This is a genomic window from Neisseria dentiae, from assembly GCF_014055005.1.
In the GTDB taxonomy this organism is placed as follows: Bacteria; Pseudomonadota; Gammaproteobacteria; order Burkholderiales; family Neisseriaceae; genus Neisseria; species Neisseria dentiae.
Genome location: NZ_CP059570.1, coordinates 1,727,547 through 1,785,217, shown reverse-complemented (window position 1 = coordinate 1,785,217; position 57,671 = coordinate 1,727,547). Strand labels below are relative to the sequence as shown.

Here is a 57,671-nt window from a genome sequence, read left to right as displayed (position 1 = left end):
CAGCTCGATTAACGCCGCCAGCTGCGCTTCGGTCATGCCGCTGTCGGCGAATTTCACAAAGCCGTTGGAATCGGAAACGGTCAGCACTTTCGCGCCGAGCTGCATCGCTTTTTCGGCGGCGTATTGCGCCACATTGCCGGAGCCGGAAACCAAAACTTTCTTGGCTGCCATGCTGTTGCCTTTGGTTTTCAGCATGCTGTCGGCAAAATAAACCGTGCCGTAGCCGGTGGCTTCGGGGCGGATCAGGCTGCCGCCGTAAACCAGGCCTTTGCCGGTGAGCACCGAAGTGAATTCGTTGCGCAGCTTTTTATATTGGCCGAACAAAAAGCCGATTTCGCGGCCGCCCACGCCGATGTCGCCGGCGGGCACGTCGGTGTCGGCGCCGATATGGCGGTAGAGTTCGCTCATAAAGGCTTGGCAGAAACGCATCACTTCGCCGTCGCTCTTGCCTTTGGGGTCGAAGTCGGAGCCACCTTTGCCGCCGCCCATCGGCAGCGTGGTGAGCGCGTTTTTAAACACCTGCTCGAACGCCAGAAATTTCAGCACGCCCAAATCCACCGAAGGGTGGAAGCGCAGGCCGCCTTTGTAGGGGCCGATGGCCGAGTTCATCTGCACGCGGTAGCCGCGGTTCACTTGCACTTGGCCTTTATCGTCCACCCACGATACGCGGAACATAATCACGCGCTCGGGTTCGACGATGCGCTCCAACAGGCCGTGGCGGGTGTATTGCGGGTTTTTCGCCAAGAAAGGGGCGAGGCTGCCGAACACTTCTTCAACGGCTTGGTGGAAAACGGGTTGGTTGGGGTCGCGCTGTTTGATTTGCTCAAACAAGCTGTTCAGGTTTGCAGACATGGATCTCTCCGATTCAGATAGGGTTGGAAATGCAGTGGGAAAAGAAAATCGAGCGCGGGCGGCGCGCAAAAAATAAACCGTGCCGCCGGTTTGGTTATATAAATTTTAGAGTTGGAATATAAACGGCTTTTAGGCAGCTTGCCAAGCAGAAATTAAAGAGAATTGTTAACGGTTTTCAAACGGCCGAAACGGCCTTTTGGTGTTTCAATGCTGTTTGGCCGAGCTTTTTGAAACATAAAGTTTTCAAAAAAGATTTTTCTGGAATGAATTGCCGAATAGCTGCTTGCGCAAAAAACAGAAACGACCGGTATTTTTGTTTCGCCGGTTTGATTTACCGCATATTTTAGGGCGCGCCCAAAGCGGGGCAAAGTGTTATACAATCCGTTTTCCGCGGCCGTATGGCCGTCTGAAAAAACAGCAAGGAAACCCATGAAAGCCTATTTAGACCTGATGCGCCATGTGCTCGAACACGGCACCGACAAATCCGACCGCACCGGCACCGGCACCCGCTCCGTGTTCGGCTACCAAATGCGCTTCGATTTAAGCGAAGGCTTTCCGCTGCTCACCACCAAAAAGTTGCACCTGCGCTCCATCATTCACGAGCTGCTGTGGTTTTTAAAAGGCGACACCAACATCAAATACCTGAAAGACAACAATGTTTCGATTTGGGACGAATGGGCCGACGAAAACGGCGACTTAGGCCCCGTTTACGGCTACCAATGGCGCAGCTGGCCCGCCCCCGACGGTCGCCATATCGACCAAATCGCCAATCTGATTGACCAAATCAAAAAAAATCCCGACAGCCGCCGCCTGATTGTTTCGGCGTGGAACCCCGCACTGGTTGACGAAATGGCCCTGCCGCCGTGCCATGCGCTGTTCCAGTTTTATGTGGCAAACGGCAAGCTCTCGTGCCAGCTCTACCAGCGCAGCGCCGATATTTTTCTCGGCGTGCCGTTCAATATCGCCAGCTACGCGCTGCTTACCCTGATGCTGGCGCAAGTGTGCGGCTTGCAGGCGGGCGAGTTTGTACACACCTTCGGCGATGCCCACCTATACAGCAACCACTTCGAGCAGGCCGAGTTGCAGCTTACCCGCGAACCGCGTGCGTTGCCGCAGATGAAGCTCAACCCCGAAGTGAAAAACCTGTTTGACTTCAAGTTTGAAGATTTCGAATTAACCGGCTACGACCCGCACCCGCACATTAAAGCTGCGGTGGCGGTGTAAGCTGTTGGTTTGTTAGGATTTAGTCAAAGCATCGGCGCCGCAGCTTGACCCGATACGCAAAGGGAATCCATAAATGGCAATGGCGCGGTTGCGAACAGAAGTTTTCAGACGGCCTGCCGTATCGGTTGCACAGGCCGTCTGAAATATTATGAAAGCAGCAAAAAAATGAGTGTATTAACCCTGATTTCCCGCAACAAAATGTTCAACGGCAGCCATGAGCGCTACCGCCATTTTTCCGATGCCAACCAATGCGAAATGACTTTCGCCGTTTATCTGCCGCCGCAGGCGCTGCAAGGTTACCGTGTGCCGGTTTTATACTGGCTGTCGGGCTTAACCTGCACTGATGAGAATTTTTCCACCAAGTCGGGCGCGCAGCGTTTCGCCGCACAGTGGGGCATTGCCCTGGTTATGCCCGACACTTCGCCGCGCGGAGCAGGCGTGGCCGATGATGACGCTTATAATTTGGGGCAGGGCGCAGGTTTTTATTTAGATGCCACCCGCGCTCCGTGGGCGGCGAATTATCAGATGTACAGCTATATCGTGCACGAGCTGCCTGCCTTAATCGAAGCGCATTTTCCCGTAAACGGTCAGCGCAGCATCGCCGGCCACAGCATGGGCGGCCACGGCGCTTTGCAGATTGCCCTGAAAAACCCCGGGCGTTATGCGGCGGTTTCGGCTTTCGCACCGATTGCCAACCCGAGCCAAACGCCGTGGGGTCAGAAAGCCTTTGCCGCCTATTTGGGCGACAATCCCGAACTATGGGCGCAATACGACAGCACCGAGCTTGCCAAAACCGCCGTTAAAAAACTGCCGGTATTGATAGACCAGGGTAGTGCCGACGAGTTTTATCCGCACGATCTGCAAGCGCAGGCATTTGTGAATGCCGCGCGCGGCAACGGTTTTAATGTGCAGTTCAATCTGCGCGAGGGCTACGGCCACGGTTATTATTTCATTGCCACCTTTATCGACAGCCATATCGAGTTCCACGCCGACGCGCTGGGGTTATGAGGCGCTTGCCGGAAAGAAATGTTTCAGGCCGTCTGAAAAAGAATTCTTTTCAGACGGCCTGATCGGATTTTGCAGGGCAAAACTAATTGCTTAATAACCGCTTTGCCAAACCCGGGCATAACGCCGAGATTTTAAAACGCCGGCGGATTTTGCAAAACCATCGGCCTCTTTGCCGCCAAGCCGGTGCGAAATGCAAAATATTGCTGCGGGCATCTTTGCAGCGCCCCGTAAAAGCGGTACATTTACAGCCATTCATTTCACAAGATTAAGTTGCAATATCATGGACCGTTTTCCCAAATCCTCCAAACTTGACCAAGTATGCTACGACATCCGCGGCCCCGTACACAAAGAAGCCCTGCGCCTTGAAGAAGAAGGCCATAAAATCTTAAAACTCAATATCGGCAATCCCGCGCCTTTCGGCTTTGAAGCGCCCGATGAAATTTTGGTCGACGTTATCCGCAACCTGCCCACTTCGCAGGGCTATTGCGATTCCAAAGGGCTGTATTCCGCCCGCAAAGCCATCGTGCATTATTACCAAACCAAAGATTTGCGCAGCATCACCGTAAACGACGTGTATATCGGCAACGGCGTATCCGAGCTGATTACCATGTCGATGCAGGCGCTGCTTAACGACGGCGACGAAATCCTGATTCCCGCCCCCGACTACCCCTTGTGGACGGCGGCGGCCACGCTGGCCGGCGGCACCGTGCGCCATTACCTGTGCGACGAAGAAAACGAATGGTTTCCTGATCTCGCCGACATGGAAGCAAAAATCACGCCCAACACCAAGGCCATCGTGGTGATTAACCCCAACAACCCCACGGGCGCGGTATACAGCAAAGAAATCCTGTTGCAGATTGCCGACTTGGCGCGCCGCCACGGGCTGATTATTTTCGCCGACGAGATTTACGACAAAATCCTTTACGACGGCGCGCAACACCACCACATCGCCGCACTCGCTCCCGATTTGCTCACCATCACCTTCAACGGCCTTTCCAAAGCCTACCGCGTGGCCGGTTTCCGTATGGGCTGGATGGTGCTCAACGGCCCCAAACACCACGCCAAAGGCTATATCGAAGGTTTGGATATGCTCGCTTCGATGCGTTTGTGCGCCAACACGCCCATGCAGCACGCCATCCAAACCGCATTGGGCGGTTATCAGAGCATCAACGAATTCATCCTGCCCGGCGGACGCCTGCTGGAGCAGCGCAACAAAGCCTACGAAATGCTCGTTCAAATCCCTGGCATCAGCTGCGTGAAGCCGAAAGGCGCGATGTATCTGTTCCCGAAAATCGACACGGAAATGTACAGCATTAAAGACGATGCCAAATTCATCTACGATTTGCTGTTGCAGGAGAAGGTGCTGCTGGTTCAGGGCACGGGGTTCAACTGGATACGCCCCGACCACTTCCGCGTGGTAACGCTGCCCCACGCCCACCAAATCGAAGAGGCCATGGGCAAGCTGGCGCGTTTTTTGAAACACTACCGCCAGTAGCGGCAGTTTGCCGGCAGGCAAAACAAAAGGGTTGGATTGCCAACCCTTTTGTTTGTTTCAAGCAGCGGATTTTTTAAACTTCCGTTTAAGAAGAAATGTCTGTTTGCCGCCCTACTTGGGCTTGACCCGGGTATCGGTTATTTTCCCGATACAAAGCCACTTCTTCACAAAAAGCATTGCAGCAAATCGTTGAGAAACCGCCGTCCGGTTTCAGACGGCCTGAAATAAAGCGGGTCGTTGTCCAGCAAGCCTTTGGTTTGGGCGGCCCGGATTTGGGCGGTGATTTTGGTGGCGGGCACGCCGGTGCGCTCTTGCAGCCAGGCGGCGGGCACGCCGTCGGTTAAGCGCAGGGCGTTCATCATAAACTCAAACGGCAAATCTTCCGCTGCAACGGTTTGGCGTTCGATGCCGTCTGAAACTTTGCCGTGCATGGCGGCCAGATAATCGTTGGGATGGCGGCGGCGCACGGTGCGTTCGATGCGTGCGGAGTAGGAAATCTTGCCGTGCGCGCCGGCGCCGATGCCGATATAGTCGCCGAACTGCCAATAATTGAGATTGTGGCGGCAGGCATGGCCGGGGCGGGCAAAGGCCGAGGTTTCGTAGTGCGCGAAGCCTGCCTCTGCCAGCGCGCCGTGCACGGCTTCTTCGATGTCGAGCGCGGCTTCGTCTTGCGGCAGGCCGGGCGGCGGGGTGTGGCCGAACGGTGTGTTCGGCTCCATCGTGAGGTGGTAGGCGCTGATGTGGCCGGCGCCCGAAGCGATGGCGGTTTGAATGTCGTGTAAGGCCGTCTGAACGGTTTGGTTCGGCAGGGCGTACATCAGGTCGATATTTACCCGTTCGAATAGGTTCAGTGCGGTTTCAACGGCCGTTAAGGCTTCGCAGTGGTTGTGGATGCGGCCCAAACTTTGCAGCGCGGCATCGTTGAAACTCTGCACGCCGATGGAAAGGCGCGTGATGCCCGCGTCTTTAAACCCTTGAAACTTCTCTTTTTCAAATGTGCCGGGGTTGGCCTCGAGCGTGATTTCGGCCTGCGGTTGCAGCTTTACCAGCGAACGCACGCCGTTAAGCAGGCGGTTTATCGAGGACGCCTGAAACAGGCTGGGCGTGCCGCCGCCGATAAACACGGTTTCCACCGCCCGCCCCCAAACGTTGGGCAGTTCGCTTTGCAAATCGGTGAGCAGCGCGTCGATGTAAGCGTCTTCGGGCAGGCCGCTTTTGGCTTGGTGGGAGTTGAAGTCGCAATAAGGGCATTTGCGCACGCACCACGGGATATGGATATAGAGCGACAAGGGCGGCAGGGCGGTGAGATGGCCGGGGCGGGGAAAGGTGATGGCGGTCATGGGGTTATACGGTTTTCGGGCTGTGCTGGCGGGCGCGGTTTCAAACCGCCGGCGTTTTCAGACGGCCTCAAGGAATTTTGCAAAGGCCTCGGCCTGTTTAAGGCTGCGGATACAGCCAATCGATTTTCTTTTTCAACTCTTCTAAGGCCAGGCCGCGGTGGCTGATGCGGTTTTTGGTTTCGGGATCCAGCTCGGCGGCGGTGCAGCCCAGTTCGGGCAGGAAAAAATGCGGGTCGTAGCCGAAACCGTTGCTGCCGGCGGGCGTGTCTTGCCACACGCCGTGCCAGATGCCTTCGGCAATCAGCGGCTGCGGGTCGTTTTCGTGGCGCACCAGCGCCAGCACGCAAACGTAGTAACAGCTTTTGTCGGCCTTGCCGGCCAGTTCGGCGGAAAGTTTGGCGTTGTTGGCGGCGTCGGACTTCGGGTTTTCACCTGCGAAGCGCGCCGAATAAATGCCGGGCGCGCCGCCTAAGGCTTGGGCGCAGATGCCGCTGTCGTCGGCCAGTGCGGGTTTGCCGCTGTGTTTGCTGGCGTGGCGGGCTTTGGCGATGGCGTTTTCGATAAAGGTAAGGTGCGGTTCGGGGCACTCGGGCACGTTGAAGCGGGACTGCGGCAGCACTTCGATGCGGCGTTGGGCGAACCAGCGCGAAAATTCTTTCAGCTTGCCTGCGTTGCCGCTGGCTAAAACGATTTGGTCAAACATGGCGGTTTTCCTGCGGTTTGGCTGCCGAAGCGGCTTTTTCGCGCGCGGTTTGGCGGGCGTAGAGCGCCAGGCAGGCAATCTGCCCGAACACGGCTGAGAAGGCGAACAGGAAGGCGGCAACGGCAAACTGTTTGCTTCCGACCGAAAGCAGCCAGCTTCCCAGCAGCACCAAAGTCATAAATAAAACGGTAAAGAAGGCGATACCGAGTAGGTAGGTTTTGCGGGCGTTCATCAGAATCGGCAGATTGGTTTCTAAAGATGCGCATCATAACACAGGCCGTCTGAAAAAATGTTTCAGGAGACCTTTGCAAAACCCCCAGATGTAGATGCAGTTCAAGGCGTAGCAGCGCAGCAAGCACAGACATAACATGGAGTTAGGCAAGCGAGCGAGCAGTACCCTAAAGGGCATAAACGCACAACGCAGAAATGCGCCGCAGATGAGGGTTTTGCAAAGGTCTCTTCAGACGGCCTGTGTTATGATGCGCTCTATTTTCAACCGGAAAAAGCCATGGACAAAACCGTTTACCTCTACACCGACGGCGCCTGCAAAGGCAACCCCGGCGCGGGCGGCTGGGGCGTGCTGCTGCGTTACGGCGCGCACGAAAAAGAGCTTTTCGGCGGCGAGGCCGAAACCACCAACAACCGCATGGAGCTGACGGCCGTTATCGAAGGATTGAAGGCTTTGAAACGCCGCAGCAGCGTGGAAATCTGCACCGATTCACAATATGTGAAAAACGGTATGGAAAGCTGGATACACGGTTGGAAGAAAAACGGCTGGAAAACCGCCGCCAAGCAGCCGGTGAAAAACGAAGATTTGTGGCGCGAACTCGACCGTTTGGTTCATCTGCACGACGTTACATGGGCATGGGTGAAAGGCCATGCGGGCCATGCGGAAAACGAGCGCGCCGACGGGCTGGCCAACCGCGGTGCGGCGCAGTTTGCAAAGGATACCGGCAACGGCGCTTGATATGGCAGGGGCAAAAAAAAGCGGGGCTTTCAGACGGCCTATAGTGAATTCACTATATTTATACAGGCCGAGACCTTTGCAAAAAAGTCGTTTTAATCCTGAATGTATGATATTTCGTCATACTCGGGCTTGACCCGAGTATCTCTTTGTCTTCTAAAACAAACAGATACTCGGGTCAAGCCAGAGCATGACGCAAGTGTTTTAGGTGCCTAAAAGAATTTTGCAAAGGTCTCAGGCCGTCTGAAAGCCCCGGTTTGCAGGCAGCTTAGAAACTGTATTGCAGCTTCACGCCGGCTTCGTGGGTGTAGTTTTTAGGTTCGCGCGCATTCCACAGCCGGCCGTCGTCGTCAACCGAATAAATACGCTCGGAATCCGGCACTTTCCAGCCGCGGTAGAACGGGCCGAAGCTGAGTTTGGAGTCGTTGGCGAAACGTTTGGACACCGGCACTTCCACTTCTATGCCCCGGCCGCCGCTTTGTTTGAATTTATTGGCGTAGCCGTTGTGATAACTATGCTGGCGGCCGTGCAACATATGGTTATAGGCCACTTTGGGGTTGATTTCGAAAGAGCGGGGCAGCTTGATGTCCAAACCTGCGCCGACGCGGGCGTAAAGGGTGTGGTTTTTGCGGTCGTAGTCATATTGGTTTACGCGGCTGCCCAAGTCTTTCAGGGTGCGGTGGCCCAAGCCGGTTTCGAGAACCAAATCCAGTTTTTCGTTTAAGGGCTGCGTGTATTCGTAAGAAACCCTGATATCGTAAGCGCGGCGGGGAACGTTTTGAATCACCGCCTCGCCGTAATACGAATCTTCCATATATTGGCCGGTATAGTCGGATTCGCCGTGCGAATAGCGGCCTTCGATTTTGGCGGCATGGCGGTCGTTAAACGAATATTTGATGCCGCCGTTGAGCGACCAAAGGTTGCCGCGCTCCTGCATCAGGCGCTCGGTGCCGTTTGTGTATTCGCGGTAGGTTTCGCGGTAATACTCGCTGCCGACGGTAAATTCGACAGGGCGTTTGGCTTGCGCGGCAGAAACCAAACCTGCCGATAAAACGGCGGCTAAAGCAACGGCAACTTTTTTCTTCATTTATGATGCTCCCGGAAAAGTTGTTTGATACGGAATCAGAATGGAATACTTCATTATACTAAGTGCATAACAAATATTTGGAGTTGATATCCGTTAAAAAGTTTCCGTGTTGCTCGGGCGCAAAAAAATCGCCCCACGAGGGGGCGCAAAAGGAACACAAACCACTACCAAAACTGTTACAGGGCAAATGCTTCTATTGTTTGTTTTGCCGGATATAAAGCCTTCATCAGGTCGGAAGGCGAAAGCGTAAAATCTCTATTATCATCAACCGTTAAGCGGCCTTGCTGCGGGGTTAGCTCCAACAGGCAGGGGCATTCGGTTTGGCCGCATGCCGCTTGGCCGGGTTGGCCGCGTCGTTGCAGGGCGGCTGCGGCGCGGCAGTATAAACTGTCTTTTTTCTTAAGCCTGCGGGCGCTGGCAATCCAGCTTAGGCGGGTGGCGGCGTCTTCGGCTTCAATCAGCAGAATGCCGGTTTCCGGTTCGCTTTGCGGGTTTTCGGGCAGCCAAACATAATATCTGCCGTTGAGGGTAACGAACACCGCATTGTGGATTTCGGGGCAACCGCTGCATTCGGTGGCTAAAAGCGTGTGTACGGCTTTTTGGTGCAGCCTCAGAATATCCAGAGAAACTTGCTTGAAAATGCTTTCGGGCATTTCGTTCTCCTTTCGTTGCTGTTGTTTGCCGAACCGTTGGATTGCATTATACGCAAAACAGGCTATTTTGCAAATGATAATTGTTATTATTAAATATTAATTTAATAAGCTGTTGTTTTAAATTGGAATTAATTTTTAAAATATGCTGAAAAAATCGAGTAAAAACGCTAAACGGGTAAAATAACTGCTGCCTGCTATAAATCGAAGGCCGTCTGAATGTTTTTCAGACGGCCTCATTGCAACACAGGCGGTTTAAAACAACTGCCATACGAAGAAGATAAAGGTATGCAGTATGAACAGCGGGGCGAGGATGCCGAACGACCAGGCCATATAGCCGAAAAAGCTGGGCATGGGCACTTTGCGCTGCTCGGCGATTGCCTTCACCATAAAGTTGGGTGCGTTGCCGATGTAGCTGAGTGCGCCCATAAACACCGAACCCATCGATACCGCCAACAGGGTGTGGAACAGGTGGCCGGTCATCAAAGCCTGGGCATCGCCGCCGGCCATGTTGAAAAACACCAAATAGGTGGGGGCGTTGTCTAAAAAGGCAGACAAGAGGCCGGTCATCCAGAAATACATCGTGTTAACGGGTTGGCCGCTGCTGTCGTGCACCAGTGAAATCAAGCCTGCAAACGCGCCTTTTTCGCCTGCCTGCAAAATGGCGATAACCGGTGCGATGGTGATGAAGATGCCTAAAAAGAGCTTGCCCACTTCGAGTATCGGTTCCCAGTTGAATTCGTTACCCGCACGCACTTGCTTGGGGGTAACGGCAAGGGAAACGCCGGCCAAAACCAAAAGTGCGGCATCGCGAAGCAGGTTGGGCAGCAGATAGGGCGTGCCCAGAATATCGATGCCGGGATGTTGGGGTTTCCACAAACCCGACATCAGCACGGCGGATACCACGCCGGCAAGCAGCAGGAAGTTCCATTTGCCGAACAGTTGCAGCGGGCTGTCGGGCGACGGGTCTTGCGGCAGCAGCTCGCCTTCTTGGGCGAAATAATGGCGGTCGAGAAAATAAAACAGGGTGAGCAGTATGGTGGAACTCAGCACCACGGGCACCAGCATATGCTGCACTGTCCAGCCGAAATCCACACCTTTCAAAAAGCCCAAAAACAGCGGCGGGTCGCCCAGCGGGGTGAGGCCGCCGCCGATATTGGCCACCAGAAAGATAAAGAACACCACCACATGCACACGGTGTTTGCGGTTGTCGTTGGCTTTCAACAGCGGGCGGATCAGCAGCATGGCTGCGCCGGTGGTACCCATTATCGAGGCCAGCACCGTGCCGATGGCCAGAATCGTGGTGTTCAGGCGCGGGCTGCCGTGCAGGTTACCCCACACCAAAATGCCGCCCGAAATGGTGTAGAGTGCAAACAGCAGAATGATAAACGGGATATATTCGGCCACCAGCGCATGCGCGACCGTGTGGGCGGTTGCGCCGAAGCCGAATGCGATGGTGAAGGGCACCAAAAACAAAAACGTCAGCAAGGCGGTGATTTTGCCGAAGTGGTGATGCCAGGTGATGGCAAACAACAACGGGCCGGTGGCGATGGAGAGTAAGATCAAAACAAACGGTATGCCCCATAGCAGGCTCAAACTTGCGCCGTCGAGCGAGGCGGCAGCGGCGGGAAGCGGCGCAAGCAGCAGGGGCAGCAGTGCGATTGGCGAACGCATCTTGTTTCCTTATGGTAGTGGGGCGGAATGCGCGGCCGGTTAGAGCATAGCCGCACGCGGCCGAAACCAAAGGCTTCGTAATGGTTGCCAAATTGTAAATGAAACTTAGCAGAAGTGTCAGCCTTTCGTGCGGTGAAACTCGGGCAAAATGAAGCAGAGAGGCCGTCTGAAAGGTTTCAGACGGCCTCTTTGGTGTTTGTTTTTATTGAAGAAAAATTAAAAGGTTTAATTGAAATTCAAATGGCATTGAAGTTTTGTAAAGATTGGGGTAAGGCGGAAAACGGGCGGCAGAGGCCGTCTGAAAACAGATTTTGTCAACAATTTTGTTGATGCTCCGACGGCAGGCCGCTCCGTTATTTTTCCGAACGTTTGAAATGGTGCGGGCGGAATCCCAGCAGACCCAGCGACACGAAATACAGCACGCCGCCCAAAACCACCAAACCCAAAAGCTGCACGGCTTTCTGCCAGCCGGCCACATGAACCCATTGCAGCGGCAGGTAAGTTTGCGCCTGTGCCAGCCACAAACCGCCGCCCATCACCACCAGCGCAACCGCGAGTTTGGCGAGAAACGCCGCCCAGCCTGCGCCGGGTTGGTAAATATGATGCTTGCGCAGCAGGTAATACAGCAGCCCTGCGTTCAAACACGCGCCCAAACCGATGGCGAGCGCCAAGCCGGTGTGTTTCAGCGGGCCGATGAAAACCAGGTTCATCAATTGGGTGCAAACCAGCGTGAACACGGCGATTTTTACCGGTGTTTTAATGTTTTGGCGTGCATAGAAGCCGGGCGCCAGCACCTTAATCATAATCAGGCCGATTAAGCCGAACGAATAGGCAATCAGTGCGTTTTGCGTCATCAGCGCATCGTTGAGCGTGAATTCTTTATACAGAAACAGCGTGGCGATGAGCGGGAACGACAGCACGGCCAGCCCCACCGCCGCCGGCATGGCCAGCAGCATACACAGGCGCAGACCCCAGTCGAGCAGGCCGGAAAACGCCTGCGGGTTGTCGCTGGCGGCGTGTTTCGACAGGGTGGGCAGCAGAATCGTACCCAGCGCTGCACCGAGCACGCCGGTGGGCAGCTCCATCAGGCGGTCGGCGTAATACATCCACGACACGCTGCCCGATTGCAGAAACGAGGCGAAAATGGTGTTGATAACCAGCGAAATCTGCGCCACGCTCACGCCCAAAACCGCAGGCGCCATTTGTTTCATCACACGGTTGACCGCCGCATCTTTCATATTGAGCTTCGGCAGTTTTAAGAAACCCAGTTTCGCCAGCCACGGCAGTTGGAAGCCCAATTGCAGCAGGCCGCCCACAAACACCGCCCACGCCAGTGCCATAACCGGCGGGTCGAAATAGGGCACGAAAAACAGCGAGAACACGATAAACGACACGTTCAGCAGCGTGGGCGTTATGGCGGGAATGCTGAACTTATGATAGGTGTTAAGTATCGAGCTGACAAAAGAAGAAAGCGAAATCAGTAGGATATAGGGAAAGGTGATGCGCAGCAGCTCAACGGAAAGTTGGAATTTGTCGGCTTCTTTAACAAAGCCCGGCGCAGAAGCGTAAATCACCCATGGTGCGGCGAGAATACCGGCGGCGGTAACGATAACCAGAATAAACGACAGCATACCCGCCACATGGCGGATAAATTCGCGTGTGGCTTCTTCGGAACGGGTTTGCCGGTATTCGGCCAAAATCGGCACGAACGCCTGCGCGAACGCACCTTCGGCGAATATCCGCCGCAACAGGTTGGGCAGTTTGAACGCCACGAAAAACGCGTCCGTGGCCATGCCTGCGCCGAAGGTGCGGGCGATAATCGTATCGCGCACAAAGCCGAGTATGCGCGAAACCATGGTTAAACTGCCGACTTTCGCCAGCGCGCCGAGTAGGTTCATGATGGTTTCTTAGGTGGGGTAAAAAGGGTTGAGGCCGTCTGAAAAGTCCGGGCAGTATAGTTAAACCACTTACTTGATAACGGTTCCGTCATGCCCGGGCATCTCATGTTGCTGGAATTTAAGATACTCGGGCCGGGCCCGAGTATGACGAATGTGCTTTTTATTAAGTTGGTTGGCTATAAACGCAAGTTCTCGGTTTCAGACGGCCTGCTTGGATAGCGGCCGTCTGAAAAAGCCTTCCTTTACGGTGTGGTGATGCCGGCGCGGTCGGTCAACACTTGATCGATCAGGCCGTATTCTTTCGCCTCTTCTGCCGACATATAGTTATCGCGGTCGGTGTCGCGCTCTACCTTGGCCAAGTCCTGGCCGCTGTGTTGCGCCAGCAGGCGGTTGAGTTTGTCTTTCAGTTTCAAAAGCTCGCGGGCGTGGATTTCGATATCGGAAGCCTGACCGCCCAAGCCGCCGCTGATCAGCGGCTGGTGTATCATCACGCGGCTGTTGGGCAGGGCGAAGCGTTTGCCTTTAGTGCCTGCCGACAGCAGAAACGCCCCCATGCTGGCGGCCTGGCCCAAGCACAGGGTGGAAACGTCGGGCTTGATGAAATTCATGGTATCGTAAATCGACATGCCCGCAGTTACCGAACCGCCGGGCGAGTTGATATACAGAAAAATATCTTTATCGGGGTTTTCGCTTTCCAAAAACAGCAGTTGCGCCACCACCAGATTGGCGCTGTCGTCGTTGACCGGCCCCACCAGAAACACGATACGCTCTTTGAGCAGGCGCGAATAAATATCGAAAGCGCGCTCGCCGCGACCGCTTTGTTCGATAACGGTGGGCACCAGGTAGCCGTTGCGGATATCGGGAATCATCTTGTTCTCCTTATGGGAATATTCAGTATAGCGGATTAAATTTAAAACAGGGCAAGGCGGCGGGCCGTAGGCAGTACAGGTCGTACGGCAAGGCGAGGTAACGCCGTACTATTTTAAATTTAACCCGCTATAAAAAGCACCAAAGCGCGGAAGGCTGCTTCGGTGCTGATTGCGGGTTTCAGACGGCCTCAAGCGCAGTTAGGCCTGTGCGCCCATCACTTCGTCGAAAGACAAAACTTTTTCGTTTACTTTGGCTTTGCTCAGCACGAATTCCACCACGTTGGCTTCAACGGCCAGGGAAGTGGGGCCTTGCAGGCGCTGTTTGTCGGCGAAATACCAGTCGATAACTTCCTGCGGGTCTTCGTAGCTTTCGGCGAAATCGCTTACCACGGCTTTGATTTGCTCTTCGGTCGGCTCCAGTTTGTTATCGTCGACCAGTTTGGCCAAAATCAGACCCAAAGCCACGCGGCGTTCGGCCTGCTCTTTGAACATATCGGCAGGCAGGTTCAGGTTGGCGGCATCGGCCATGCCTTGGTTGACGAAATTCTGTTTCATTTCGTCGGCCAGGCGGGCGGCTTCGTCGTCAACCAACACTTTGGGCAGTTGCACTTCGGTGGCTTTCAGCAGGGCTTCCATCACCGAATCTTTGGTTTGGCTCTCGGTGCGGCGCGCCACTTCGCGGGCCACGTTTTTGCGCACTTCTTCGCGCATTTTGGCTACGTCGCCGTCGGCGATGCCCAAGGCTTTGGCGAATTGCTCATCCACTTCGGGCAGGGTGGGGGCGGATACGTTTTTCAGGCCGATGGTGAACACGGCGGTTTTACCGGCCACGTCTTTGCCGTGGTAGTCTTCGGGGAAGGTTACTTCAACGTCTTTGCTTTCGCCTTCTTTCAGGCCCAATACGCCGGCTTCGAATTCGGGCAGCATTTGGCCGTTACCCAAAACGAAGGGATAGTTTTGCGCGCTGCCGCCGTCGAACGGGGTGCCGTCGATTTTGCCTTCGAAGTCGATAATCACGCGGTCGCCGTTTTGGGCTTCGCGCTCGACGTGGTCGAATCGGGTGCGCTGTTTGCGCAGGATTTCAACGGTTTTGTCCACTTCGGCGTCGCCCACTTCAGCGGTTACTTTCTCTACTTCCTGGGCAGACAAATCGCCTACGGTGATTTCGGGGAACACTTCGAACACGGCGGCGATTTTGAAGCTGTTTTCGTCGTCTTGCTCTTCGATGCCTTCAAAGCGGGGGAAGCCGGCCACTTTCAGGTTTTGGGCAACGGCAACATCGTAGAATGCTTTTTGCACAAGCTCGTTGAGCACATCATTTTGCACGCTTGCGCCATACATGGAAGCCACCATTTTCAGCGGCGCTTTGCCCGGGCGGAAACCGTCGATTTTCACGCGGCGTTGGGTTTGCTGCAAGCGTTTGTCGGTTTCTGCGTTGATTTCGCTCCACGGCAGAGACAACACTACTTTGCGTTCCAGGTTTTCTAAAGTTTCTACAGTTACGCTCATCGTAAGCCCTTATTGAATATATGTTTGTTTGTTAATCAACGAAACGGGCAGGGTGCGCCCGTTTAGATGTTCGGAAATCGGAAGTGAAATTCAGCTGGTAAGTATATCACACAAGGGGTGGGGTTAAAATAGCGGGGCGGTGAATTTGCGGCTGCGGACGTTTGAGGCCGTCTGAAAAGAACAGGGCGTTTTTTCAGACGGCCTTTGCGGTGTTTGCCCGTTGGTGCGGATGCGGCAAACGGGTTAAATCAGCTCCAGATCCGGCCCGGCGTTTTGTGCGCGGCGGCTGCGCAGTTGGATGTCGAGGCGCAGGTCGTGGGCGGAATCGGCGTTTTTGATGGCGTCTTGAAAGCTGATATGGCCGTTTTCATACAGCTCGTATAAGGCTTGGTCGAAGGTTTGCATGCCCATGCTCTGCGATTTTTTCATGATTTCTTTAATCGAGTGCACGTCGCCGTTGTGGATCAGTTCGGCAATCAGCGGCGAGTTGAGCAGCACTTCCACAGCGGCCACGCGGCCTTTGCCGCCCTCGCGCGGAACCAGACGCTGCGAGATGAAGGCTTGCAGGTTGAGCGACAGGTCGGTAAGCAGCTGCACGCGGCGTTCTTCGGGGAAGAAGTTGATGATGCGGTCGAGTGCCTGGTTGGTGCTGTTGGCGTGCAGGGTGGCCATGCACAGGTGGCCGGTTTCGGCAAAGGCGATGGCGTAGTCCATCGTTTCGCGGTCGCGGATTTCGCCGATCAGTATCACGTCGGGAGCTTGGCGGAGGGTGTTTTTCAGGGCGGCGAACCAGTTTTCGGTGTCCACGCCCACTTCGCGCTGGGTGATGATGCAGTTTTTGTGCTGGTGCACGAATTCGATGGGGTCTTCGATGGTGATGATGTGGTCGTGGCTGTTTTCGTTGCGGTAGTCGATCATCGAGGCCAGCGAGGTGGATTTGCCCGAACCGGTGCCGCCCACGAAAATGACCAGGCCGCGTTTCTGCATGGCGATTTTCTGCAAAACGGGCGGCAGGTTGAGCGTTTCAAATTTGGGGATATTGCTGGTGATGGTGCGGAACACGAGAGCGGTGGCACCGCGCTGAACCATGGCGTTGACGCGGAAACGGCTGGTGTCGGGCAGGCTGATGGCGAAGTTGCACTCGTTGGTGTTCATGAATTCGTCCATCTGTTTGGGCGACATAATCGAAAAGGCGATTTCCATACAGCGCTCGGGCGTGAGCGGTGTTTCGGTGATGCGCGTGATTTTGCCGTCGAGCTTCATGGCCGGCGGAAAGTTGGCGGTGATGAAAAGGTCGGAGCCTTTGTATTTGTTGAGTGTTTTCAGTAATGAATAGATTTCTTCTTTGGCCGGCAGCGGATTCTCGTTCATTTTTATCCCTTTAATTCTGTGTGAGCTTTAGGGCGTGCCGTCGACGGCATTGCGGCGGTATTTTTGGTTAGAATCCGCACCTGCGGCGTTAAAAATGCTCGCAAGATGTCCAATCTTGCTGTGCTTTTTGCCTTGCATCTGCGGATTTTCCCTCAAAAAACCGCTTCACAAACCTGTCGACGACATGCCCTGTTAAATTTCGTAATTATAGCAAATTTCAGACGGCATGAAGCGGGTAATCGGCGCAGTAGTGCCATGCGGCGTTCGTCGGTATAATGCGCTGCCTTATCCCTTTGAAAGAGAAGAAAATGCCCGAAAAACAAGTATGCAACACCGTGGCGGTTATCGGTGCGATGGAGCAGGAAATCGAGCTGTTGAAAAACAGCATGGAGCATGCCGTTACCGAAACGTTCGGCAGGTTTACGGTTCACCGCGGCACGTTGGGCGGCAAAAAGATGGTGCTGGCGTTGAGCGGCATCGGCAAGGCCAATGCGGCGGCGGTTACGGCGCTGGTGGCCGGTCATTTTTCGCCCGACTGCGTGATCAACACCGGCAGCGCGGGCGGCATCGGTGCGGGTTTGAAAGTGGGCGACGTGGTTATCGGCACGCAGGTGGCGCACCATGATGTGGACGTTACCGCCTTCGGCTATGCTTTGGGGCAGGTGCCGCAGTTGCCTGCCGTTTTCGAGAGTGATGCGGCTTTGGCGGAGGCGGCCGGTGCGGCGGCTGCGGCGTTTGAGGGTGCGGCGGTGTACCGCGGCTTAATCGTGAGCGGCGACCAGTTTGTGCACAGCAGCGAAAAAACGGCGTTTATCCGCCGGAATTTTTCGGGCGTGCAGGCGGTGGAAATGGAAGCGGCGGCCATTGCGCAAACCTGTTTCCAGCTGAACGTGCCGTTTGTGGTGGTGCGCGCGGTGTCGGATGCGGCTGACGAAAAAGCCGACATCAGTTTCGACGAATTTTTGCAAACGGCATCGGTTAATTCTGCCCGTATGGTGATGGGCATCGTTAGCGGTTTGTAAATATATTCATATACATAAAAGGCCGTCTGAAAGTTTCAGACGGCCTTTGGTGTTATAAAATATTCAAAAAGAATATTTTTCAAATATAATTTGCGTCTAATCAAGCAGAATAAAGTGAATAGTGCTAAGATTCCCACGCTTAATCTTTTTTTACCTGCATTAATGAGGAACAAACAATGAGCGATAAACTCGGCTTCAAACCGCTGCCTGCTGCGATTGCGGTGGGCTTGGCGCTGTTGATTTGGTTTGTGGTGCCTGTGCCCGAAGGTGTTACGCCACAGGCTTGGCATCTGCTGGCGATGTTTGTGGGCGTGATTGCGGCGATTATCGGCAAAGCCATGCCGATTGGCGCGCTTTCTATGGTGGCAATTATGCTGGTGGCGCTGACCGGCGTAACCGCCGAGAAACCCGCCGATGCGGTTAAAGACGCATTGAGCAGCTTCGCCAACCCGTTGATCTGGTTGATCGGTGTGGCGATTATGATTTCGCGCGGTATTCTCAAAACCGGCTTGGGCGCACGCATCGGCTATTATTTTATTTCGCTGTTCGGCAAGAAAACCATGGGTATCGGCTACAGTTTGGCGCTTTCCGAGTTGCTGCTGGCACCGGTTACGCCGAGCAACACCGCGCGCGGCGGCGGCATCATCCACCCGGTGATGAAAGCGATTGCCGCCAGTTACGATTCCGACCCGGAAAAAGGCACGCAGGGGCGTATCGGCAAATATCTGGCGCTGGTGAACTACCACAGCAACCCGATTACTTCGGCGATGTTTATCACCGCCACCGCGCCTAACCCGCTGGTGGTGGACATTATTGCCAAAGCCACCAATTCCGATATCCATTTGAGCTGGGGCACCTGGGCGCTGGCGATGCTGCTGCCGGGTTTGGCCGCACTGGTGCTGATGCCGCTGGTGCTCTATTTCATCTACCCGCCCGAAATCAAAGAAACGCCCAATGCGGCGCAGTTTGCCAAAGAAAAATTGGCCGAGCAGGGGCCAATGAACCGCGGCGAAAAAATCATGTTGGCGATTTTCGCCGTGCTGCTGATTTTATGGGCCGGCATTCCGGCGATGATTTTCGGCAAAGCCTTCGCCGTTGACGCCACCACCACCGCCTTTATCGGCTTGAGCCTACTGCTGCTCTCGGGTGTGCTCACTTGGGACGACGTGTTGAAGGAAAAAAGTGCGTGGGACACGGTTACCTGGTTTGCCGCGCTGGTGATGATGGCCACTTTCTTAAACAAACTCGGCCTGATTGCCTGGTTTTCCGGCGTGCTCGAAGGCGGCATCGCCCACTTGGGCTTGGGCTGGGCGGGCGCATCGGCGCTGCTGGTGTTGGCCTATATGTATGCCCACTATATGTTTGCCAGCACCACCGCCCACATCACCGCCATGCTCGGCGCCTTTTATGCCGCCGGCCTGTCGCTGGGCGCGCCGCCGATGTTGTTTGCGCTGATTATGGCCGCCGCTTCCAGCATCATGATGACGCTTACCCACTACGCCACGGGTACATCGCCGGTGATTTTCGGCTCGGGTTACACCACGCTGGCCGAATGGTGGAAAGCCGGTTTTGTGATGAGCGTGGTTAATCTGCTGATTTTTGTGGTAATCGGCGGGATTTGGTGGAAAGTGTTGGGTTATTGGTAAACCAAACCGAAACCGACCGGTTAAGGCAAAACCGTGCAGGCCGTCTGAAAGCGTTTTCAGACGGCCTGTGGTTTTTTGTATATAAAGGCCTGATATCTTTGCAAAAATACCCTTAATTCCGCCTGGAATGCTTAGATTCAGTCATTAGTTTCAACTTACGAAAAAACGATTGGATTCCCGCCTGCGCGGGAATGACGAAATACGAACATTTCAGACGGCATTAAGGGTATTTTTGCAAAGGTCTCAGGCCGTCTGAAAATATTCAGACGGCCTGTGTTGTTTTAAAGCATGGAACCTGCGGCTTAGTTAATCGTATAACCGCGCAGGTACTGGCTGCGTTCGCGGGTCATGCGCGTGTCGCATTGCAGGCGCAGGTATTCGGCTTGCAGGTTGCTTTCGGCTTGGGCGGCGGCTTGGCGGCAGTTGGTGTTTTTGCTTTGGATCCAGCTGCGTTGTTCGTTAATCAGCTCTTTTTGAATGTTTTGGTCGATGCTGTTCCACACCATGTTGATTTCGCGGTCGGCCGATTGGTTGTTGTTTTTCGCCTGCTCCAATTCGCCTGCCGAAAACGTGATTTCGCTGCGGGGCGGTTCGGGGGTCAGGGTTTCGGGCGCGCTGGCGTTTTCTTCGCCGAAAGTGCTGCTGGCGGCGTTGTTGTCGAGTATATCCTGCGGGTCGGCCTGCGGCGGTTCGGGGAAGGCTTGCACTCCGGCGTTCAGCGCGTCTTCAAGCCTCACGGGCTGGCCGTTGATCATCAGAATGCTTTTTACGCCGTAGGGCAGCAGCGCGCTGGTAACGTTTTGGGCGGTTACGGTGATGGCGTTGTCTTCATAATTAACGGTGGTTTGGCCGTCGGCTTCGGCGGTGGTGTATTGAAGCGGGCGGGTGAACAGCCCCTTGTCATAGGTGAGGGTGCTGCCGGTGATGCGCTCCTGAATCAGTTGGGTGATGTTGCTGTTGGCGCCGTAAACCAGCGGGCTGTTGGTTTGGGCTGTGTTCAGAATGTCGGCGGGAATCTGTATGCTCAGGTTGGCTTTGCAGACGGGGCGGCCGTTTTGGTTTTCTTCGGCGGGGCCGTCGAGCTGTATGTTGAGCTGGGTGGCGGCGGCGATGATTTTATCGGCGTCGATAAACTGGCGGGTGTCGTTGCGGGCGAAGCGCTGCGCTTCCTGTTTGATGATTTCTTGGATGTTGGTGCGCACGTTTTGAACCACGGCCGGGCTGTCGCAGGCCAGCGAGGCGTTTTCCTGTTTGGTGTCGCGCTCGCCGCAGGCGGCCAGGGCAGCGGCAATCAGGGAAAAAGTGAGCAGCTTTTTATACATGGTACGGCCTTTGCAAGAAATGGTTTCAGACGGCATCATAGCAAAAGCACCTGCAACGGGTAAGGTGTTGCGGGTGCTTTTTAGTTTGCTTGCGGTTTATTTGAGGAAGTTTACAAAACCGGTGAGGATGAAAACGTTGATGAAGTCAACGAAAAACGCGCCCACCATAGGCACAATCAGAAAGGCTTTGTGCGAAGGGCCGAAGCGTTCGGTTACCGACTGCATATTGGCAACGGCGGTGGGGGTGGCGCCGAGGCCGAAACCGCAGTGGCCGGCGGCCAGCACGGCCGAATCGTAATTGCGCCCCATCAAAACATAGGTAACGAAGGTGGCGTAAAGCATCATCACCACGGTTTGCACCAGCAGGATAACGGTTACGGGGCCGGCAAGGCCGGTTAACTCCCACAGTTTGAGGTTGAGCAGCGCCATGGCCAGAAACAGCGACAGCGAAGCGTTGCCGAATACGTCGATAGCGCGGTCGAACATATTGAATTTGAACACGCTGGTTAAAATATTGCGCAGAATCACGCCGCCGAACAGCGCCCACACGAATTTGGGCAGGTCGAGATAAAACGGTTTGAGGTATTCGCTGTCGAAGCCGTCCATGATTTCGGCGAAGGCCAGGCAGGCGGCGAACATGGCCAGCGTTTCTACCGCCGAATTGGCGGTAATCAGGCGGGTTTGCTCGGGGTGTTCGAACAGATCGTCGGTGCTTTTGCCGGGATCGTCGTCGTCGTAAACGGCGGCTTGGGCTTTAACGGCGGCTTCGTCTAACGGTTTGCGCCCCATCTTGTTGATCAGGCGACGGGCAACCGGGCCGCCGATCAGGCCGCCGGCCACCAGGCCGAACGTGGCGGCAGCCATGCCTAAGCCGGTTGCGCCGGTTAAGCCGAAGTTTTTCTCGAAATCCGGCCCCCATGCGCCTGCCGTGCCGTGGCCGCCCGTTAAGGTAATCGAGCCGGTAATCAGGCCGATCAGCGGGTCGAGGCCGAACAGACTGGCCAGGCCGACGCCAACGGTGTTTTGAACCATGATAAAAGAGCCGACGATGGCGGTGAAGATCACCAGCGGGAAGCCGCCCGCTTTCAGGCGCGAAAAGTCGGCGCTCAGGCCGATAGAGGTGAAGAAAATCAGCATAAACGCATCTTGCAGCGGCTTCTCGAATTTGAAGCTCACGCCGTAGATGGCGTGCAGCGCATACAATATGGCCGCCGCCACCAGGCCGCCGGCCACCGGCTCGGGGATGTTGAAATCCTGCAAAAACTTGATTTTCGCCACCATCAGCCTGCCGACCAGCAGCACAACGGTGGCGGCAATTAACGTGTAGTAACTGTTAAAAACCCATTCCATAAATATCTTCTTCTTTCTATTGGTGTTGCGGATAACCGGGCGGTTGCCCGACGGGGGCGGATATTAGGCGATGAGTTAAGGTTTGTCAAAGGCGGTATCTGCTGCTTTTTGCAGTTTTGTTTTATATTTTCAATAGATTGGGCGTGTTTTGGGGTGGCGGAATAAGTTTTGCGGCGTGAATTGGCTTATAATTATGCGCTTTTGTTTCCAACGTATTTTTACATTACCGCCGGAGCCGCCATGCCAGCCGATACCGAACTTTCCAGCCCGCCGCCTTCAGCCGGAACTCAGCGCTGGGCGCTGATGCTTGCCTATAACGGCAAAGGTTTCCACGGCTGGCAGAAGCAAAAACAGGCCGACGGTTTGGTTACGGTGCAGGAAGTGTTGGAATACGCGCTCGGGCAGATTGCGGGCGAGCGCATTCACACCGTGGTGGCGGGGCGGACCGATGCCGGCGTGCACGCAGCCGCGCAAGTGGTGCATTTCGACACCACGGCTGACCGCCCCGCGCAGGCGTGGGTGAGGGGGGTGAACACACACCTGCCCAAAGAAGTGGCCGTTTGGCATGCGCAACCTGTTGACCCGCGCTTTCACGCCCGTTTCGACGCATTCGGCCGCCGCTACCGTTATGTGCTGCTGTCGGCCTCGGTGCGCAATCCCCTGCTGGCAGGCAGGGTAGGCTGGGTATGCAGGCCGCTGAATATGGAAAAAATGCGGCAGGCCGCGGCCATGCTGGTGGGCGAACATGATTTTTCCAGCTTCCGCGCGGCCGAATGCCAAGCCAAATCCCCCGTGAAAACCCTGTATAGCGCAAGCTTGAGCGGCACGCCCGAACTGATGAAGCTCGATTTGCACGGCAACGCCTTTCTGCACCATATGGTGCGCAACATCATGGGCGCACTGGTGTATGTGGGCGACGGCCGCCTCAGCGTGCCGGGGTTTGCCGATTTGATGGCGGCGCGCAGCCGCAAACACGCCCCGCCCACGCTGATGCCCGACGGCCTTTATCTGACGGGGGTGGACTATCCGCCCGAATGGGGCGTGGCCACCCCGCCCGTGCCCGAATGGTTGTGGTAAAACTTTGAAGTTAATAATGTTTAAGGCCGTCTGAAAAGCTTAAACTGCTTTTCAGACGGCCTCAATCAGCTCTGTATAATGAATCAGCTTAAGAAAAGCACACGCGTCATACTCGGGCTTGGCCCGAGTATCTTTTTGGGTTTCGGAAATTTTTAGAAAGGAGATACTCGGGGCAAGCCCGAGTATGACGAAACTGTTACCAAACAAAGTGGTTTAACTGTAGCTGTTTTACCCGCAGCCGTTTTTACTTTCCCCGCCGCTTTTAGTATGATGCGGCAACCTTTTCCAACAGCAAGCGTTATGAACACCCGCCAGATTATCCTTGACACCGAAACCACCGGCCTTTACCCCAACAGCGGCGACCGCATGGTCGAATTTGCCGGGCTGGAAATGGTTAACCGCCAGCTCACCCGCAACACCCTGCACCTTTATATCCACCCCGACCGCGATATTCCCGACGAAGCCGCCGCCGTCCACGGCATCACCCTGGCCGATTTGGAAGAAAAAAACGCGCCCAAATTCGAACAGGTCGGGCGGCAAATCGCCGATTTTCTGCGCGGAGCCGAACTTATCATCCACAACGCCAAGTTCGATGTGGGCTTTCTCGATATGGAGTTCGGCCGCATGGGGCTGCCCACCGTAGAAGAGCTGGGCTGCAAAGTAACCGACACTCTCGGCATGGCGCGGGAAATGTTTCCCGGCCAAAAAGCCAGCCTCGATGCCTTGTGTACCCGCTTTGATGTCGACCGCAGCAAACGCGTATTCCACGGCGCCCTGATCGACTGCGAACTGCTCGGCGAAGTGTATCTCGCCATGACGCGCGGCCAGTTCGACCTGATGGCCGATCACGGAGGAGAAGCCGGCGGCAGCTACGCCGCCGCCAAAATCCAACGCCCCGCGCATTTGAAAGTGTTGGGCGCAAACGAAACCGAGCTGGCCGCGCACGAAGCCTATCTCGACACGCTTGACAAAATCACCGAAGGCAAATGCGTATGGCGAACGGAGGCAGACGCGTGAAACGCAACATCGCCTTAATCCCCGCCGCCGGCGTGGGGGAACGCTTCGGCGCAGGCAAGCCCAAGCAATATGTTGAAATCCACGGCAAAACCGTGTTGCAGCACACTCTCGACATCTTCGCCGCCCACCCGCAAATCACCTTGGCTGCCGTGGTGCTGGCGCCCGACGACCATACCTTCCAATCCGCCGAAACGGCAGGTTTCCAAACGGCCCCGGCCAAAACCGTTTTGCTGCATTGCGGCGGCGCAAGCCGCGCCGAAACGGTAAGAAACGGCGTGAACACCCTGCTCGAACGCGGCTTAGCCGCCCCGGGCGACAATATACTGGTGCACGATGCCGCACGCTGCTGCCTGCCCCAAGCTGCTCTCAGCCGCCTGATAGACCAGGCCGGCAGCCACCCCAACGGCGGCATTCTCGCCGTGCCTGTGGCCGACACCCTCAAACGCAGCGGTTCAGACGGCCTGATCGAAACCACCGTGCCCCGCAGCGGTTTGTGGCAGGCGCAAACCCCGCAGCTTTTCCCCGCCGCCCTGCTGCAACGCGCCCTGGCCGCGCCCGACCTCGGCGCAGTAACCGACGAAGCCTCAGCGGTGGAAATGCTGGGCGTCCGCCCCCTGCTGGTGCAGGGCGACAGCCGCAACTTAAAGCTGACGCTGCCGCAAGACGAATACATCGTGCGTCTGCTGCTGGCGGAAAAGTGAGTTTGCCGCAGCGGCATCTCAAACACTCACGCCATCTAAACAATTACGTCATACTCGGGCTTGACCCGAGTATCTTTTTGTTCAAAAGAAATAACAGATACTCGGGTCAAGCCCGAGTATGACGGATATGGCAGATAGTGAAGGCGATATAGGTTGAGACCTTTGCAAAAATACCTTAAGGCCGTCTGAAATGCTTAAATCCCGTCATTAGCTTCGCAAGTCCGCTGCGCTCCCCCCGCGTAGGCGGGAATCCAGATGGAAATAATATTGAAGCATTGATTAAACAAATACTTGGATGCCAAGCGTCTGGATTCCCGCCTACGCGGGGGGAGCGCAGCGGACTTGCGAAGCTATAGTGAATTCAAATAAAAACTCCGAAATGAAATAACTGCATTCAAACTTGCAATTGGGCGATATGCTAAAGAATCGTTTTACCCTACTTCGGCATTCTTATTTTAATCCACTATAATGACGGAGTTCGGATTTTTAGATAGCAATTTGAATTTTGCAAAGGTCTCAGGTTGCATAAAGTTTGAGGCCGTCTGAAAACTGTTTTTCAGACGGCCTTGTTATACCCGAATCCGATCAAAACCTTAAAGATTATCTTTCTGCGCCAAAATCTTACGGCTACCGCCCACGTCGGCAGGGGAAACGATGCCGGCATCTTCCAGCGCCTGCATCAGGTTGGCGGCGCGGTTGTAGCCCACGCGCAGTTGGCGTTGCAGCGACGAAATCGAGGTTTTGCGGGTTTCCAGCACGAAGGCGACGGCTTGGTCGAAGAGTTCGTCGCTGTTGGCGTTGGGGTTGACGATATTGGTGGTTTCCAGCGCGGCTTCGCCGCTGAGCAGCCCTTCGACATAGTTTGCCGGAGCCTGGCGTTTGACGTGGCCGACGATTTGGTGCACTTCGTCGTCCGACACAAATGCGCCTTGCAGGCGGGTAGGCTCGGCGTTGCCCGGTTGCAGGAACAGCGAATCGCCGTATTTGAGCAGTTCGTCGGCGCCCATTTGGTCGAGAATGGTGCGGCTGTCGATTTTGCTTTGCACGGTGAAGGCCATGCGGGTGGGGATGTTGGCTTTAATCAGGCCGGTAACCACATCGACGCTGGGGCGCTGGGTGGCGACAATCATATGGATGCCGGCCGCGCGGGCTTTTTGGGCGAGGCGGGCGATTTGCTGCTCGACGGATTTGCGCTCGGTCATCATCAGGTCGGCCAGCTCGTCGATCACCACCACAATCATGGGCAGGTTTTCGAGCGGCTCGGGGTGGTCGGGGTTGAGGCTGAAGGGGTTGAGCAGCGGTTTGCCTGCCGCTTTGGCTTCGGCCACTTTTTTGTTGAAACCCTCGATGTTGCGCACGCCGGCGTGGGAGAGCAGGCGGTAGCGTTTTTCCATTTCGGCCACGCACCAGTTGAGCGCCTGGCCGGCTTCGCGCATATCGGTTACCACGGGGCAGAGCAGGTGGGGGATGCCTTCGTAGATGCTCAGCTCGAGCATTTTGGGGTCGATCATGATAAAGCGCACTTCGTCGGGCGTGGCTTTGAAGAGTATCGACAGAATCATGGCGTTCACGCCCACCGATTTGCCCGAGCCGGTCATGCCGCCCACCAACAGGTGCGGCATTTTCGCCAAATCGCCCACCACGGGAATGCCGGCGATGTCTTTGCCCAGCGCAACGGTGAGTTTGGATTTGGCGTCGGTGAACACGGGCGAAGAGAGGATTTCGCTCAGCATGACGTCTTGGCGGCGCTCGTTGGGCAGCTCGATGCCCATGGTGTTTTTGCCGGCGATGGTTTCGACGATGCGCACGGCCTGCAACGACATCGAACGGGCCAAGTCTTTGGAAAGGTTGACAATCTGGCTGCCTTTCACGCCTTGCGCGGGTTCGATTTCAAAGCGCGTGATAACGGGGCCGGAAGTGGCGGAAACCACTTGTGCGCCGATGCCGAATTCGGCCAGCTTGGCTTCGATGCGTTCGGCGGTTTGTTGCAGTTTGTCGGGGTTGATGGTGGGCGGTTCGCCCTGCGGCAGGCGCAGCAGATGCAACGAGGGTTTGGTGTATTCGCCTGCGGGCGGCGGTTCGGCGGCTTCGCCTTTGCTGTCGAACAAGGCCGTCTGAACGGGGGCGGGCGGTGGTGCGATGGCCACTTTGCGGTTGCTGCTGGTGCCTTCGATCTGCTCTACCGGTTCGGCGGTGATGTTTTTGGCGTCGCGCACCATGCGGCGCGTGGTTTTGGCATCGGGCAGGTCGCGCACGTATTTGTCTTCTTTGCGCACCAGTTTCAGCCACATCCACTCGAGTTTGGCGCCGGTTTTTTCGAGCACGTCGAGCCACGACACTTGTGCCAGCAGCGACAGGGCGAGCAACACCACCACCAGCATAATCAGCAGGCTGCCCGAAGTGCCCAGCAGCCAGCTCAGGCCCGAGGCGGCAAACGAACCGATTAGGCCGCCCGCGCCGACGGGCAGGGCGTCGGCCAGCTGCGGTTTGAAGGCGAACACTTCCAGAATCGGGCTGCACAGCAGCAGAATGCCCAGCGCGGCGGCGGCGATTCTGTGGTTGTAGGGTTTGCTGTCGGGCGTTTTGAGGGGACGGAAGTTTTTATACAGCCACACGCAGCCGGCAATCACCAGCCACCAAAACGACAGGCCGAACAGGTAGTAGCCGATATCGGCCAGATAAGCGCCGAACAGGCCGCCGAGATTATGCACTTCGTCGGAAGCGGGCACGCTGCGCGACCAGGCGGGGTCGTCCATGGTGAAGCTGGCCAGCGACAGCGCGGCGTAAACGGTAACCAAAAGGGCGAACAGCCACAGGGTGTCGTTAATCAGGTTGGCGACGTGCGGCGGGCGGTTGCGCTTGGCGTTGTTGGGCGTTACGCCTTTGGGGCGGCGCGGCAGCTTGGTTTCAGACGGCCTGCCGCCTGCTTTGGCAGCGGTTTGCGCGCGCGGCTTGGCGGTGGTTTTTTCGGGGGTTTTCGGGGATTTGTTAGCCATAGTGTATTGCGTGGTCGGGCCGTCTGAAAAAAGCGGGCAGGCGGCAAAAATGCGGTTCGGGCGGAAAGCTGGGGCGTTCCGGCGCGGAAAAGGCGAAATTATACAATATTATGCTGCAAAAGGTGGAATGCTTCGGGCATGGTTTGAAATTCAGACAGCATGTTTGATTTTACTCTGCCGTAAAACCCACTTGGAACACTTCGCCGCCGATATGGATGTCGGCCAGATAGTCATGGCGGTTCTGCACGCACACGGGCAGGCGGATTTGCAGTGCCGCCCATGAGCCGTCGGCTTGGCGCAGCAACTTGTAGCGGTTGAAGCCCATGTCCATATCGCGCATCGAAAAGCTCACAAACACTTCGGCCGTTTGCGGCGGCACGTTGCGCAGGATGATATCGAACGGCTCGTTGGCGGCCACGCGGCTGCTGAATTTCACTTCCGCCCCGTTGGGCAGCTTGCAGCCTGTGTGCACGTTGCAGGCGGATTCGCGCACGGGCGTGTTTTCGGGCTGCCGGCTTTGCCACCACAGCAGCGCCGCTACTTTCACGGCGGCAAACACCAACAGCAACACACCCGCCAAAATGGCTTGTTTACGGTTGAGATTTAACATTTTTCAGACGGCCTCAGGCAAATTCGGTTTCATCGTCGGCAATCACCGCATGGGCGCCTTTTTCGAGCCAGCGGCGGCGGTAGGCAGCCAACGTGCTTTCGTCAGCCAGCACCACCAAAGGCAGCGACACGCCGTTTTCAAGCACCGCGCACACCGCTTCGGCGGCTTCGCGGTTTGGCACCCGCCATACCGCCACATCGGCATCCTGAATGAGCGGCCATTGTTCTGCTTTGTCAATCACCACCCACACGCTTTGCGCGGCGGGCATTTTCCCGCGCGCGCGCAGTTCGGGTTCGCCGATTAACACATTGGCGTGTTGCGGTTCGGCCAGCGCAAACGGCACCACACGGTAGCCGCCCATGCCGTTTTCGCCGTAAAAGCCGGTTTTCAGACGGCCTGCAAGCTGCGTCGGCACGGCAAGGGCGGCCAGCAGATCGCCGTTGGCGGGCAGCATGGGCGACACGGTAAAGTCGCCCGCCCGCTGCCACGACCATTTCTGCCCCTCGCGTGCCTGAATCTCGCCCGACCAGCCGCCGGCCTCCACCCGCCAGAAGCGCAGATGAACCCGTGCGTGTTCGTAGTCGTGGATTTTCGTCAGCCACGGCCTTGCGGTTTCGATATGGATGCCCAGCTCTTCTTCAAATTCGCGCCGCAAGGCGGCAAACTCGCTTTCGCCCGCTTCGACCTTGCCGCCCGCAAATTCCCAATAGCCCGCATAAGGCTTGCCTTCGGGGCGCGAACTGAGCAGATAGCGGCCCTGCCTGTCGAGCACGACACCGGCCACCACGCGGATTAAAGGACGGGAAGTTTCCATTGCAACACCATAAAAATAACGCTAAGGCCGAAATATACCGAAACGCCGGCGCGCCGTCATGGGTTTCGGCGGGGGAGCGGGCTGCGGCGCAGGCAAAGGCCGTCTGAAATGTTTTTCAGACGGCTCAGATGCTTTTGGCCGGAACAGTCGGATTTTGATAGCGGATTGATTTAAAAACACAGGGTTCGTCATACTCGGGTCTGACCCGAGTATCTGCTATTTTTACAGATGCAAAAAAGATACCCGGGCCAGCCCGAGTATGACGGGCGTTTTTGAATATGGCGAAAGTTTTGAGTAGAACGCGGATGTGTTAGAAGCTGGAACGGGTTTTGCAAAGCGCCTGGGCAGCCAATCCGCTATATAATGCGGTTTTCCAGATTTTTCCTGTCGATTTTATGCACACCCGCCTCAAACTGCCGCTGTTGGCTTTATGTTCAAGCACGCTGCTGCTTTGCGCCTGCGGCCCCAACGAAGCCGTGGCGATGGCGGCCGCGCCGCCTGCCGCGGCCGCTTCGGCGGAAACTGTGGCAAGTTACCGCGGCAATCTGTTGGAAGACGCCGCCGCTTTGCAGGCGGCGCAAGATGCGCTGAAAAACCTGCCGCCTTTCCGCGGCAAAGCGGTTAACGTGTTCGACAATATCGATTTTTTCGACGGCGTGCGCCCGCGCATCGAGGCGGATATACAAAACCCCGACCGCCCTGAAAAAATCGACCACTATGTTTACGACCAAGGCCGTTGGCGCTACACCGACACCCTGCGCATTCCGCCCGAAGGTTTGGATATTCCGAAAAAGCTCACCCCGCTCTCGCGGGTAAGGTTCGCCGATGCGGCGGCCGTGGCGGCGGCGTGGTCGCAAAAGGCGCGCTCAATGAACGCCGTGGTTACCGAGCCTTATTTTGTTTCGTATGTGCTGCTCGACAAAGAGCGCAAACGCTTCTGGCACACAGCAACCATCGAAGCAGTGGGCGAACAGTATTATTTGAGTTTCCATGCCGACGGCTCGGTTTGGGAGTTTAAAAAACTGGGGCGGGAAGGGCCGTGATAGAAGGGCATTGATTTAAGCCATCAGGCCGTCTGAAAAACTTTTCAGACGGCCTGCCTGATGGCTTATCGATAAGGCAGGATTGCCAAAACCGCTCTAAGCCGCTTCCACATCGAAGCCGCTGTGGCGCAGCAGCGCGTCGATTTGCGGTTCGCGGCCGCGGAAGGCTTTGAACGACTCCATCGCGCTGCGCGAGCCGCCTACGGCGAGGATTTCCATCCAGAAACGCTTGCCGGTGGCTTTGATGTCGCCGCTTTCTTCAAAGGCGGCGTAAGCGTCGGCCGACAGCACTTCCGCCCAAGCGTAGCTGTAGTAGCCTGCGGCGTAGCCGCCGGCGAAGATGTGGCCGAAACTCAGGGCGAAACGGTTGTAGGCGGGCGGCTGCACCACGGCCACTTCTTTGCGCACGTTTTTCAAAACCTGCGGCCATTCTTTCAGACGGCCTTTGTCGTTTTGGCTGTAAATCAGCATGTCGAACAGGGCGAATTCCATCTGGCGCACCAAAAACATACCGCGCTGGAAGTTTTTGGCGGCCACCATTTTGTCGAACAGTTCGCGCGGCAGGGCGGCGCCGTTGTCTTCGTGCGACGACATTTCGGCCAGCACGTCGTATTCCCAGGTGAAGTTTTCCATAAACTGGCTGGGCAGCTCCACGGCGTCCCATTCCACACCGTTGATGCCCGCAACGCCCAGCTCGTCAACCTGCGTGAGCAGATGGTGCAGGCCGTGGCCGGTTTCGTGGAAAAGGGTGATGATTTCGTCGTGGCTCAGGCGCGATTCTTTGCCGCCCACGGGCGGGGTGAAGTTGCACACCAGATAGGCAACCGGCGTCTGCGTTTGGCCGATGCGGCTGCCCGACACGAAACGGCGGCGGCCGCGGTAGTCGTTCATCCATGCGCCGCCGCGCTTGCCTTCGCGGGCGTATAAATCCATATACACGCCGCCGATAATCGAGCCGCCTTTTTCCAGTTCGAAATAGCGTACGTCGGGGTGCCAAACGGGCACGGTTTTTTCGATGAAGTTCACGCCGTAAAGGCGGTTGACTTGGGCAAACAGCCCGGCGAGCACTTTGCCGGCGGGAAAGTATTTTTTCACTTCGGTTTCGCTGAAGGCGTATTTGGCTTCGCGCAGTTTTTCGCCGGCATAGGTCAGATCCCATGCCTGCGGGTCGGCGATGCCGAGGCTGTCGCGGGCGAACGCCTGCACTTCGGCCAAATCTTTTTCGGCAAACGGTTTGGCGCGTGCGGCCAAATCGTGCAGAAAACCGAGCACCTGTTCGGGCGTATCGGCCATTTTGGTGAACAGCGACAGTTCGGCGAAATTATTGAAGCCCAGCAGTTGCGCTTCTTGCAGGGCGATTTCCAAACGGCGGTTGATATTGGCGGTGTTGTCGAACTTGCCCTCATCGCTCAATTCGCTGGCGCGGGTAACGTAGGCACGGTAAATCTGTTCGCGCAGGCTGCGGTTGCCGGCATACTGCATCACGGCGATGTAGTGCGGCATTTGCAGGCCGATTTTGTAGCCTGTTTTGCCTTCGGCTTGGGCTGCGGCGGCAAACAGGGCCAGCGAATCTTCAGGCAAACCTGAAAGTTCGCTGCTGTCTTCAAAATAAAGGGCGAACGCATCGGTGGCATCGAGCACGTTTTGCGAGAATTGTGCGCCCAGTTGCGCGCTTTCGGTTTGCAGCGCGGCAAATTCGGCCTGTTGTTCGGGCGGCAGCTCGGCGCCGCTGAGCACGAAGTCGCGCAAATCGTGGTTGAGTTTGGTTTGGCGGGCGGCATCGAGTTTGGCGAACTCGGGCGAGTTTTTAATGGCTTTGAAGCGCTCGAAAAGTTCGATGTCTTGGCCGATTTCGGTGAAAAACACGGTAACTTCAGGCATCAGTTCGTTATACACGGCGCGCAGCTCGGGGGTGTCGACCACCGAATTGAGGTGCGCCACCACGCCCCAGATGCGGCCGACGCGCTCGGTGATGTCTGTGAGGCGCTCCACCGTGTTTTCCCATGTGGCGCCGCTTTGCGCCTTGATGCCGGCAATTTCGGCGCGTGCTTCGCTCATGGCGGTTTCGAGGGCGGGGCGGATGTCGCCGGTTTGGATTTCGTTGTAGCGCGGTTCGTCGGCCAGGTTCAATAATACGTTGCTCATGCGGTTCCTCTAAAAAATGCGGTTTCAGACGGCCTTATATGGCGGCAAGGCTGCAATATTAAAGCCTTTTTCGAGGCGGCGGGATAAATTAAGCCGAACGGCCTGATATGGAAATCATCATAATTTTAAAAAATATACTTCAAAAATGATAACGATATGTTTTATTGGAGTGTGGTTTTTAAAGGTATTCGACAGGTTTAGGGCCATAAATCCGCCCCGCCGTTAAGTTTTGCCGCAAAGAGTTGTTATAGAATGGGGCGTGACGTTTATTACGGTTATTGCTATGAATGCTGTTACCCCCGAACTGAAACGCAACGCCGTTTTGCTCAAGCTGATGGGCAACCCCGAGCGGCTGGCGATTATGGCGCTGCTGCAAGAGAGCGAGCGCAGCATCGACGAGCTGGCGGGCATATTGGCGTTGCAGCCGACCGTGGTGTCGAAGCATCTGACGCGGCTGCGAGCCGAGGGGTTGGTTGATTACACGCGCTACCACCGCCTGCTGCAATACCGGCTGGTGTCGCAGCAGGCATCGGCGGTGTTGGATACTTTGCTCGCGTTCGGTGCCAAACCGCAAAAAAGCGCCGACAAAGAATAAACGGTTTTTCGAGGCCGTCTGAAAAACGCCCGCCCTTTCGGCGGGCTTTGTTTCGGCAGCCGTGCAGGGAAAAACGAAGTGTGGCACAATCGGCGGCCTGAATATTAACCGGGGCTGTTTATGAAAATCGCTACTTGGAACGTCAATTCCCTCAACGTACGCCTGCCGCAGGTGCAAGACTGGCTGCAACGACACCAACCCGATGTGCTGGTGTTGCAGGAGCTGAAGCTCGACCAAGACAAATACCCCGCCGCCGTTTTTCAGATGGGCGGCTGGCACACCGTGTGGAGCGGCCAGAAAACCTATAACGGCGTGGCCATTATCAGCAGGGCCGAACCGCAGGACGTGCATACCGGCCTGCCCGCGCTGCCCGACGACCCGCAGCGGCGCGTGATTGCCGCCACCGTCGGCGGCGTGCGCGTGATTAATGTGTATTGCGTGAACGGCGAAGCGCCCGACAGCCCGAAATTCGAATACAAACGGCAATGGTTTGCCGCGCTGGCCGAGTTTGTGCGCGGCGAAATAGGGCGTTACGAAAAAGTGGTGCTGCTGGGCGATTTCAACATCGCGCCCGCCGATGCCGACTGCTACGACCCTGAAAAATGGCATGAAAAAATCCACTGCACCAGCGCAGAGCGTTCGTGGTTTGGCAACCTGCTCGATTTGGGCTTAACCGACAGCCTGCGCCACCTCCACCCCGAGGGCGCGTATTACACTTGGTGGGATTACCGCGGCGCGATGTTCCAACGCAAACAGGGTTTGCGCATCGACCATATTTTGGTTACGCCGGCATTGCGTGATGCGCTGCAAACCGTGCAGGTGGATTCTGAGGCGCGCGCGCAGGAACGCCCCAGCGACCATGCGCCGGTGTGGGCGGAGTTTGCGGTGTAGCGGTGTTGGTCTGCCGACGGGCCATCTTATAGGCCGGGACCTTGGCAAATGTTTCAGGTCGTCTGAAAGGTTTGTATCCAAACAAACTTTTCAGACGGCCTGAAATATAAATAAATTCAGGATTAAAACGGCTTTTTGCAAAAGCCGCTGACTGCATTCACTAGCCGAAAAAGCCCATTTTCACCGCAATCAGTTTTTCCAGCTCGCGCAATACGCGGCGGCGCGACACGAAGAAAATAATGTGGTCGCCGTCGGCCATTTCCGCGTCTTCTTTGTGACCCATCACCACTTCGTCGCCGCGCACGAGGGCGGCGAAGTGGCAGCCCTGCGGCCATTTGATTTCCGACACGCGGCGGCCGACCAGCGCGGAGGTTTGTTTGTCGCCGTGCACCACCACTTCGATGGCTTCGGCCGTACCGCGCCGCAGGGGGTGGACGGCCACCACGTCGCCGCGGCGGATGTGGGCGAGAATCGAGCCGATGGTAACCAGATGCGGCGACACCACGATGTCGATTTTGTTGCCTTCGAGCAAATCCACATAGCTTGAGCGGTTAACGATGGTGATCACGCGCTTGGCGCCGAGGTTTTTGGCCAGCAGGCTCGACATGATATTGTTTTCGTCGTCGTTGGTGAGGGCGCAGAAAACGTCGATTTCGTCGATATATTCCTGCTCGAGCAGGGTTTCGTCGGTGGCGGAACCCAGCAACACCAGTGTGCTGTCGAGGTGTTCGGCCAGCCAGTCGGCGCGGCTTTTGTTGTATTCGATGATTTTGATGTCCATATCGCCTTCGAGCTGTTTGGCCAGCCGGTAGCCGATGTTGCCACCGCCGGCAATCATGATGCGGCGGTTGCGCTGCTCGGTGGGCCGCAGCTCGCGCATCATGATTTTCACGTTTTCGGTGCCGGCCACAAAAAACACTTCGTCTCCTTCGATAATCACGGTTTGGGCGGAAGGCACAATCAGGCGGTTGTTGCGGTAGATGGCGCAGATTTGGCAATCTACCCCTTCGGGCAGGTGTTGGTTGATTTGGGAGATTTCTTTATCGACCAGCAAGCCGCCTTTGCGTGCCTGCACCACCACCATGCGGGCTTTGTCGTCGGCAAAGCGCAAAACCTGCAAGGCGCTGGTGTAGCTGAGCAGGCCGGCCAGCCGTTCGGTTACCAGTTCTTCGGGGCTGATCGACTCGGTGATGTCGAATATATCGAGGCTGCTTTGCTCTTCTTCGGTGAGGTAGTCGAGATAATCGGTGGAGCGCACGCGGGCGATGCGGCTGGGAATGTTGAACACGTCGGCGGCGATTTTGCAGGCCACGATGTTGGTTTCGTCGCTGCGGGTGAGCGCCAGCAGCAGGTCGGCGTCTTCCGCGCCCGCGCGTTTGAGCATAAACGGCGAGGCGCCGTTGCCCAGCAGGGTTTGCACGTCGAGCTTGCTGCCGATGTTTTGCAGCGCGGTTTCGTTAACGTCGATGATGGTTACGTCGTTGCCGGGCAGCGAGGCCAGTTCTTGGGCAACGGTGGAGCCTACCTGGCCGCTGCCGAGTATCAGTATTTTCACGTTGATCTGCCGTGTTTTGCTGTGGGAAGCGCTATTTTAGCCCAAAGGCCGTCTGAAAGCATTTTTCGGCTTGGCAAAAGGTTTCGGACGGCCCGAACCGGGCCAGCCGGCTTGTGCGGATATGTAAACTGCTTATTTTGATATAAGTCATACGCGCGGCGGTATGATGTATTAGAATGGCGGCAAACCTCAACACATTATTTCTGCTACTAAAAAGGGCTTCACATGGAAAACTGGACGCAAACTTTAAGCACGGGCACGCTGCTCGCTATTGCGGCGGGCGCCATCCTGCTGATTTTGATATTAATCATCAAATTCCGCGTGCACGCGTTGCTCACGCTGATGATTGCCAGCCTGCTTACCGCCATTGCCACCGGGCTGCCGATGGGCAGCATCGTGAACGATGTGCTGGTAAAAAACTTCGGCGGCACGCTCGGCAGCGTGGCGCTATTGGTGGGCTTGGGCGCGATGCTCGGGCGCCTGGTGGAAACTTCCGGCGGCGCGCAATCGCTGGCCGATGCGCTGATCCGCACTTTCGGCGAAAAACGCGCACCGTTCGCTTTGGGCGTGGCTTCGCTGATTTTCGGCTTCCCGATTTTCTTCGATGCCGGTTTGGTGGTGATGCTGCCGATTGTGTTTGCCACCGCCCGCCGCATGAAAGCCAACGTTTTGGCTTACGGCATGGCCTCTATCGGCGCGTTTTCGGTGATGCACGTTTTCCTGCCGCCGCACCCCGGCCCGATTGCCGCTTCCGAGTTTTACGGCGCCAACATCGGCCATGTGCTGCTGCTCGGCCTGCCGCTGGCGGTGATTACCTGGTATTTCAGCGGCTACCTGCTGGGCCAAGTGCTCGACCGCAAATTCGCCGTGCCCGTGCCTGATATTTTGAGCGGCGGCAAACAAGACGACGACCCGCCGCAAGAGCCGGCCAAAGCCGGCACGGTTATCGGCATCATGCTGATTCCCATGCTGCTGATTTTCTTAAACACCGGTTTGGCCACGCTGATTGCCGAAAAAGTGGTGAGCGCCGATGAAGGCTGGGTGCAGACCCTGCGCATGATCGGCTCCACCCCCATTGCGCTGCTGATTTCGGTGCTGGTAGCCATGTTTGTGCTCGGCCGCAAACGCGGTACAAAAGCCAGCGCGCTTGAAAAAACCGTTGACGGCGCGCTCGGCCCCGTTTGCTCGGTGATTCTGATTACCGGTGCCGGCGGTATGTTCGGCGGCGTATTGCGTGCTTCGGGCATCGGCCAGGCATTGGCCGACAGTATGGGCCATTTGGGTATTCCCGTGCTGTTGGGCTGCTTTTTAGTGGCGCTGGCGCTGCGTATCGCGCAAGGCTCGGCCACGGTTGCCTTAACCACCGCCGCCGCGCTGATGGCGCCCGCCGTTGCCGCCGCCGGATACAGCGACTGGCAGCTCGCCTGCATTGTTTTGGCCACCGCCGCCGGTTCCGTGGGCGTGAGCCATTTCAACGATTCCGGCTTCTGGCTGGTGGGCCGCCTGCTCGATATGGACGTGCCCACCACGCTGAAAACCTGGACGGTTAACCAAACCCTGATTGCCGCCATCGGCTTCGCACTTTCAGCCCTTGCGTTCAGCATCTTATAAGTAAAGGAGCAATATCATGGATACCGTACATTTCGTGCTGATGGGCGTGTGCGGCTGCGGCAAAACCACCGCCGCCCTTACCCTGCAACAGCATTTCCAATGCCCTTATGCCGAGGGCGACGAGTTCCACACGCAGGAAAACCGCGACAAAATGGGCGCAGGCATTCCGCTCACCGACGAAGACCGCTACCCGTGGCTGCGCAACCTGCGCGATTGGATGACCGCGCAGGCGCGTGCGGGCAAGCCTTACAGCATCGTTACCTGCTCGGCGCTCAAACGCCAATACCGCGACATTCTGCGCGAAGCCGAGGGCAGGGTGGTGTTTATCCACCTCGCCCCGCCGTATGAAGTGAACCTCGCGCGCATGATGGCGCGCAAAGGGCACTATATGAAAGCGGATATGCTCGATTCGCAAATGGCGATTCTCGAAGAATTGGGCGCAGACGAAGCCGGCGTGCGCATCGATAGCGCAGGCGAAGCCGACGAAGTGCAGGCCGAAATGATGGCTTGGGTGAAGGCGCAGGGTTTCGAGCCTAAATAACCGTTGAACAAACAATCAGGCCGTCTGAAAAGATATTGCCGCATAAACCTTTTCAGACGGCCTTGAGGTATTTGCAAAGGCTTCAATCTGTTTCGATACCGTTTTTCCGTATTCGGGCGCAACCCAAATACGGCGGCGGTTTTAATGCGCGTGGCCGTGTTCGCCGTGGCTGTGGCCGTGATCCTGCATATTGTGTTCGCGCTCGGGGCCGCGGTCATGGCCGCCGTGGTGGGGTGCGACACAGGCGGCCAGCAGCAGTGCGGTGGCGGCGGAGAGCAACAGGGCTTTGAATTTCATCGCTATCGTCCTTTCTTTGATTTTTAATAAAGCGGGATACGGGCGGCAGCCCGCTTGGTATGGAACAGGCCGTCTGAAAAAGTTTTCAGACGGCCTGAAACAGCCTGATCCGGCCGTGTTATTGCTGCATGGTGCCCAGCGCGTCGGTGCCGGTGCCGGTGGTAGCGGCAGGTGCGCTGTCTTGAACCTGGCCCGCAGTAGTGTCAACGGCGGGGCTGTCGGTTGAAGACGAGCTGCACGCGGCGGCGGTTAAGGCGATGGCGGCAGAAAGCAGCAAAACTTTGATATGTTTCATAACGGTTTATCCTTTGAAATTTGAAAAAAACAGCACAGGGTGCTGTGCCGTTTTTATCTTAAAAGCCATCAGGCGGTTATGGCAATGCGGCTTAACACGGTTTTGCCCGATTAAAACCACAACTGCAAAGGCCGTCTGAAACTTTGCAGATATTAAGGAACTATTGTATAAACACTCAAGCCGAAATTTGCAGCCGACCGGAAAAAACCATGACTCCCCGTATCAAAATCTGCGGTTTCACCCGCCCCGAAGACGCCGCCGCCGCCGCCCAACTGGGCGCCGACGCGGTGGGGCTGGTGTTTTATGAAAAAAGCAAGCGCGCCGTGAGCATAGAAACGGCGCAGCGCATCGTGCGGGCGCTGCCGCCGTTTGTAGGCGTGGTGGCGCTGTTTGTTAACGAAGAAGCGGCGCGCATCGAAGAAATTCTCGCGCAGGTGCCGATAGATATCATCCAGTTTCACGGCGACGAGCCGCCCGAGTTCTGCCGCCGTTTTGCGCGCCCCTACATCAAAGCCGTACGCGTGCAAAACACCGCCGACATCATCTCGGCGCTCGAAACTTATCCCGACGCCCGCGCCGTGCTGTTCGACGCCTACATCGAAGGCGAATACGGCGGCACCGGCCACAGCTTCGACTGGCGGATGCTGCCGCAAAACCTCAACGGCCATTGGATACTTTCAGGCGGCCTCACGCCCGACAACGTGGCCGAAGCTGTTAGAATAACGGGTGCGCAAACCGTTGATGTGTCCAGCGGCGTGGAAAGCGCGGCCGGCATCAAATCCGTTGCCAAAATGGCGGAGTTTATCCGCCGCCTATCATAAGGAATATTCATGCAGAACTACCAAGCCCCCGATTCACAAGGCTTTTTCGGCGAACACGGCGGCGTGTTCGTTTCCGAAACCCTGATTCCCGCCCTACAGGAGCTGGCGACCGCTTATCAAGAAGCCAAAAACGATCCCGCGTTTTGGGATGAATTCCGCCGCGATTTAAAGCATTACGTCGGCCGCCCCAGCCCCGTTTACCACGCGCAACGCCTGTCTGAAAAACTCGGCGGTGCGCAAATCTGGCTCAAGCGCGAAGACCTCAACCACACTGGTGCGCACAAAATCAACAACACCATCGGCCAGGCGCTGCTGGCCAAGCACATGGGCAAAAAACGCGTGATTGCCGAAACCGGCGCCGGCCAGCACGGCGTGGCTTCCGCCACTGTTGCCGCCCGCTTCGGCATGGAATGCCATGTTTACATGGGTGCCGACGACATTATCCGCCAAGCCCCCAACGTGTTCCGCATGAAGCTGTTGGGCGCCAATGTGGTGGGCGTGGACAGCGGCAGCCGCACACTCAAAGATGCCATGAACGAAGCCATGCGCGAATGGGTGGCGCGGGTGGACGACACTTTCTACATCATCGGCACCGCCGCCGGCCCCGCGCCTTATCCCGAAATGGTGCGCGATTTCCAATGCGTGATCGGCAACGAAGCCAAAGAGCAGATGCAGGAAGCCATCGGCCGCCAGCCCGATGTGGCGGTGGCCTGCGTGGGCGGCGGCTCCAATGCCATCGGCCTGTTTTATCCTTATATCGGCGAAGCGGGCGTGCGCCTGGTGGGGGTGGAAGCTGGCGGCCACGGCGTGCACACGCCCGACCATGCCGCGCCGATTACCAGCAAAGCCCCCGCCGGCGTGCTGCACGGCTTCCGCAGTTACCTGATGCAGGACGAAAACGGCCAAGTGCAGGGCACGCATTCCGTTTCGGCCGGTTTGGATTACCCCGGCATCGGCCCCGAACACAGCTATCTGGCGGACATCAAGCGTGTGGAATATACCGCCGCCGATGACGGCGCCGCCTTGCAGGCCTTTGATTTATTATGCCAATACGAGGGCATTATCCCTGCATTGGAAAGCTCGCACGCGCTGGCGTGGGCGGTGGAAAACGCGCCGAAAATGGGTAAGGATCAAGTGATTCTGGTCAACCTTTCCGGCCGCGGCGATAAAGACATCAACACCGTTGCCAAACTCAAAGGCATTGAGTTGTAGGGCTTTCAGACGGCCTGAGGCCTTTGCAAAATTCAAATTACTATCTGAAAAACCTGAATCCCGTCATTCCCGCCTACGCGGGAATGACGGGATTTAAGCATTTCAGACGGCCTGAGACCTTTGCGAAATACCAGCTACTCCATCCAAACGGTTACCTGAACAATCAAGGTAACCGTTTTTGCATTTTCAGACGTGTTTCTCGTCCATATTTCCCTCAATTAGCCCCTTTATCGGGGTGTCCATTGCCTTTTCAGGCAGCAGCAGGCACACGAAGCCTGTTGGCTGCCTTTAGCAGGTTCAGGCACACCGCTTTCAAATGGCTTTGCGCCAGCACTTTCCGTAAGCCAAAATAACGCGCTCTTTTACAGCCGAACTTCCGGTGCAGCGTACCGAAGGTTTGCTCGACCACATAACGCACTTTCGACAGCTGCGTATTGCGCTGTTTCTCATGCTCCGTTAAAGGTTTGCCCCGGTGTGCCTTACGCATAATGCCGTCGGATAGCTGTTTGCTTTGCAGATGTTCCCGGTTGGCTTTACTGTCATACCCTTTATCGGCATAGACGGTTGTTCCGGGTGCGATGCCGTCCAACAGCGGTTCGAAATGGTTGCATTCATGGGCGTTGGCCGGAGTGATGTGCAGTTTCTCGATATAGCCTTCTGAATCGGTGCGGGTGTGTTGTTTGTAGCCCAAGGTGAATTTGCCCTCTTTCTTCACCCAGCGCGCATCCTTGTCTTTGCTGGGCAAGGTTTCGGCGGTGATGCCGTTTTCATCGGTTTCGATAGCCTGACGCTGTTTGCCTCCGGCAGTTTGGATGATGGTGGCGTCAATTACTGCCGCCGGGGCTTTCTCTATTTTTAAGCCTTTTTGGGTCAGCTGGCAGTTAATCAGTTCGAGAAGCCGGGCTAAGGTGTCATCCTGTGCCAGCCAATTGCGGAAACGGCAGAGGGTGCTGTGGTCAGGTAAGGAGACCTCATCAAACCCGCAGAAGAAGTAGAAATCCAGACGGGTGGCTAAACAGCGTTCCAATTCCGGATCGGAAAGGCTGTGCCATTGGCCGAGCAATACGGCTTTGAGCATGGGCAGTAGCGGATAGGCGGGGCGACCGCGGTGGTCGCGGATGTAACGGGTCTTTTGCCGGTTGAGAAGTTGTTCGATGGGCTGCCAATCGAGTAGCTGGTTAATTTTGAGCAACGGGTAGCTGTCGATATGTTTGCTCATCATTATTTGGGCTTGTTGGTGGAAAAAGCTGTTCATAAAAAACTCCTCTGAATTCTTTAGGAGAATTTAGAGGAGTTTTGGTTTTTTTGCAAAGGTCTCAGCCTGAAAATATTTTTGCAAAGGTCTCGGCCTTGAAGGTTTTGTACGGCGGCTGCCACGCTGCGTATTGGCAATGCAAAACACATCCTACCCGGGCTTGGCTCGGGTATTTTTGCATTGACGGCAATCGCAGACGCTTAGGCTAAGCCCGGGGGCGGCATTGGAAAAGTAGCCTGAAGTAGTTGAACTGAGCTTGACAGAAGTCAAGAAAATTCCATTAACGATAATATATTAAATAACTATAATTTGATTCTATTCATATAGATAAATAGGGTTATAAAATGAATTATAAATATATTATCATTTTGCTTGCGCTCGCAACAGGCTTGGCTGCCGCCGAAACGCATCCGCATTGGTCGTATGAAGGCGATAAAAGCAGCCCCGCGCATTGGGGCGAGCTGAGCGAAGCGTTTGCCATGTGCGGCAAGGGCAAAAACCAGTCGCCGGTGGACTTAACCAATGCCATTCACGTTTCGGGCAACAGCATAGATTTCCGCTATCAGCCCGCGCGTTTTCGTATCGAAAACAACGGCCATACGGTTCAGCTTACCCCCGAGGGCGGCGGTGAAACGCTGGATATCGGCGGCAAGAAAATGCAGTTGAAGCAGTTCCATTTCCACACGCCCAGCGAGCACACGTTCAACCACCGCCATTTCCCGATGGAGGCTCATTTCGTGCACCAAAGCAGCACGGGCGAGCTGGCCGTGCTGACGGTGCTGTTTAAAGAAGGCCGGAGCAACCCCGCGCTGGCGCAGATTCTGGCCAAACGCTTGAAAAAAGGGGAGTCGGCTCAAACGGCCTCACCGTTGGATATCAATGCGCTGTTTCCGGCCGAACGCCGCCACTTCCGCCTGAACGGCTCGCTCACCACGCCGCCGTGCAGCGAAGGGGTGAACTGGATTGTGTTGGAAACACCGGTCAGCGCAGGGGCAGGGCAGATTAAGGCGATGGCGAAAATGATCGGCCACCCCAACAACCGCCCTGTGCAACCTTTGAACGCGCGGATTGTGATTAAGGAAAACTGATCCGGATATTTCAGACGGCCTGAGACCTTTGCAAAAAAAACCAATTCAACCCTAAAAATATTTTTGCAAAGGTCTCGGCTTCAATGGGTTTTGCAAAGGCCCCTTTTGGTGATATTTTTGAATTTTGCAACGTTCCCTGCCTGCACGGTTGTTTCAGACGGCCTTTTGGTGCTAAGGTGTCTGCAAGCAAACAAACAAGGAGGCTGCCATGAAACTCTATATTTACGACCATTGCCCCTTCTGCGTGCGCGCCCGTATGATTTTCGGCCTGCGCGGGTTGGCGGTGGAGGAAATTGTGTTGTTGAACGACGACGAATCCACCCCCATCGGCATGATAGGCGCCAAGCAGGTGCCGATACTGCAAAAAGACGATGGCTCATATATGGGCGAGAGCTTGGATATCGTGCGTTATATCGACAATCTGGCGGATAAAGGCCGTCTGAAAGAAGAAATCCGCCCCGAAGTGCAGGCTTGGCTGGATAAGGCCAACACCTATATCAGCAAACTGGTGCAGCCGCGCATGGTGTCGATCGGGCTGCCGGAATTCGCCACGCAGGGCGCGGTTGATTATTTCGTGCATAAAAAAGAAGCCAATATCGGCAGCTTTGCTGAAAATCTGGCGAAAACCGGCGAATATCTGCAAACCCTGCATACCGACTTGGCTGATTTGGAACGGCAGGTTGCGGGCGGGGATAATTTGAACGGCGAAGGTTTGAGCATGGAAGATATCCACGTTTTTCCGCTGTTGCGCAATTTAACGGCGGTGCGCGGGCTGGTGCTGCCGCCGAAATTGAAGGCTTATACGGACAATATAGCTGCCGCTTCGGGCGTGCCGCTTTATACGGATAGGGCGGTGTAGGTTATATAGTTAAACCAATTGCTTGGTAGCCGTTTCGTTATGCTCGGGCTAAACCCGGGTATGACGGCAGATAAATTTTCGGTGATGTTTTTTGAATTCTGCAAAAGATTTTTGGACCGTCTGAAACATATTTTCAGACGGTCCAAAAACTTGCGGACGTATATCTGCCTGTTTGAATCTTGCCGGCTAGCCGTTTTCTTCTTCGTCGCCGTAATACTTCACGCCGATTTTAATTGGTGGGCGGCCTTGCGATTTGCGGTGGTGGTTGGTGTCGCGCAGCGAATAGGCGCAGCCGCAGTATTCCTGCTGGTAGAAATGTTCGCGCTTGCTGATTTCGATCATGCGCGCACTGCCGCCGCCTTTGCGCCAGTTGAAATCCCAATACACCACGTCGTCGTACGGCGCGGCAGCACGGTGGCCGCAGTCGTTGATTTGGTTCATGTTTTTCCAGCGCGAAATGCCCAGTGAGCTGGTGAGTACGGGGAAGCCGTGTTCGTGGGCATAAAGGGCGGCGCGCTCGAAACGCATATCGAAACACATGGTGCAGCGGCGGCCGCGCTCGGGGTCCATTTCCATGCCTTTGGCGCGCTCGAACCAGTTATCGACATCGTAATCGGCGTCGATAAAGGGAATGCCGTGTTTTTTTGCAAAAGCGATATTTTCGTTTTTGCGGATTTCGTATTCTTTTTTCGGGTGGATGTTGGGGTTGTAGAAGAAAATGGTGTAGTCGATGCCGCTGGCGAGCATGGCCTCCATCACTTCGCCCGAGCAGGGGGCGCAGCAGGAATGCAGCAGCACTTTTTTGTGGCCGCCCGGCGGGGTGAGCACGGGGCGCTCGATGGGGGTTACTTCGGGTTTGTTGTTGTTCATGGTGTGTGGCCGTTGAAAGATTTTCAGACGGCCTCATTAATCTGGCCGTCTGAAAAAAGGTTTTTGAATTCAGGCGTATTTTAACAGAATCAAGGCTGTGTGAAACCTGTATAATGGCTGCCCCTCCAGCCGTTTTCTTGCGCTTTGCTTTATGATTTATCCGTGGCACCAAACCCAATGGCGGCAGCTTGCCGGGCACCGCCGCAACCTGCCCAACGCTTGGCTGTTTACCGGCAGGCAGAACACCGGCAAAACCGCGTTTGCCCGCCATGCCGCCCAAGCCCTGCTGTGCGAGCGGCCCGACGCGGCGGGCGGCCCGTGCGGCGTTTGCCCCTCGTGCCACCTGTTTGCGCAAAACAGCCATCCCGATTTTTACGAACTCACGCCCGAAATCCCCGACGGCGAAGCGGTGGGGCGCAAGCTGTTGCAGATTAAAATCGACGCCGTGCGCGAGGTGGTCGACAACATCCACCTCACTTCCGTGCGCGGCGGGCGGCGCATCGTGCTGGTGCATCCGGCCGAAAGCATGAACCTTCAAGCCGCCAACGGCTTGCTGAAAGTGTTGGAAGAGCCGCCCGAAAACGTGCTGTTTTTGCTGGTTACCCATGCGCGCGACAAACTGCTGCCCACCATCAAAAGCCGCTGCCGCCAAATGGTTCTGCCGCCGCCTTCGCACGAAGAAGCCTTGCAGTATTTGCGGCAGCAGGAAACCGACGATGCCGAAAACCTGCTGGCCTTTCACGGCGGCGCGCCCCTGTTCGAGCACCAGCCCGAACTCGACGAGTTGCGCGAATCGCTGCTCGAGCTGTTGGCCGCCCCGCGCCTGCTGGCGATACTCGACTACGCCGTCGAGTTCGACAAACACAAACAGCCGCTGGCCGTTTTTCTCGACTGGCTGCACAAATGGCTGCTCGATGTGGGTTTGGCGCAACAGCATATGCCGCCGCTGTATTACCCGCAGCACGCGCAGGCATCGGCGCAAACGGGGGCGAAAACTTCGCCTGCCGCTTTGTTTGCACTGACAGGCCGTCTGAACCGCTTAAACCCTTACGGATACCACACGCTGAGTGTTAAAATGCAGATCGAAAGTTTGCTGACCGATTATCTCGAATTCTGGCAAAACAAATAACAACCGAACATTAAAAGGGAAAACCAATGATGAATGCCCCCCAAGACCTGCCCGGCCGCATGATGGCCCTGCAACTGCGCGAAAAAGCCGCACTCTACAACAGCTATATGCCGTTTCTCGAACACGGCGGCCTGTTTGTGCCCACCGACGATATTTTTTCGCTGGGCGACGAAGTGCTGCTGGCTTTGGAACTCACCGACCACCCCGGCAAAAAATTCCTGCGCACCAAAGTGGCGTGGATCAACCCCGCACGCACATCGGCCCACCGCCCCAAAGGCGTGGGCTTGGCTTTCGGCGGCGACGAAATCTGCCTGCAAACCAAAATCCTGATCGAAGGCGAACTGGGCAGCGCGCTGCGCAGCGACAGGGTAACGTTTACCCTGTAAGCGTGATTGCCGCTTTGCAGGCGTGGTTTTCAGACGGCCTGAAACCTTTGCAAGTTGTTTAGGCCGTTCGGAATGCCCGACCGCCGATAAACAACCGCCGTCATACTCGGGCTTGACCCGAGTGTTTCTATTTCTTTACCGTTGCCGCAGAGCCGCCGCCTGAGAAAGGCCGTCTGAAAAAACAAACAGGAACCCCCATGAACGACACCGCATCGCTGAACCTTGCCAAACAACTGATTGCCCAGGCATCGGTTACGCCCGACGACAAAAACTGCCAGCAGATTTTGGCCGAACGCCTGAAAAACATAGGTTTCGCCATCGAAGAAATGCACTTCGGCAACACCAAAAACATTTGGGCGCGGCGCGGCGGCAGCGCGCCCGTGTTGTGTTTTGCCGGCCATACCGACGTTGTGCCTGCGGGGCCGGCGGAGCTGTGGCACTCGCCGCCGTTCGAGCCGACGGAGCGCGAGGGCAGACTGTTCGGGCGCGGGGCGGCCGATATGAAAACCAGCATCGCCTGTTTCGTTACCGCCTGCGAGCGTTTCGTGGCCGCCAACCCCGATCATGCGGGCAGCATCGCGCTGCTGATTACGTCGGACGAAGAAGGCGACGCGTTCGACGGCACCACCAAAGTGGTGGATGCGCTCAAGGCGCGCGGCGAGCGGATAGATTATTGCATCGTGGGCGAACCCACCGCCGTCAACGTGTTGGGCGACACCATCAAAAACGGCCGGCGCGGTTCGCTTTCGGGCAATTTAACCGTTAAAGGCAAACAGGGGCACATCGCCTACCCGCATCTGGCGGTCAACCCCGTGCACACTTTCGCGCCCGCGCTGGCCGAGTTGGCCGCCACCGAGTGGGATGCGGGCAATGAATATTTCCCACCCACCGGCTTTCAGATTTCCAATATCAACGGCGGCACCGGCGCCACCAACGTGATACCCGGCACGCTCAATGTGAAATTCAACTTCCGCTTTTCCACCGAGTCCACCGAAGAAGGCTTGAAACAGCGGGTTCACGCCGTGCTCGACAAACACGGCGTGGATTACAGCTTGGAGTGGGCGTGTTCCGGCCAGCCGTTTCTGACCGAAGCGGGCAAACTCACCGATACCGCCCGCCGCGCCATCGCAGAGGTGTGCGGCGTCGAAGCCGGGCTTTCCACCAGCGGCGGCACTTCAGACGGCCGCTTCATCAAAGCCGTTGCCGCCGAGCTGATCGAACTCGGCCCCAGCAACGCCACCATCCACCAGATAAACGAAAACGTGCTGCTGGAAGATATTCCCAAGCTCTCGGCGGTTTATGAGCGCATGATGGCCGATTTGCTGCATAGCGAATCCGCTTGAGTGCCGCCGCGGCATTGCTGCGCCTTGCCGACCTGTATCGGCAATAGGTGAACCCGCTGTAAACGGCGGGTTTTATATAGCGGCGCAAATCCGTTATGATGCCGTCTGAAATAACCATATCAACGCCCAGCCATGCCGCAAACCCTGTTTATCGCCGATTTGCATCTGTCTGACGACACCCCTGCGCTCAACCGCCTGTTTCTGCAATTTTTGCAGGCGCAGCAGGGCGGGGCGGATGCGCTGTATATACTCGGCGATTTGTTTGAAGTGTGGCTGGGCGACGATATTCTCAGCAACACCGCCGTTGAAACCGCCGCCGCGTTAAAAACATTCGGCCGCACCGCGCCGGTGTATTTCATTTGCGGCAACCGCGATTTCCTGCTCGGCCAAGATTATGCCGAACGGGCGGGGATAACGCTTTTGCCCGACATCCGCGAAATCGAACTTTACGGCACGCATTATTTGATCAGCCACGGCGACGAAATGTGCACCGATGATGTGTCTTACCAACGTTTCCGCCGCATTATCCGCAATCCGTGGCTGCGAAAACTGCTGCTCGCCCTGCCGCAAAGCCGCCGCCGCAAAATCGCCGCCAAAATCCGCGCCGCCAGCAAAGAGAAAAAACAGGCGATGGGGCATACGCCCGTTTCCGACGTAACCGAACAAGGCGTTCAGACGGCCTTAAACCACCACCCGCAAACCGAGGCGCTTATCCACGGCCACACCCACCGGCCGGCAGTGCACGAACACGGCTTTAACGGCCGCACGGTGAAACGCTACGTGCTGCCCGATTGGTACGGCGGCAGCGGCGGCTATCTGAAGGTGTCGCCGGAAGGGGCGGAAATGGTGGCGTTGGGCACCAACCTGTAAAGCCGCATTCCGGCAGGGCGGCGGCAAATGCCTGTTTGAACCGCTTGAAAGAAAACCCCATCAAACCCGCAAAAGCGTTTAAAATTACCCCCGTTTCAAACGGCAGGCCGCGCGCAGGCCGCTTTTTTACGCATACAAAGGAAAATCCATGAATTTCAACGAATTGTTTGATAACAACGAATTCGCCTCCCGCCACATCAGCTTCAACGACGAAGCCGCGCTGCTCTCCGAGTTGGGCGAAAAAGATATGGCGGGCTTTATCGGCAACACCGTGCCGCAAAGTATCCGCATGCCCGGTGCGCTGAATCTGCCCGAGGCGCTCACCGAAGCCGACGCGCTGGCGAAAATAAAAGCGGTTGCCGCGCGCAACAAAGTGAACAAAAGCTACATCGGCCTGGGCTATTATCCGACCCGCCTGCCGAACGTGATTCTGCGCAATGTGCTGGAAAACCCCGGCTGGTACACCGCCTACACGCCGTATCAGGCCGAAATCGCACAAGGCCGCTTGCAGGCGCTGCTCAATTTCCAACAAGTGTGTTTGGATTTAACCGGCTTTGATACCGCCGGCGCCTCGCTGCTCGACGAAGCCACCGCCGCCGCCGAAGCGATGGCCATGGCCAAGCGCGTGAGCAAAGTGAAAAGCAACCGTTTCTTTGTGGATGAGCGCGTGTATCCGCAAACGCTGGACGTGATGCAGACCCGCGCCAAATATTTCGGCTTCGAGCTGGTGGTGGGCGGTTTTCAGACGGCCTCGGAAGGCGATTTCTTCGGCGCGCTGTTCCAATACGTCGGCAAAGACGGCGACGTGGTTGATTTGCAGGAAGTTATCGGCCGTCTGAAAGAAAAAGGCACGATTGTGGCGGTGGCCGCCGACGTGATGAGCTTGGTGTTGTTGAAGTCTCCCGCCGAACTCGGCGCGGATATTGCATTGGGCAACACCCAGCGTTTCGGCGTACCGATGGGCTTCGGCGGCCCGCACGCGGCTTATTTCGCGTTTAAAGACGAATACAAACGCTCCGCCCCCGGCCGCATCATCGGCGTATCGAAAGACGCGGCGGGCAAACCCGCGCTGCGCATGGCGCTCTCCACCCGCGAGCAGCACATCCGCCGCGAAAAAGCCACTTCCAACATCTGCACCGCGCAGGCGCTGCTGGCCAATCTGGCCGGTATGTATGCCGTTTACCACGGCCCCGAAGGCGTGAAGCGCATCGCCAAACGCATCCACGCGCTGGCCGCCGCGTTCGCCCGATCGCTGAAAGGTTCGGACGGCCTCAAAGTGGTGCACGGAGTGTTTTTCGACACCGTGGCGGTGGATTGCGGCAGCAAGGCCAAAGCCGACGAAATCTACCGCAACGCCTTAAACGCCGGCTTCAATCTGCGCCGCGTGAGCGACAACGTGCTGGCCGCCGCCTTCCACGAAGAGAGCAGCCGCGAAGATTTGGCCGTGCTGCATATGCTGTTTACCGGCCAATCCACGCTCACGCTGCCCGCCGAAGCACCGCAATGCCTGCCGGAAAACCTGTTGCGCAGCGATGAGATTCTCACCCACGAAGTGTTCAACCGCTACCACACCGAACACGAAATGCTGCGCTACCTGAAAAAACTGGAAGACCGCGATCTGGCGATGAACCGCAGCATGATTTCGCTGGGCAGCTGCACCATGAAACTCAACGCCACCGCCGAGATGCTGCCGGTTACCTGGCCCGAATTCGCCAACATCCACCCGTTCGCCCCCGCCGAGCAAGTGCAGGGTTATCAGCAACTGTTGCGCGATTTGCAGGAGCAGCTCAAAGCCATCACCGGCTTCGACGCGATTTCGATTCAGCCCAACTCCGGCGCGCAGGGCGAATACACCGGCCTGTTGTCTATCCGCCGCTTCCACGAAGCCAACGGCCAACCCGACCGCGACGTGTGCCTGATTCCCCAATCCGCCCACGGCACCAACCCCGCCACCGCGCAGATGCTGGGCATGAAAGTGGTGGTGGTGAAAACCGACGAAAAAGGCAACGTCGATATCGAAGACCTCAAAGCCAAAGCCGCCGAGCATCAAGACCGCTTGGGCGCGCTGATGATTACCTATCCCTCCACCCACGGCGTGTATGAAGAGGGTATTCGCGACATCTGCCAAATCATCCACGACCACGGCGGCCAGGTTTATATGGACGGCGCCAACATGAACGCCCAAATCGGCATCATGCAGCCCGCCGAAGTGGGTGCCGACGTGCTGCACATGAACCTGCACAAAACCTTCTGCATCCCGCACGGCGGCGGCGGCCCCGGTATGGGCCCCATCGGCCTGAAAGCCCACCTCGCCCCGTTTGCGCCCAGCCACGCGGTAACGCCCGTCGAAGGCGCAACCGAGGGCATGAGCGCCGTTTCCGCCGCGCCCTACGGCTCGGCCAGCATTCTGCCGATTACCTGGATGTACATCACCCTGATGGGCAAACAGGGCATGGAGCAGGCCACCCAATGGGCATTGCTGAACGCCAACTATGTGGCGAAAAAACTGGGCGAGGATTACCCGATTCTCTACACCGGCAAAAACGGCCGCGTGGCGCACGAGTGCATCGTCGATTTGCGCCCGCTGAAAGCCGAGAGCGGCATCACCGAAACCGACATCGCCAAACGCCTGATGGACTACGGCTTCCACGCCCCCACCGTGTCGTTCCCCGTGCCCGGCACGCTGATGATCGAGCCGACCGAGAGCGAGAGCAAGGCCGAACTCGACCGCTTCATCGCCGCCCTCAAAGCCATCAAGCAGGAAGTGCTGAAAGTGCAGAACGGCGAATGGCCGAAAGACGACAACCCGCTGGTGAACGCGCCGCACACCGCCGCCGACGTGGCCGGCGAATGGAACCGCGCCTACAGCCGCGAAACCGCCGTGTTCCCGCTGCCCTATGTGCGCGAACACAAATTCTGGCCGAGCGTCAACCGCGTGGATGATGTGTTCGGCGACAAGAATCTGGTTTGCTCCTGCCCGCCGCTGGAAGCGTATGAAGATTAATCCGGCTTGAGCGGATGTATGAGGCCGTCTGAAAAAAATATTTCAGACGGCCTCGATATTTTGTAAGAGTTGATGACGGTATTGAAGCATTTCAGACGGCCTTGAGCTATTTCTGCAAAGTTTTCGGCCGATAAAATTACAAACACCCTGCCCGAGACCTTTGCAAAATTCTTTTAGGCACCTAAAACACTTGCGTCATGCTCTGGCCTGACCTGAGTATCTCACTTTCTTAACAAATTTCTAAAGCCCAAAAATACCCGGGTCAAGCCCGGGTATAACGCGCAAAATTTTTCTTAGATTGGTTGGCTGTCTAAAACAGCAGCATCGCCTCTTTGGCTTTCCAACACCAACAAAAACTGCGCCAAATCCTGCGGCAGCGGTGCCTTCAGATGCAGCGGTTCGCCCGTGAGCGGGTGGTTCAGATGCAGCTCGGCCGCGTGCAGAAACATCCGTTTCAGGCCGAGTTTTTGCAGGCGTTTGTTGGCCTGATAGTCACCGTAGCGCTCGTCGCCCGCAATCGGGCAGTTTTGCGACTGCATATGCACCCTGATCTGGTGGGTGCGGCCGGTTTTCAGTGTGGCTTCCGTTAAGGTTAAATCCGACAGGCCGACGCTGTGCAGCAGGCCGTCTGAAAAACGGTTTAACACCCGCAAAACGGTGTGCGCCGATTGGCCGTCTTCACTCACGCGCACCATTTTTTCGCCCGACGCACCGGTGTATTTGAAAAGCGGCAGCTTCACATGAACGCGGTTTTCTTTCAGACGGCCCGCCCCCAGCGTCAGATAGATTTTTTTCGGGTGGTCGTTGCGGATGGCTTCGTGCAGCTTCACCAGCGCGCTGCGTTTTTTGGCAACCATCAACAGGCCGCTGGTGTCTTTGTCGAGGCGGTGGACAAGTTCGAGATATTTGGCTTCGGGGCGCGCGCGGCGGATTTGCTCGATCACGCCGAAGCTCACGCCGCTGCCGCCGTGCACCGCCACCCCGGCAGGTTTGTTGATGACCAGCATGGCGTCGTCTTCATACACAATCTCAAACTCGCGCGCGGGCGCGGCGTTGTTTTCAGACGGCCTCTGCTTTTCGGCCGTGCGCACGGGCGGAATGCGCACCACGTCGCCCTCGTTCAAGCGGTCGGCCGGCTTGGCACGCTTTTTGTTCAGGCGCACTTCGCCCGCGCGGATAATACGGTGGATATGGCTCTTGGGCACGCCCTTGAGGATTTTGATTAAGAAGTTATCGAGCCGCGCGCCGGCATCGGCTTCGGTAATGCTGATGTGGTTAACCAAGTCTTTGCTAATTGCAGGCATTTTCTCTATAATCCCGTTACTGTTTTAAGACGGTTTAAGAAGAAATAAAGGCCGTCTGAAACAGATGCGGCGCCAAGGTTTGCAAACGGCAAACCGAAACCGCCTGTTATTGTGAATCGAACATTTTATCTGAAAAAAGCACGCCACAAAGCATTTCCTTCATCTGCCTCAAAGCCGGGCGGGTGAAGACGTAATTAAGTTTAACCTTTTCCGGCAAAGCGCCAGCAAGCGTAAGACGCATGACAACAACGCGCCGCCGCAGGATTTCCGCCGCGCCGGACAGCAATGAAGAAGACGGCTCGTATTTACCGGTTTGCCGGCCGCCCGAGGGCGTGCCGGCAGGCTAGCAGCATGGAAAGACGCCGCCGCCAGGCAGGCGCATCCGTGCCGCATGATCTTTATCTCCCTTCTCGTTCAAGACCAGCCCCACACGCCGTTTCAGACGGCCTGACCATTGGCGGCTGACAAGCGTTGAATACTGATTACACGCCTCGTGGGTGCATGAAACGAGGTTGTTATGAAACGTATGTTGTTTAATGCCACGCAGGCCGAAGAGCTGCGCGTGGCGATTGTCGACGGGCAGACGCTGCTCGACCTCGACATCGAAACGCTGGGAAAAGAACAGCGCAAAGGCAATATCTATAAGGGTGTGATTACCCGCATCGAACCGTCGCTGGAAGCGTGTTTCGTCGATTACGGCACCGACCGCCACGGTTTTCTCCCGTTCAAAGAAGTTTCCCGATCCTATTTCCAAGACTACGAAGGCGGTCGCGCGCGCATCCAAGACGTGCTCAAAGAGGGCATGCAGGTTATCGTGCAGGTGGAAAAAGACGAGCGCGGCAACAAAGGCGCGGCGCTCACCACCTTCATCAGCCTGGCCGGCCGCTATCTCGTGCTGATGCCCAACAACCCGCGCGGCGGCGGCGTGTCGCGCCGTATCGAAGGCGAAGAGCGGCAAGAACTGAAAGCCGCGATGGCCGAGCTGGAAGTGCCGCGCGGCATGAGCCTGATCGCCCGCACCGCCGGCATCGGCCGCAGCGTCGAAGAGCTACAATGGGATTTCAACTACCTGCAACAATTGTGGCAGGCCATCGAAGAAGCCGGCAAAGCCCACAACGAGCCTTACCTGCTGTTTATGGAAAGCTCGCTGCTCATCCGCGCCATCCGCGACTACTACCGCCCCGACATCGGCGAAATACTGGTCGACAACCAAGAAGTGCACGAGCAAATCAGCGAGTTTATGAGTTATGTGATGCCCAACAACGTAGGCCGTCTGAAACTCTACCAAGACCACACGCCGCTGTTTTCCCGCTTCCAAATCGAACACCAAATCGAGAGCGCGTTTGCCCGCAGCGTGAGCCTGCCCTCCGGCGGCGCCATCGTGATCGACCATACCGAAGCCCTCGTTTCCATCGACGTCAACTCCGCCCGCGCCACCCGCGGCGCTGACATCGAAGACACTGCCTTCAAAACCAATATGGAAGCTGCCGAAGAAGTTGCCCGCCAAATGCGCCTGCGCGACTTGGGCGGTTTGGTGGTGATCGACTTCATCGACATGGAAAATCCCAAGCACCAGCGCGACGTTGAAAACGTGCTGCGCGACGCGCTGAAAAAAGACCGCGCCCGCGTGCAGATGGGTAAACTTTCCCGCTTCGGCCTGCTCGAACTCTCGCGCCAGCGCCTGAAACCCGCATTGGGCGAAAGCAGCCACATCGCCTGCCCGCGCTGCGCCGGCACCGGCGTGATCCGCAGCATCGAATCCACCGCCCTGCACGTTTTGCGCATCATTCAGGAAGAAGCCATGAAAGACAACACCGGCGAAGTGCACGCGCAAGTGCCGGTGGACGTGGCCACCTTCCTGCTCAACGAAAAACGCGCCGAGCTGTTCGGTTTGGAAGAGCGTTTGGACGTTTCCGTATTCCTGATTCCCAACACCCATCTTGAAAACCCGCATTACGAAATCACCCGCGTGCGCACCGACGATGTGGACGAAAACGCCGAGCCGAGCTACAAGCGCGTGGAAGTGCCCGAAGCAAACGAAAGCGACAAACCCTTCGGCAGCGAACGTGCCAAAGCCGCCCGCCCCGAACCCGCCGTTAAAGGCGTGAAACACACCCAACCCGCGCCCACAGCGGCCGAACCTGCCGCCGCATCGGCCGGTTGGTGGAGCGGTTTCAAATCGTGGCTGGGCAAAGTGTTCGGCGGTTCGCCCGATCCTGAAAAAGTGCCGGAGGCCGAAAAATCTGCCGCACGCGGCAGCGGCAACCGCCAGGGCAACCGCCGCCCGGCCGCAAGCAACCGCCGCCAAACCCCGCGCCGCAATCCGAACCCCAAACGGCAGGACGACGAGGTTCAAGAAACCAAAGAAACCGCCGTTGCAGGTTTGGCCGAGAGCAGGGAAGGCGACAACGGCAACCGCGCCCAACGCAGCCGCCGCAACCAAGATGATAACGGCCGCAACCGCCAAAACCGGAACGATGCCGCCCGCAACCCCGCCGAAGAAAGCAAACCGGTTGAGAAAGCGGCAGAAAAAGAAACCCAAAAAGAAACCCGCAACGAGCAGCGCAGCGATAACCGCCGCCGTAACCGCAGCGAAAAAGCCGCCGCCGCACCGGTTGCCGCCGTAGCAGCTTTGGAAGCGGAAAACCTGCCCGAAACCGAAGCGGAAGTAACTGCGGAAGCCGTGCAGCCTGAAGCACGCGGCGACGGCCAGGGCAACCGCCGCGAGCGCGACCGCAACCGCCAGCGCGACCAACGCGACCGCCGCAACAACAGCAAAAAGCGCAATATCCCTTCCGCCGCCAAAATCGAGCAATATCTGAGCATCGAAGAAGCGGCCAACAAGGTGCGTTTCGCCGTGGCGCACGTGTACGGCGGAGCGGAAGAAACCCCCGTTGCCATCGCCGTTGCCGCACCGCTGGCTGCCGATGCCGGAGTGGCGGCTGTTGCTGCTGCCGACGAACCTTTGGTTGTGGTGGTGCCCGTGCAGGAAATCGAACCTGCCGCCGTTGCGGAACAGGCAGCGGAAGGCACCGGAGCCGAACCGGTGTTGTTCGCCATCGAGTCCGATGATACCGAGGCGGTGATGCCGTCTGAACAGGCAGTAATCGAATCGGCGGTATCGAATGCGGAACAGGCCGTCAGCAATGTGTTGGGCGCGAGCCATGCCGCCGGAGAAGACGCTGCGGCAAAACCGCAGCCGGCGGAAGAAGTTGCCGTTGCTGCGGTGGAAACCGTAACCGTTGCGCAAACCGTTTCAGACGGCCAAGACTTGGGCGGTTTGGTGCTGGTGCAAACCCGCGCCGACGCGCTGGCCGCCGCCGCAACCTGGGTGCAGCCCGAAACCCGCGCCCTGCGCCGTGCCGACGTGCCGAAAGTTGCGGAGGCCGAAGCTGCCGATGTGCCGCTGGTGCAGGTGGAAACCGGCAAACAGTAGGCAGAATGCCGATAGAGAAAATCCCGACCGTTATCGAACGGTCGGGATTTTTTGCGGCGCAGGCGTTTTAAACAGTTCCGTTATGCCCGGAATTTAAGTATTTCAGACGGCCTGAGACCTTTGCAAAAATACCTTGAGGCCGTCTGAAATGCTTAGATTCCGTCATTCCCGCGTAGGCGGGAATCCAGCCTTAAAATTATCAAGTATTTTATTTCAATAACTTATGAAAAAAACGACTGGATTCCCACCTACGCGGGAATGACGGGAAAGATGGTTTTTTAATTTTGCAAAGGCCTCGGCATGAAATCTTTGCAAAACTGCCTTCAGGCCGAGATCTCTGCAAAAATACGTTTTAATCCTGAATTTATTTATGTTTCGTCATACCCGGGCTTGCCCCGGGTATCTGTTATTTCTTTTGAAACAAAAAGATGCTCGGGTCAAGCCCGAGCATGACGCAGAGGTTTTAAGACGCCGGAAGGAATTTTGCAAAGGTCTCAGGCCGTCTGAAAAGCATTTGCCGGTATATCAGGCTTCGTCTTCCGTTTCGGTGCTCAGATAGCTGCTTTGTTTGAGCGCGTGCAGAAATTCGGCGGTGTAGAGCTTGCGTTCGGCGGCCTTCAGTTGCGCCCAGCGGGTTTTTTCTTCGAATTTGTTGATCACTTCGTTGGTGGAAAGGTGCACATAATGCAGCATATCTTCGATGGTGTCGTGCTCTTCCATGCCGGCGAATTCGATGCTGCCGTCGTTGCGCACATAAACGTTCACCGAATCGGTGTCGCCGAAAAGGTTGTGCATATCGCCGAGGATTTCCTGATACGCGCCCACCATAAACACGCCCAAAACATACGGTTCGCCGGGGATTAAATCGTGCACGCTCATGCTGGATTCGATGCTTTGCTGATCGACATACTGGCTGATTTTGCCGTCTGAATCGCAGGTTAAATCCTGCAACACGGCGCGGCGGGTAGGGCGCTCGTTAAGGCGGTGCAGCGGCATAACGGGCAGCACCTGGCCGATGGCCCAAGTGTCGGGCAGGCTTTGGAACACGCTGAAGTTGCAGAAATATTTGTCGGCCAGCTTGTCGGTTAAGTCGTCGTAAACCTGGCGCTGCGAGCGCCGCCCGGCCTGAAGCTGGTTTTTCAGACGGCGGCACAATACGGCGTGGAGCTGCTCGGCCAGCGCTTTTTCTTTCAGCGGCACTTTGCCTTCAAGATAAAGATCGGTTACTTCGGTGAGATAGTGGCCGATGCGGTAATAGGTTTCGGTAACCATTTCGCTGTCGTTGATGTCGAGATAGGCAATCAGCTTTTTGGTGGCGAAAGAAAGGTTTTCTTCGTCGGTGATTGCGGGAATCTGTTCGGGCAGGCGTTCGACATCGGTAACGTTCATCACCAACACGGCGTGATGCGCGGTCATGGCGCGGCCGGATTCCGAAAAAATATGCGGGTGCGGCACGTTGTGTTCGTTGCAGTATTCGGCCAGCATCGAAACGATGGTGTGCGAATATTCGCCCATGTCGTAGTTGATGGAGCTGGCGTTGCGCGAGTGCGTGCCGTCGTAGTCCACGCCGAGGCCGCCGCCCACATCGACATACTCGATCGGCAGCCCCAGGCCGCGCAGTTCGGCGAAATAGCGCACAGCCTCTTTGAAGCCCATGCGGTAGTCGGCGATGTTGGAAATCTGCGAACCCATGTGAAAGTGCATCAGCTTGACCGTGTCGGCCAGATCGGCGGCGGTGAGTTTTTCCACGGCGGAAATCAGTTGCGCGGCGGAAAGGCCGAATTTGCCTTTTTCGCCGCCGGTGTCGGCCCATTTGCCCGACGAGAGCGAAGAGAGGCGCACGCGCAGGCCGATATTGGCTTTGATGCCGAGGTTTTTTGATTCTTGAATCACCAAATCCACTTCGGATTCTTTTTCGATCA

The 57,671-nt window shown here is 56.6% G+C and carries 49 protein-coding genes (2 of these 49 cut by a window edge); 24 read left to right on the top strand and 25 right to left on the bottom strand.

All coding sequences use genetic code 11. The features are described 5' to 3' along the window. Positions 1-852, bottom strand: the 5' portion of a protein-coding gene (gene gdhA, locus H3L92_RS08445) for an NADP-specific glutamate dehydrogenase (RefSeq protein ID WP_085365188.1). It extends 489 nt beyond the left edge of the window; the window shows 852 of its 1,341 coding nt (coding positions 1-852); the start codon lies at positions 850-852; its stop codon lies off the left edge, out of view. Between the two features lie 152 nt (positions 853-1,004). After that, entirely contained in the window at positions 1,005-1,232 is a 228-nt protein-coding gene (locus tag H3L92_RS08440) for a hypothetical protein (RefSeq protein WP_143824307.1), read from the bottom strand. A gap of 49 nt (positions 1,233-1,281) precedes the next feature. Between H3L92_RS08440 and H3L92_RS08435 the strand changes: the two genes are divergently transcribed. The 3 genes from H3L92_RS08435 to H3L92_RS08425 all read left to right on the top strand — a co-directional run bounded on the left by H3L92_RS08435 (position 1,282) and on the right by H3L92_RS08425 (position 4,579). Next, positions 1,282-2,076 carry a thymidylate synthase gene (locus tag H3L92_RS08435; RefSeq protein WP_085365186.1) on the top strand — a complete coding sequence of 265 codons (795 nt, stop codon included), beginning with the start codon at positions 1,282-1,284 and terminating at the stop codon, positions 2,074-2,076. Positions 2,077-2,241: 165 nt separating this feature from the next. Beyond that, complete coding sequence (fghA, locus tag H3L92_RS08430) at positions 2,242-3,084, top strand: S-formylglutathione hydrolase (protein WP_085365185.1); 843 nt, start codon at positions 2,242-2,244, stop codon at positions 3,082-3,084. Positions 3,085-3,364: 280 nt separating this feature from the next. Beyond that, positions 3,365-4,579 carry a pyridoxal phosphate-dependent aminotransferase gene (locus H3L92_RS08425; protein ID WP_085365184.1) on the top strand — a complete coding sequence of 405 codons (1,215 nt, stop codon included), beginning with the start codon at positions 3,365-3,367 and terminating at the stop codon, positions 4,577-4,579. A 164-nt stretch (positions 4,580-4,743) separates the two neighbouring features. Here H3L92_RS08425 and hemW read toward each other — a convergent pair whose 3' ends face one another. The 3 genes from hemW to H3L92_RS08410 all read right to left on the bottom strand — a co-directional run bounded on the left by hemW (position 4,744) and on the right by H3L92_RS08410 (position 6,854). Next, on the bottom strand, positions 4,744-5,919 hold the full coding sequence (gene hemW, locus H3L92_RS08420; RefSeq protein WP_085365183.1) for a radical SAM family heme chaperone HemW: 1,176 nt from the start codon (positions 5,917-5,919) through the stop codon (positions 4,744-4,746). 97 nt (positions 5,920-6,016) lie between these two features. Then, positions 6,017-6,622, bottom strand: a complete 606-nt coding sequence (gene rdgB / locus H3L92_RS08415) for an RdgB/HAM1 family non-canonical purine NTP pyrophosphatase (RefSeq protein ID WP_085365182.1) — start codon at positions 6,620-6,622, stop codon at positions 6,017-6,019. Continuing rightward, complete coding sequence (locus H3L92_RS08410; RefSeq protein ID WP_085365181.1) at positions 6,615-6,854, bottom strand: NGO_0222 family membrane protein; 240 nt, start codon at positions 6,852-6,854, stop codon at positions 6,615-6,617. Before H3L92_RS08410 ends, rdgB begins: the two co-directional genes overlap by 8 nt. 276 nt (positions 6,855-7,130) lie before the next feature. Here H3L92_RS08410 and rnhA point away from each other — a divergent pair, with 276 nt between their 5' ends. Then, positions 7,131-7,589 carry a ribonuclease HI gene (rnhA, locus tag H3L92_RS08405; protein ID WP_085365180.1) on the top strand — a complete coding sequence of 153 codons (459 nt, stop codon included), beginning with the start codon at positions 7,131-7,133 and terminating at the stop codon, positions 7,587-7,589. Positions 7,590-7,854: 265 nt separating this feature from the next. Here rnhA and H3L92_RS08400 read toward each other — a convergent pair whose 3' ends face one another. The 7 genes from H3L92_RS08400 to H3L92_RS08370 all read right to left on the bottom strand — a co-directional run bounded on the left by H3L92_RS08400 (position 7,855) and on the right by H3L92_RS08370 (position 16,644). Next, a complete protein-coding gene (locus tag H3L92_RS08400; protein WP_085365179.1) occupies positions 7,855-8,673 on the bottom strand; it encodes an outer membrane beta-barrel protein in 819 nt (272 codons plus the stop codon). A gap of 176 nt (positions 8,674-8,849) precedes the next feature. After that, positions 8,850-9,326, bottom strand: a complete 477-nt coding sequence (locus H3L92_RS08395) for an NGO0322 family iron-responsive protein (protein ID WP_085365178.1) — start codon at positions 9,324-9,326, stop codon at positions 8,850-8,852. Positions 9,327-9,578: 252 nt separating this feature from the next. Next, entirely contained in the window at positions 9,579-10,997 is a 1,419-nt protein-coding gene (locus H3L92_RS08390; protein ID WP_174222527.1) for a sodium:proton antiporter, read from the bottom strand. A gap of 353 nt (positions 10,998-11,350) precedes the next feature. Beyond that, positions 11,351-12,895 carry a murein biosynthesis integral membrane protein MurJ gene (gene murJ / locus H3L92_RS08385; protein WP_085365177.1) on the bottom strand — a complete coding sequence of 515 codons (1,545 nt, stop codon included), beginning with the start codon at positions 12,893-12,895 and terminating at the stop codon, positions 11,351-11,353. Positions 12,896-13,137: 242 nt separating this feature from the next. Beyond that, positions 13,138-13,764 (bottom strand): ATP-dependent Clp endopeptidase proteolytic subunit ClpP, encoded by a 627-nt coding sequence (clpP, locus tag H3L92_RS08380; protein ID WP_085365176.1) that lies wholly within the window; start codon positions 13,762-13,764, stop codon positions 13,138-13,140. Positions 13,765-13,962: 198 nt separating this feature from the next. Continuing rightward, on the bottom strand, positions 13,963-15,273 hold the full coding sequence (tig, locus tag H3L92_RS08375; RefSeq protein ID WP_085365175.1) for a trigger factor: 1,311 nt from the start codon (positions 15,271-15,273) through the stop codon (positions 13,963-13,965). A 243-nt stretch (positions 15,274-15,516) separates the two neighbouring features. After that, on the bottom strand, positions 15,517-16,644 hold the full coding sequence (locus H3L92_RS08370; protein ID WP_085365174.1) for a PilT/PilU family type 4a pilus ATPase: 1,128 nt from the start codon (positions 16,642-16,644) through the stop codon (positions 15,517-15,519). A 308-nt stretch (positions 16,645-16,952) separates the two neighbouring features. On the opposite strand from H3L92_RS08370, the gene H3L92_RS08365 reads away from it, so the two are divergent. After that, entirely contained in the window at positions 16,953-17,666 is a 714-nt protein-coding gene (locus tag H3L92_RS08365) for a 5'-methylthioadenosine/adenosylhomocysteine nucleosidase (protein WP_085365243.1), read from the top strand. 176 nt (positions 17,667-17,842) lie between these two features. Next, positions 17,843-19,312, top strand: coding sequence for a DASS family sodium-coupled anion symporter (locus H3L92_RS08360; protein WP_085365172.1), 1,470 nt, complete (start codon positions 17,843-17,845; stop codon positions 19,310-19,312). Between the two features lie 302 nt (positions 19,313-19,614). Here the strand turns inward: H3L92_RS08360 and H3L92_RS08355 are convergent, their stop codons facing one another. Both H3L92_RS08355 and gltS read right to left on the bottom strand, forming a co-directional pair. Beyond that, a complete protein-coding gene (locus tag H3L92_RS08355) occupies positions 19,615-20,634 on the bottom strand; it encodes a lysozyme inhibitor LprI family protein (RefSeq protein ID WP_085365171.1) in 1,020 nt (339 codons plus the stop codon). A 96-nt stretch (positions 20,635-20,730) separates the two neighbouring features. Continuing rightward, entirely contained in the window at positions 20,731-21,984 is a 1,254-nt protein-coding gene (gltS, locus tag H3L92_RS08350; RefSeq protein WP_085365170.1) for a sodium/glutamate symporter, read from the bottom strand. Positions 21,985-22,224: 240 nt separating this feature from the next. Between gltS and truA the strand changes: the two genes are divergently transcribed. The 3 genes from truA (at position 22,225) to ispD (ending at position 24,779) form a co-directional block, all read left to right on the top strand. Then, a complete protein-coding gene (truA, locus tag H3L92_RS08345; protein ID WP_085365169.1) occupies positions 22,225-23,061 on the top strand; it encodes a tRNA pseudouridine(38-40) synthase TruA in 837 nt (278 codons plus the stop codon). Positions 23,062-23,361: 300 nt separating this feature from the next. Further along, positions 23,362-24,078, top strand: a complete 717-nt coding sequence (gene dnaQ, locus H3L92_RS08340) for a DNA polymerase III subunit epsilon (protein WP_085365168.1) — start codon at positions 23,362-23,364, stop codon at positions 24,076-24,078. After that, entirely contained in the window at positions 24,075-24,779 is a 705-nt protein-coding gene (gene ispD, locus H3L92_RS08335) for a 2-C-methyl-D-erythritol 4-phosphate cytidylyltransferase (protein ID WP_245945412.1), read from the top strand. Before dnaQ ends, ispD begins: the two co-directional genes overlap by 4 nt. A gap of 593 nt (positions 24,780-25,372) precedes the next feature. On the opposite strand, the gene H3L92_RS08330 is transcribed toward ispD, so the two are convergent. The 3 genes from H3L92_RS08330 to H3L92_RS08320 form a co-directional block, all read right to left on the bottom strand. Then, positions 25,373-27,775 carry a DNA translocase FtsK gene (locus H3L92_RS08330; RefSeq protein WP_085365166.1) on the bottom strand — a complete coding sequence of 801 codons (2,403 nt, stop codon included), beginning with the start codon at positions 27,773-27,775 and terminating at the stop codon, positions 25,373-25,375. A gap of 169 nt (positions 27,776-27,944) precedes the next feature. Beyond that, on the bottom strand, positions 27,945-28,385 hold the full coding sequence (locus H3L92_RS08325; RefSeq protein WP_085365165.1) for a hypothetical protein: 441 nt from the start codon (positions 28,383-28,385) through the stop codon (positions 27,945-27,947). A 13-nt stretch (positions 28,386-28,398) separates the two neighbouring features. After that, positions 28,399-29,199, bottom strand: a complete 801-nt coding sequence (locus H3L92_RS08320; protein ID WP_085365164.1) for an NUDIX domain-containing protein — start codon at positions 29,197-29,199, stop codon at positions 28,399-28,401. 395 nt (positions 29,200-29,594) lie between these two features. On the opposite strand from H3L92_RS08320, the gene H3L92_RS08315 reads away from it, so the two are divergent. Then, entirely contained in the window at positions 29,595-30,242 is a 648-nt protein-coding gene (locus tag H3L92_RS08315) for a hypothetical protein (protein ID WP_147286726.1), read from the top strand. A gap of 96 nt (positions 30,243-30,338) precedes the next feature. On the opposite strand, the gene H3L92_RS08310 is transcribed toward H3L92_RS08315, so the two are convergent. Then, complete coding sequence (locus H3L92_RS08310) at positions 30,339-32,387, bottom strand: M3 family metallopeptidase (RefSeq protein ID WP_085365162.1); 2,049 nt, start codon at positions 32,385-32,387, stop codon at positions 30,339-30,341. Between the two features lie 283 nt (positions 32,388-32,670). On the opposite strand from H3L92_RS08310, the gene H3L92_RS08305 reads away from it, so the two are divergent. Then, entirely contained in the window at positions 32,671-32,982 is a 312-nt protein-coding gene (locus H3L92_RS08305; protein ID WP_085365161.1) for an ArsR/SmtB family transcription factor, read from the top strand. 120 nt (positions 32,983-33,102) lie between these two features. Further along, positions 33,103-33,873, top strand: a complete 771-nt coding sequence (gene xth, locus H3L92_RS08300) for an exodeoxyribonuclease III (RefSeq protein ID WP_085365160.1) — start codon at positions 33,103-33,105, stop codon at positions 33,871-33,873. Between the two features lie 160 nt (positions 33,874-34,033). On the opposite strand, the gene trkA is transcribed toward xth, so the two are convergent. Further along, positions 34,034-35,428, bottom strand: a complete 1,395-nt coding sequence (gene trkA, locus H3L92_RS08295) for a Trk system potassium transporter TrkA (RefSeq protein ID WP_085365159.1) — start codon at positions 35,426-35,428, stop codon at positions 34,034-34,036. A gap of 225 nt (positions 35,429-35,653) precedes the next feature. Here trkA and H3L92_RS08290 point away from each other — a divergent pair, with 225 nt between their 5' ends. Then, positions 35,654-37,039, top strand: coding sequence for a GntP family permease (locus H3L92_RS08290; RefSeq protein WP_085365158.1), 1,386 nt, complete (start codon positions 35,654-35,656; stop codon positions 37,037-37,039). A 16-nt stretch (positions 37,040-37,055) separates the two neighbouring features. Continuing rightward, positions 37,056-37,580 (top strand): gluconokinase, GntK/IdnK-type, encoded by a 525-nt coding sequence (locus H3L92_RS08285; RefSeq protein ID WP_085365157.1) that lies wholly within the window; start codon positions 37,056-37,058, stop codon positions 37,578-37,580. 141 nt (positions 37,581-37,721) lie between these two features. On the opposite strand, the gene H3L92_RS08280 is transcribed toward H3L92_RS08285, so the two are convergent. Together H3L92_RS08280 and H3L92_RS08275 are read right to left on the bottom strand one after the other, a co-directional pair. Next, a complete protein-coding gene (locus tag H3L92_RS08280; RefSeq protein ID WP_158088140.1) occupies positions 37,722-37,877 on the bottom strand; it encodes a hypothetical protein in 156 nt (51 codons plus the stop codon). A gap of 118 nt (positions 37,878-37,995) precedes the next feature. Further along, a complete protein-coding gene (locus tag H3L92_RS08275) occupies positions 37,996-38,172 on the bottom strand; it encodes a hypothetical protein (RefSeq protein ID WP_158088139.1) in 177 nt (58 codons plus the stop codon). Positions 38,173-38,381: 209 nt separating this feature from the next. Here H3L92_RS08275 and H3L92_RS08270 point away from each other — a divergent pair, with 209 nt between their 5' ends. After that, positions 38,382-38,993: a phosphoribosylanthranilate isomerase gene (locus H3L92_RS08270; protein WP_085365156.1), complete on the top strand. Its 612-nt coding sequence runs from the start codon at positions 38,382-38,384 to the stop codon at positions 38,991-38,993. A gap of 9 nt (positions 38,994-39,002) precedes the next feature. Beyond that, complete coding sequence (gene trpB, locus H3L92_RS08265; protein ID WP_085365155.1) at positions 39,003-40,205, top strand: tryptophan synthase subunit beta; 1,203 nt, start codon at positions 39,003-39,005, stop codon at positions 40,203-40,205. Between the two features lie 250 nt (positions 40,206-40,455). Here the strand turns inward: trpB and H3L92_RS08260 are convergent, their stop codons facing one another. Next, the gene (locus tag H3L92_RS08260; RefSeq protein ID WP_174222525.1) at positions 40,456-41,460 is read right to left on the bottom strand and encodes an IS5 family transposase; all 1,005 of its coding nucleotides are present in this window, start codon (positions 41,458-41,460) and stop codon (positions 40,456-40,458) included. Between the two features lie 344 nt (positions 41,461-41,804). Here H3L92_RS08260 and H3L92_RS08255 point away from each other — a divergent pair, with 344 nt between their 5' ends. Both H3L92_RS08255 and grxB read left to right on the top strand, forming a co-directional pair. Then, entirely contained in the window at positions 41,805-42,548 is a 744-nt protein-coding gene (locus H3L92_RS08255) for a carbonic anhydrase (protein WP_085367049.1), read from the top strand. A 208-nt stretch (positions 42,549-42,756) separates the two neighbouring features. Further along, entirely contained in the window at positions 42,757-43,407 is a 651-nt protein-coding gene (grxB, locus tag H3L92_RS08250) for a glutaredoxin 2 (protein ID WP_085367048.1), read from the top strand. A gap of 186 nt (positions 43,408-43,593) precedes the next feature. On the opposite strand, the gene H3L92_RS08245 is transcribed toward grxB, so the two are convergent. Continuing rightward, positions 43,594-44,277, bottom strand: a complete 684-nt coding sequence (locus tag H3L92_RS08245) for an epoxyqueuosine reductase QueH (protein ID WP_085367047.1) — start codon at positions 44,275-44,277, stop codon at positions 43,594-43,596. Between the two features lie 151 nt (positions 44,278-44,428). On the opposite strand from H3L92_RS08245, the gene H3L92_RS08240 reads away from it, so the two are divergent. The 5 genes from H3L92_RS08240 (at position 44,429) to gcvP (ending at position 51,009) form a co-directional block, all read left to right on the top strand. Then, complete coding sequence (locus tag H3L92_RS08240; protein WP_085367046.1) at positions 44,429-45,406, top strand: DNA polymerase III subunit delta'; 978 nt, start codon at positions 44,429-44,431, stop codon at positions 45,404-45,406. A 26-nt stretch (positions 45,407-45,432) separates the two neighbouring features. Further along, complete coding sequence (locus H3L92_RS08235) at positions 45,433-45,792, top strand: PilZ domain-containing protein (RefSeq protein WP_085367045.1); 360 nt, start codon at positions 45,433-45,435, stop codon at positions 45,790-45,792. Positions 45,793-45,989: 197 nt separating this feature from the next. Next, entirely contained in the window at positions 45,990-47,135 is a 1,146-nt protein-coding gene (gene dapE / locus H3L92_RS08230) for a succinyl-diaminopimelate desuccinylase (RefSeq protein WP_085367044.1), read from the top strand. 132 nt (positions 47,136-47,267) lie between these two features. Then, positions 47,268-48,005, top strand: coding sequence for a UDP-2,3-diacylglucosamine diphosphatase (locus H3L92_RS08225; RefSeq protein WP_085367043.1), 738 nt, complete (start codon positions 47,268-47,270; stop codon positions 48,003-48,005). Between the two features lie 148 nt (positions 48,006-48,153). Continuing rightward, entirely contained in the window at positions 48,154-51,009 is a 2,856-nt protein-coding gene (gcvP, locus tag H3L92_RS08220) for an aminomethyl-transferring glycine dehydrogenase (protein WP_085367042.1), read from the top strand. A gap of 293 nt (positions 51,010-51,302) precedes the next feature. On the opposite strand, the gene H3L92_RS08215 is transcribed toward gcvP, so the two are convergent. Further along, positions 51,303-52,313, bottom strand: coding sequence for an RluA family pseudouridine synthase (locus H3L92_RS08215; protein WP_085367041.1), 1,011 nt, complete (start codon positions 52,311-52,313; stop codon positions 51,303-51,305). Positions 52,314-52,830: 517 nt separating this feature from the next. Between H3L92_RS08215 and H3L92_RS08210 the strand changes: the two genes are divergently transcribed. After that, positions 52,831-55,749 (top strand): Rne/Rng family ribonuclease, encoded by a 2,919-nt coding sequence (locus tag H3L92_RS08210; protein WP_372338538.1) that lies wholly within the window; start codon positions 52,831-52,833, stop codon positions 55,747-55,749. A gap of 525 nt (positions 55,750-56,274) precedes the next feature. Here H3L92_RS08210 and speA read toward each other — a convergent pair. Then, positions 56,275-57,671 carry the 3' portion of an arginine decarboxylase gene (gene speA, locus H3L92_RS08205; RefSeq protein ID WP_085366353.1) on the bottom strand. Its footprint extends 508 nt past the window's final position, so the window shows 1,397 of its 1,905 coding nt (coding positions 509-1,905); its start codon lies off the right edge, out of view — the gene reads right to left on this strand; the stop codon is at positions 56,275-56,277.

What these genes read in the sequence shown, in the direction of transcription:
- tig (WP_085365175.1), bottom strand. Translation starts at nt 15,273, where the DNA reads ATGAGCGTAACTGTAGAAACTTTAGAAAACCTGGAACGCAAAGTAGTG.
- H3L92_RS08240 (WP_085367046.1), top strand. Translation starts at nt 44,429, where the DNA reads ATGATTTATCCGTGGCACCAAACCCAATGGCGGCAGCTTGCCGGGCAC.
- xth (WP_085365160.1), top strand. Translation starts at nt 33,103, where the DNA reads ATGAAAATCGCTACTTGGAACGTCAATTCCCTCAACGTACGCCTGCCG.
- rnhA (WP_085365180.1), top strand. Translation starts at nt 7,131, where the DNA reads ATGGACAAAACCGTTTACCTCTACACCGACGGCGCCTGCAAAGGCAAC.
- truA (WP_085365169.1), top strand. Translation starts at nt 22,225, where the DNA reads ATGCCAGCCGATACCGAACTTTCCAGCCCGCCGCCTTCAGCCGGAACT.
- gcvP (WP_085367042.1), top strand. Translation starts at nt 48,154, where the DNA reads ATGAATTTCAACGAATTGTTTGATAACAACGAATTCGCCTCCCGCCAC.
- H3L92_RS08410 (WP_085365181.1), bottom strand. Translation starts at nt 6,854, where the DNA reads ATGAACGCCCGCAAAACCTACCTACTCGGTATCGCCTTCTTTACCGTT.
- murJ (WP_085365177.1), bottom strand. Translation starts at nt 12,895, where the DNA reads ATGAACCTACTCGGCGCGCTGGCGAAAGTCGGCAGTTTAACCATGGTT.
- H3L92_RS08330 (WP_085365166.1), bottom strand. Translation starts at nt 27,775, where the DNA reads ATGGCTAACAAATCCCCGAAAACCCCCGAAAAAACCACCGCCAAGCCG.
- H3L92_RS08320 (WP_085365164.1), bottom strand. Translation starts at nt 29,199, where the DNA reads ATGGAAACTTCCCGTCCTTTAATCCGCGTGGTGGCCGGTGTCGTGCTC.
- H3L92_RS08260 (WP_174222525.1), bottom strand. Translation starts at nt 41,460, where the DNA reads ATGAACAGCTTTTTCCACCAACAAGCCCAAATAATGATGAGCAAACAT.
- H3L92_RS08435 (WP_085365186.1), top strand. Translation starts at nt 1,282, where the DNA reads ATGAAAGCCTATTTAGACCTGATGCGCCATGTGCTCGAACACGGCACC.
- H3L92_RS08360 (WP_085365172.1), top strand. Translation starts at nt 17,843, where the DNA reads ATGAGCGATAAACTCGGCTTCAAACCGCTGCCTGCTGCGATTGCGGTG.
- H3L92_RS08305 (WP_085365161.1), top strand. Translation starts at nt 32,671, where the DNA reads ATGAATGCTGTTACCCCCGAACTGAAACGCAACGCCGTTTTGCTCAAG.
- H3L92_RS08400 (WP_085365179.1), bottom strand. Translation starts at nt 8,673, where the DNA reads ATGAAGAAAAAAGTTGCCGTTGCTTTAGCCGCCGTTTTATCGGCAGGT.
- gltS (WP_085365170.1), bottom strand. Translation starts at nt 21,984, where the DNA reads ATGGAATGGGTTTTTAACAGTTACTACACGTTAATTGCCGCCACCGTT.
- H3L92_RS08225 (WP_085367043.1), top strand. Translation starts at nt 47,268, where the DNA reads ATGCCGCAAACCCTGTTTATCGCCGATTTGCATCTGTCTGACGACACC.
- H3L92_RS08310 (WP_085365162.1), bottom strand. Translation starts at nt 32,387, where the DNA reads ATGAGCAACGTATTATTGAACCTGGCCGACGAACCGCGCTACAACGAA.
- H3L92_RS08285 (WP_085365157.1), top strand. Translation starts at nt 37,056, where the DNA reads ATGGATACCGTACATTTCGTGCTGATGGGCGTGTGCGGCTGCGGCAAA.
- H3L92_RS08280 (WP_158088140.1), bottom strand. Translation starts at nt 37,877, where the DNA reads ATGAAATTCAAAGCCCTGTTGCTCTCCGCCGCCACCGCACTGCTGCTG.
- H3L92_RS08215 (WP_085367041.1), bottom strand. Translation starts at nt 52,313, where the DNA reads ATGCCTGCAATTAGCAAAGACTTGGTTAACCACATCAGCATTACCGAA.
- fghA (WP_085365185.1), top strand. Translation starts at nt 2,242, where the DNA reads ATGAGTGTATTAACCCTGATTTCCCGCAACAAAATGTTCAACGGCAGC.
- H3L92_RS08245 (WP_085367047.1), bottom strand. Translation starts at nt 44,277, where the DNA reads ATGAACAACAACAAACCCGAAGTAACCCCCATCGAGCGCCCCGTGCTC.
- H3L92_RS08365 (WP_085365243.1), top strand. Translation starts at nt 16,953, where the DNA reads ATGCCCGAAAAACAAGTATGCAACACCGTGGCGGTTATCGGTGCGATG.
- H3L92_RS08255 (WP_085367049.1), top strand. Translation starts at nt 41,805, where the DNA reads ATGAATTATAAATATATTATCATTTTGCTTGCGCTCGCAACAGGCTTG.
- dapE (WP_085367044.1), top strand. Translation starts at nt 45,990, where the DNA reads ATGAACGACACCGCATCGCTGAACCTTGCCAAACAACTGATTGCCCAG.
- H3L92_RS08355 (WP_085365171.1), bottom strand. Translation starts at nt 20,634, where the DNA reads ATGTATAAAAAGCTGCTCACTTTTTCCCTGATTGCCGCTGCCCTGGCC.
- H3L92_RS08210 (WP_372338538.1), top strand. Translation starts at nt 52,831, where the DNA reads ATGAAACGTATGTTGTTTAATGCCACGCAGGCCGAAGAGCTGCGCGTG.
- trpB (WP_085365155.1), top strand. Translation starts at nt 39,003, where the DNA reads ATGCAGAACTACCAAGCCCCCGATTCACAAGGCTTTTTCGGCGAACAC.
- H3L92_RS08425 (WP_085365184.1), top strand. Translation starts at nt 3,365, where the DNA reads ATGGACCGTTTTCCCAAATCCTCCAAACTTGACCAAGTATGCTACGAC.
- H3L92_RS08235 (WP_085367045.1), top strand. Translation starts at nt 45,433, where the DNA reads ATGATGAATGCCCCCCAAGACCTGCCCGGCCGCATGATGGCCCTGCAA.
- hemW (WP_085365183.1), bottom strand. Translation starts at nt 5,919, where the DNA reads ATGACCGCCATCACCTTTCCCCGCCCCGGCCATCTCACCGCCCTGCCG.
- rdgB (WP_085365182.1), bottom strand. Translation starts at nt 6,622, where the DNA reads ATGTTTGACCAAATCGTTTTAGCCAGCGGCAACGCAGGCAAGCTGAAA.
- H3L92_RS08390 (WP_174222527.1), bottom strand. Translation starts at nt 10,997, where the DNA reads ATGCGTTCGCCAATCGCACTGCTGCCCCTGCTGCTTGCGCCGCTTCCC.
- H3L92_RS08370 (WP_085365174.1), bottom strand. Translation starts at nt 16,644, where the DNA reads ATGAACGAGAATCCGCTGCCGGCCAAAGAAGAAATCTATTCATTACTG.
- dnaQ (WP_085365168.1), top strand. Translation starts at nt 23,362, where the DNA reads ATGAACACCCGCCAGATTATCCTTGACACCGAAACCACCGGCCTTTAC.
- H3L92_RS08325 (WP_085365165.1), bottom strand. Translation starts at nt 28,385, where the DNA reads ATGTTAAATCTCAACCGTAAACAAGCCATTTTGGCGGGTGTGTTGCTG.
- H3L92_RS08290 (WP_085365158.1), top strand. Translation starts at nt 35,654, where the DNA reads ATGGAAAACTGGACGCAAACTTTAAGCACGGGCACGCTGCTCGCTATT.
- H3L92_RS08395 (WP_085365178.1), bottom strand. Translation starts at nt 9,326, where the DNA reads ATGCCCGAAAGCATTTTCAAGCAAGTTTCTCTGGATATTCTGAGGCTG.
- H3L92_RS08315 (WP_147286726.1), top strand. Translation starts at nt 29,595, where the DNA reads ATGCACACCCGCCTCAAACTGCCGCTGTTGGCTTTATGTTCAAGCACG.
- grxB (WP_085367048.1), top strand. Translation starts at nt 42,757, where the DNA reads ATGAAACTCTATATTTACGACCATTGCCCCTTCTGCGTGCGCGCCCGT.
- H3L92_RS08275 (WP_158088139.1), bottom strand. Translation starts at nt 38,172, where the DNA reads ATGAAACATATCAAAGTTTTGCTGCTTTCTGCCGCCATCGCCTTAACC.
- clpP (WP_085365176.1), bottom strand. Translation starts at nt 13,764, where the DNA reads ATGATTCCCGATATCCGCAACGGCTACCTGGTGCCCACCGTTATCGAA.
- H3L92_RS08270 (WP_085365156.1), top strand. Translation starts at nt 38,382, where the DNA reads ATGACTCCCCGTATCAAAATCTGCGGTTTCACCCGCCCCGAAGACGCC.